Source organism: Pseudomonas sp. TSO6 (genome assembly GCF_056098905.1).
Genome location: NZ_JBLZWV010000024.1, coordinates 1 through 56,590, shown reverse-complemented (window position 1 = coordinate 56,590; position 56,590 = coordinate 1). Strand labels below are relative to the sequence as shown.

The window sequence follows — 56,590 nt, the reverse complement described above, 5'->3', positions numbered from 1 at the left end:
CCTCTACGGAACAGCATCTGTTTTCGACGATGCTTGTCGCCATTCTCACAGCACCGCTTTACGCCTATCTGGCGGCAAAGGTCCGCTTTAAAATCACCCGGTATCGCCACGGCCTGAAAAACGACTACCTCACACGCTCCTTCATCCTTGAAACCATGCTGCCAACCAGCACCCACCAGGCATTACTGCTTGATTCGTTGTTCAACAAGCGCCTGTACATGTTCAGCATGGAGGATCGCAAGGTGTACATCGGCTGGGTGAAAAATTTCGGCAACCTGCAGGATCACGACTCGAACAGCGATGAAGGTTTCTCGATCATCCCCATCTACAGCGGCTTTCGTGACAAGGATCAGCTGACGGTGGAGTTCACCACTTTCTACGACAGGGTGTACGACGCAGTCAAGAAAGGCCCGGCCTCGGGCATTGATGACGGCACCGAGGACCGCTGCACCGACGCTAGCCGGGCCGAAGAAATAGGAAGCCTGTTCACCATCAGCCTTCTGCAGAAGAACATTGTCTCAATGACCTTCTTCGAAGGTGCGTATTGGCAGGAATTCAAAAAGAATGAGCTTAAGCCGGAGAAGGATGCCCTCAGAGCGTGAATGTCCACCTGCCCTGATTCCACAACAGCGGTAATCTGCTCGCCAAGGCTCACTCGGCCTCAGCCCGCAAGATCCCGATCAGAATTTCAGCCAGCGCCATGACCATAGGGTCCGCCGTAGGCCGATGAAAAATCGCCGCCTCAAACACCTTGATGGGCTTGAACCCCTGCTCCGCCCCAAGCACTCGATGCCCACCCGTCACCACCCGCGACGGCAACAGGCTAACCCCCAACCCGTTAGCCACCGCCTCCTGAATCCCCGCCAGGCTCGAACTGGTAAAAGCGATCCGCCAACTGCGCCCCATTGCCTCGACCGCACCGATCATGTCATCCCGGTACAACCCCCGCGGCGGAAAGGTCACCAGCGGAATAGGGTCTTGGGCAAAACACGGGTACTGCGCACTGTCGATCCACTCGATGCGCTCCGGCTGGCACGCATTCGCCTCGCGGCTGTGGCGCCGTTGCTTGATCAACACCAGGTCCAGCTCGCCACGGTCGTAGGTGCTCATCAAATCGCGGCTCAACCCACCGGTAATCTCCAGCTTCACCGTCGGGTTACGCCGGTTGAACGCCGCCAGCGCCTGCATCGTCTTGCCCGCGACAAAATCGTCCGGCAGGCCGATGCGCACGGTCACCGTTACCCCACCCGACATGGCCTCGGTCAGCTGGCTGCTCACTGCCAGCAAGTGCCGCGCATACCCCAGCAGGGTTTCCCCCGCATCGGTCGGATGCACCTCGCGGTTACTGCGGTCGAGCAGCTGCTGGCCGACCATTTCCTCCAGCCGGCGCACCTTCTGGCTGACCGTGGACTGGGTGGAGTGCAGGCGCGCGGCAGCGGTGGTGAAACTGCCGCAGTCGGCCACCATGACCACGGTGCGGAGCATGTCCAGGTCATAGATGGCACGGTTGGGTTTGATGGAGTCAGGCATCTGCGGGTTCAGCTTTTGTGGATGGGGCTGGGTACATGATGCCTGAAGCTGGAGTGGATGATGCAATGCCAGAGAGCAAGGCATACCTTGTATGCATGCACGAACCCTTTCGCGGATGCGGTGCTTTGCTCAAGCTGCAGCGGCCCCCTTCTCCTCGCCACTGACCTCGAACTGCCCCACCAGCTTCTGCAACTTGCCAGCATCCACCCGCACCTTCTGCGCGCTGCTCTGCAGCACCACCGCCGTCTGGCGCATCTCGCTGGAGGACTGGTTGACCTGGTCGATGGTCTTGCCGTATTCCACGCTACGCCGGTTGAGCTGCTGGATGATCGCGAACATGCCCTCCACGGCCTGGTGCAGTTGAACGTTCTCGGACGAGGCATCTTCGGCAAGGCGCAGGCTGTTGTCGACGTCCTGTACGCCCTGCTCCATGAAGCTGACGGCCTGGCGGGTTTCGCCCTGAAGGCTCTCGACCATGTGGCGAATGTCTTCGGCAGCGCGCGCGGTTCGCGCGGCCAGGCTGCGCACCTCGTCGGCCACCACCGCAAAGCCGCGGCCATGCTCGCCAGCACGCGCCGCCTCGATGGCAGCATTGAGCGCCAGCAGGTTGGTCTGGTTGGTGATGTCGCTGATCAGCCCGGTGATGTTGTCGATCTCGACCATGCGGCTGTCGAGCCGCTGCACGCTGGAGGACGAACGCGCCACCACATCGCGAATCGACTGGGTGCCTGCCTGCACCGCCAGAAACTGCTCGCGGGCACGGCTGACCACCTCGTCCATCGCCTGCTTCATCTGCTCGGCACTGACCGAGGCCTGCTGCAGTTCACCAAGCTGCTCCTCCATGATGCTCATCATCTGGTGCACGGCGTCCGCCACATCGGCAGAGCTCACACTCGCCTCCTGGCTGCGCCCGAGCATCATCTGGTTGGTGCTGCCGACCGTGCGGCTGGCCTTAACCACTTGCCCCACTACCGCGTCCAGGCGGTCGATGAAGCTGTTGATCCAGCGCGCCATGTCGCCGCTCTCATCGTTGCCCAGGGTGCTGGTGTCCAGGCGCTGACGCAGGTTGCCTTCACCCTCGGCGATGGTGCGCAGTACGCCGCTCATGCCATTCAACCTGGCTGCCAGGCGCTTGGGCCCGAACACGCCGAACAACAGCGTGGCGCCGAGCATGCTCACGGCCAGAATCGCGTCGTTCAGCCCTTGCGGCAGGCCGGCATAGTGCTGCACCAGGTAGTTGCAACCGAACAACCCGGCCATGGTCGCCACATAGGGTTTCATCAACCCATAGCTCAGCGAGCGGCGTCGGTAGACCTCTTCCAGGTCCGCCTCGCACATCATGCCCCAGCGGTCGGGCGAACCCGGTAACTGGAACGTTACGCCCTTGCCGACCACCGGCACGTGGCGGTAGTCCGAGTAACCCGGGTAGGTCACGAACAGGTTGGCACCACGCCTGATGGTTTCCCTTACCCCCGCGTGCAGTTCGCGCGTGGAGGGGTCGGTGAAGCGCAGTTCCAGTTCGGTATGGCGCTGGACCTGCACGGTGGTCCAAGGCGTGTGCACACCACTTTTGAGGTTTTCGCCGTGGGTAAAGGTGCCGTCCTCGAAGCGCGAGCGCGACAGCGCCGTGCCGGGCTGGATCGCCGGGTCGAAACGCGACTGCGCCATGAACAGGTAGTTGTCGCCCGACTCGGCGAAAATATGCCCGGCCTCGCGCTGTATCAGGTCGCCCAGCACATCGTTGGGCACCCGGCCGCACAGGCAGCCGAGCACTTTGCCGCCGGCCTTCACCGGCTGGTAGAACATCAGCGTTACTTCATCATGGAAGCGTGAGGATGACGGGCCAATGCGCAGGGTTAGCGGGTCGCTGTAGGGGCCATGGAGGAACGGCGCCTTCAGGCCTTGGGCCAGCGCTGTAGTGTGCTCGATACGCGGCGTACCACGTTGTGGCCAGGTGGAGGCGATGATGCTGCCGGCAGCATCGACGACAAACAACTCGGAAAAGTCTTCGGCCTGCGCCAGCTTGTCCCGCAGCAGCGTGCTGTCGGGTTGAGCGAACCCTTGCGCGAGTTGTTCCGCTAGTTCCGCCAAGTGCTCCCACTGCTCGCACGCCCAATCATGCAACAACCGCACGCGGGTCTGGGCAATGGCTTCGAAAGTTTGCTCAATCTGCGGGTAATTTGCCCGGTTAAGGTGACATGCCCAGCCCATTCTGAGCTTTCCGGTTTTACCCAGCCAGGGCAGCCAGCCCTTTTCACTCGATGACAACTCCATGGAACCACTGGAAAGCGACATTATCTTCACCATACGCGACATCGGATGGCAATCTGATAGCAAGTCGCACGCCAACGGCGGGAGCGGTGATTAATGGGGAATTCAAGTCATTGAATGCACAGCACTTGTGCAAGAAAGGTTCTGGGCAGGCCCTTAATGCACCAACGAGGCGCAAACCAGATGAAATCAGGCCCTTATCCGGAATGTGACAAATAGCCGCCAGAACTGCTCGCACATCGCACAACAGTTCGATAATCGCACAAATTCCGCTAAACCCCCTCTACTGTTGCCCTATCTTGCGGCACGCTATAGCGAAAGTCAGCAAACAATTTCAAGCGCTGACAGGCCTCATCGCTTAAAAGCGCCGGCCAGCCCGACAACCATACTCCAGGAACAACCAGGAGCTCGCCTTGATCAATAAAACGTACGAGTCCATCGCCAGCGCGGTGGAAGGGATCACCGACGGTTCGACCATCATGGTCGGTGGCTTTGGCACGGCCGGCATGCCGTCCGAGCTGATCGATGGCCTGATCGCAACCGGTGCCCGCGACCTGACCATTATCAGCAACAACGCCGGCAACGGCGAGATCGGCCTGGCCGCCCTGCTCATGGCGGGCAGCGTGCGCAAGGTGGTCTGCTCGTTCCCGCGCCAGTCCGACTCCTACGTGTTCGACGAACTGTACCGGGCCGGCAAGATCGAGCTGGAAGTGGTGCCGCAAGGCAACCTGGCCGAGCGCATCCGCGCAGCGGGTTCGGGCATTGGTGCGTTCTTCTCGCCGACCGGCTACGGCACCCTGCTGGCCGAAGGCAAGGAGACCCGTGAAATCGACGGCCGCATGTACGTGCTGGAAATGCCGCTGCACGCCGACTTCGCGCTGATCAAGGCGCACAAGGGTGACCGTTGGGGCAACCTGACCTACCGCAAGGCCGCGCGCAACTTCGGCCCGATCATGGCCATGGCCGCCAAGACCGCCATCGCCCAGGTCGACCAGGTTGTCGAACTCGGTGAACTGGACCCGGAGCACATCATCACCCCGGGTATCTTCGTCCAGCGCGTGGTTGCCGTCACCGGCGCTGCCGCTTCTTCGATCGCCAAAGCTGTCTGAGGCCTGCCATGACCATCACCAAAAAGCTCTCCCGCACCGAGATGGCCCAGCGCGTGGCCGCAGACATCCAGGAAGGCGCGTACGTAAACCTGGGCATTGGCGCACCGACCCTGGTGGCCAACTACCTGGGCGACAAGGAAGTGTTCCTGCACAGCGAGAACGGCCTGCTGGGCATGGGCCCAAGCCCTGCGCCGGGCGAGGAAGACGATGACCTGATCAACGCCGGCAAACAGCACGTCACCCTGCTTACCGGTGGCGCCTTCTTCCACCACGCCGACTCGTTCTCGATGATGCGTGGCGGCCACCTGGACATCGCCGTACTGGGCGCCTTCCAGGTGTCGGTCAAGGGCGACCTGGCCAACTGGCACACCGGCGCCGAAGGTTCGATCCCGGCCGTAGGCGGCGCGATGGACCTGGCCACCGGCGCCCGCCAGGTGTTCGTGATGATGGACCACCTGACCAAGACCGGCGAAAGCAAGCTGGTGCCCGAGTGCACCTACCCGCTGACCGGCATTGCGTGCGTGAGCCGCATCTACACCGACCTGGCCGTACTGGAAGTGACGACTGAAGGGCTGAAAGTGGTCGAGATTTGTGCGGACATCGACTTTGATGAGCTGCAGAAGCTGAGCGGTGTGCCGCTGATCAAGTGATCGGCGGAACCGGCGGGCAAGCGCCCGCTTGCCGGTGTTGCATGGCTACTGTGGGAACTGCCATTGCGCCGGCCTGCACTGCCCCATTTGTAGGAGCGGCCTTGTGTCGCGAAAGGGCTGCAAAGCAGCCCCCAGCAACAGTTGATGTAACCCCAAAATCCGGGGGCCGCTTGCGGCAGGACTAGCCACGCTGGCATCACCAGATGCTCAGACTCGCCAGCGACGGTCCAACATCAGCCCTAGAAATCCACCTTGCCCCGACCGGCCTTGACAGTGCTCCGCCTGGCTTTGCCCTCAAGCCGGCGGGTCTTCGAGCCAAGGGTCGGCTTGGTGGGGCGGCGTTTCTTCTCGGTCTTGCCGGCAGCGATGATCAACTCGGCAAGACGCGCCAGTGCGTCAGCACGGTTCTGCTCCTGGGTGCGGTATTGCTGGGCCTTGAGGATCAACACACCGTCGCCGGTGATGCGACTGTCACGCAGCGCCAGCAGCCGCTCCTTGTAGAACTCGGGCAATGAAGAGGCCGGGATGTCGAAGCGCAGGTGCACGGCGCTGGACACCTTGTTGACATTCTGCCCACCCGCGCCTTGCGCGCGGATATAGGTCAGTTCGATTTCGGCATCCGGCAGATGCACGTTATTGGAGATGATCAGCATGGTATGGCCCTTGTCATTGCCGCCATTATCACAGCCTTGGCCGCGCTCCCATAGAACAACGCACGATTCCTTGCTATCCCCACCCAAGATGATGTCTATCTGTATCGAAAAATCAGAATTTTTCGCTTTCTTGTAGGGCATTTCCCAAAGATACTGTTGCCGCCTATTTTCCGTTGCGGGTGCCCTATTGGGGCTCTAGTCTGGGCCGGTCGCTGCTCATCAGCGGCACGGCTTTGACGGGCCGCGATGGTTTTGAGTTATGGCACCTATTTATGGTGGCTGTACGTGCGGGCACGCTTGCGTGCGCCGGAGCTTCTCAATTCCGCCGGTCCGTCAACCCTCGTACAGCTGCCACCCTTTTGCTTGACGGCTGAGAGGTGGCAGCACCCATAGGGAATTGAACAATGCTCAAGATGGTCCCCGACCCACCCCACACCCTCCACTCCCTCGAAGATACCCTCATCCAAGCTGCGGTATATGCCGTCTGCGCGCTAGCCATTTCGCAACAAGCGATGCTGATGCAGCCCAAGTCACCTGCAGCGGTGTTGATGATGGCGACGACCCATGAACTTGAGTCCCTGCGCTCGTTGCTTGAGTCCGCATTGATTCAGGCACAGACGCCGAACGAGCTGCGAATACAGCACTGAGCCGATCCGGGAGATGGACCCATGACTACTGACGAATCGAACGAACAAACCACAGTAGGCAAGACCACGTTCTACCAGGGTGAAAACCAGACCCACCCACTGTTTCGCATCGAAGCCGGTATTTCCTGCAAAAGCGCCCGGGAGCAATCTTCGGAGTTGATGGGGTACGTGCGGGAGCTGACGATTATTGGGTTGATGGAAGAGAAACCGATGATGATCTGGGCGGCGCATTACTTGAGTGCGTTGGCCAAGGCACTGATGGATGATGCCGAGCTGGGCATGATGCGCTGATTTGCCTGGCCAGCTAGTCGGGGTACAAAAGCCTCCGACGTAGGCTCGAGAAGCGCCTACTGCTCCAACCCAATGCCAAAAGCCCCAGCATCACTGCCGGGGCTTTGCCTGGGTTCAGAAGCTGTCAGGTGGGCTCTTTTCGAACTTCCACTTGGTCATCTTTTTGGCAGCATGGAAGCTTTTGCAGTTGGCGATGAACTCATTGCGGTCCCACTCCTTGGAGAGGCTCGCCAGGATTTGCTCATAGGTTTCACCCGAGCAATTCGCTTCATTGGGTTCAGGCACCCTGTCTTCAGCAATGGCTGTAAGGCTCACGGCAACGCCAAGCGCTGCAACCAGACGTGCAAAAGGCACAATGGACATTCACTCACTCCTTTGAATTGACCCGCTCCAAAAGCCCGATTTACAGGCCCCAAAAACGCAAAAAGCCCTGAATAATCAGGGCTTTGAATATGGCGGAAGCGTAGAGATTCGAACTCTAGGATAGTTGCCCATCGACGGTTTTCAAGACCGTTGCCTTAAACCACTCGGCCACGCTTCCAGCTCGTTTTGCGGCCGCCATAATACCGTAATGAAACACGCTGTCAAACTCTCTGTGTCGCGGGTTGCAGGAGCTCTGATAGACTCCTAGCATCTGAACGTCTGAAACCACAGGTTTTACCAAGGAGTGTCGCCATGCGCGAACAGGATTACGCCGTCCACCACGGCCAGCAGGTCGAGCAGCAGGAGATCAGCAAAGTCCTGCGCAACACGTACAGCTTGCTGGCGCTTACCCTCGCCTTCAGCGGTGTCATGGCCTTCGTGGCCCAGCAGATGCGCGTCGGCTACCCGAACATATTTGTGGTATTGATCGGCTTCTACGGGCTGTTCTTCCTCACCAACAAGCTGCGTGATTCGGCTTGGGGCCTGGTGTCCACCTTCGCCCTCACCGGCTTCATGGGCTTCATCCTCGGCCCTATCCTGAACCGCTACCTGGGCATGGCCGGTGGCGCTGAAGTAGTCAGCTCGGCGTTTGCCATGACTGCGCTGGTGTTTGGTGGCCTGTCGGCCTATGTGCTGATCACCCGCAAGGACATGAGCTTCCTCAGTGGCTTCATCACTGCGGGCTTCTTCGTGCTGCTGGGTGCTGTCGTTGCCAGCTTCTTCTTCCAGATCAGCGGCCTGCAACTGGCGATCAGCGCTGGCTTCGTGCTGTTCTCGTCGGTCTGCATCCTGTTCCAGACCAGCGCGATCATTCATGGTGGCGAGCGTAACTACATCATGGCGACCATCAGCCTGTATGTGTCGATCTACAACTTGTTTGTCAGCCTGCTGCAGCTGTTTGGCATCATGGGTCGCGATGACTGATTGACTGCTGTGTGAGAAAGCCCGCTTCGGCGGGCTTTTTTGTGGGCGTTGGAAAAGGGATTGGGTGCAGGCTTCAGGCATATGCAGTACGTGTGGTGACAACTGTCTTGCACAACACCTGAAAGCTAGCGCGATCACTGTGGGAGCGGCTTTAGCCGCGAACACCGGCGAGGCCGGTGCCATCCACCGCGTTGGTTTCTTCGCGGGCACGCCCGCTCCCACAGGTGATCGCGCAGGCTGCAGACATATGCAGTCCCTATGGGGACAACTGTACTGCACAACACCTGAAAGCTAGCGCGATTACTCTGGGAGCGGTTTTACCCGCGAGTGTAGTTAGTTGTTTTCTTGCTTGGCCTGCCTGGCACGGCGGCGATTTATGCGTTCGCTGGTTTTGTGCGAATACCAATAAGCGAAAATCAGAAAACCTGTCGCAAATAGGCCACTAATCACATACCACAGGTAGTAGGCAAGGATGGTTGCACCATACACCGCAAGCGCCCAAGGGAACACGGCAACGATGAGTAACACTGCAAGAATGATGGCTAGACGCATGGATTCCTTCCCAAAAAACACAAATTGTAACAGCTGCCCCAAAACAGTCTGCAACCACGTGGGTTTCTAACTCACTCACTGACTCTAAAGTCAGGTAATTGGGCAAATGGTCGCCGATCATGTCGCCATCGTGCTTTTCTCTACCGCAATCCTTCTTCACCCCGTAGAATGCGCTCCTTTTTTCTTCCGGGGCAGCTTTCAGCAATGAGCTCACACGAACACAGCCCAGGCGCAGCGGCGCCTGCCAATGAACTGGTGCTTGGCCTGGAGGACAAGCCACGGCTGCTGATCGGCCTGCTGGCTGCCCTGCAGCACCTGCTGGCGATCATCGTACCGATCGTTACCCCTGGCCTGCTGATCTGCCAGGCGCTGGGCGTTTCTGCGCGGGATACCAACCTGATCGTTTCCATGTCGCTGGTGATCTCGGGTATCGCCACCTTCGTGCAGTGCAAGCGCTTTGGCCCATTCGGCGCCGGGCTGCTGATCGTGCAGGGCACCAGCTTCAACTTTGTCGGCCCGCTGATTGCGGGCGGCGCGCTGATGGTAAAGCAAGGCACGCCGGTAGAAGGTGTAATGGCGGCCATCTTCGGCGTGGTGATTGCGGGCTCGTTCGTGGAGATGGGCGTGTCGCGCATCCTGCCGTTCGTCAAACGCCTGATCACCCCGCTGGTGACCGGTATCGTGGTGCTGATGATCGGCCTGACCTTGATCAAGGTCGGCCTGATCAGTATGGGCGGTGGCTTTGGCGCCATGGCCAATGGCACCTTTGCCAACGGCGATAACCTGCTGCTGTCGGGCGTGGTGCTGGCGATCATCGTGATCCTCAACCGCGTGCCAGTGGTGTGGATGCGCAGCTGCGCCATCGTCATTGCCCTGGCGGTTGGCTATGCACTGGCCGGCTACATGGGCCGCCTGGACTTTACCGGCATGCACGAGGCCGCGCTGTTCCAGGTGCCGACGCCGCTGCACTTCGGCCTGGGCTTCTCGTGGGCGCTGTTCATTCCGATGCTGGTGATCTACCTGGTGACTTCGCTGGAAGCCATCGGTGACGTTACCGCCACCAGCAAGGTGTCGCGCCAGCCGGTCGAAGGGCCGGTGTGGATGCAGCGGATCAAGGGTGGCGTGCTGGTCAACGGTGCAAACTCGCTGCTGGCCGGTGTGTTTAACACCTTCCCCAGCTCGATCTTTGCCCAGAACAACGGGGTGATCCAGCTGACCGGCATTGCCAGCCGTCACATTGGTATGTGGATTGCCGTGATGCTGGTGCTGCTGGGGCTGTTCCCGAGCGTTGCCGGGGTGATCCAGGCGGTGCCGGAGCCGGTGCTGGGTGGCGCGGCCATGGTGATGTTCGGGGCGGTTGCGGCTTCGGGGATCAATATTCTGGCCAGCACCCGGCTGGACCGCCGGGCGCTGCTGATCATTGCCGTGTCGTTGGCGCTGGGCCTGGGCGTTGCGCAGGTGCCGGAGTTCCTGGCGCATATGCCGGCGGCGATTCGCAATGTACTGGAGTCGGGTGTGGCTACCGGGGGGATCTGTGCGCTGGTGCTGAACTGGTTCTTGCCGGAGAGCAAGGAGCAGGCTTGAGTCTTGTGTCCTTCTGACAGGGCCATGGGGCTGCTTTGCAGCCCATCGCGACACAAGGCCGCTCCCACAGGGGTCGCGTAGGGCACACGGATACATAGAAAGCCCGCGCCGCTTACACAAGCGGGCGCGGGCTTTTTTGCTTTATCATGGCCGCATTCCTTTGCATGAGTTATCCATGAAATTCGCTATCGCGGTGTTCTCCCCGGCCCATGCGCCCTCCTCGCGGCGCGCCTTGCGCTACGCCGAGGCGGTGCTGGCCGGCGGGCATGAGATTGCCCGGCTGTTCTTTTATCAGGACGGGGTGCACAGTGCCTCGGCCAACGTGGTCGCGCCCCAGGACGAACTGGACGTGGCAGGCCAATGGCGTACCTTTATCCAGACCCACCAGCTGGACGCTGTGGTGTGTATCGCCGCCGCCCTGCGCCGTGGCGTGCTCGACGAGGCCGAAGCCAACCGTTACCAGCGCCCGGCGGTGAACCTGCCCAAACCTTGGGAACTGTCGGGGCTTGGCCAGCTGCATGAAGCGGCGCAGGTTGCAGACCGCCTTGTCTGCTTCGGAGGCGACTGAAATGGCCAAATCCTTGTTGATCATCAGCCGTCAGGCTCCGTGGAAAGGCCCATCAGCCCGCGAAGCGCTGGACATTGCCCTGGCCGGCGGGGCCTTCGACCTGCCGCTGGGCATGCTGTTTCTCGACGACGGGGTATTCCAGCTCGCTCCCGGCCAGCAACCCACCGCCGTGCAACAGAAGAACCTGGCCGCCAACCTGCAGGCGCTGCCGATGTTCGGTGTCGAGGAGCTGTTCGCCTGCAGCCACAGCCTCACCCGCCGCGGCCTGGCAGCCGATACCCTGGCGCTGCCGGTGCAAGTGCTGGATGACGCGGCCCTTGCCGCGCTGATCGCCCGTTTCGACCAGGTGGTAACGCTCTGATGACAACCCTGCATGTAATTGCCCACTCCCCGTTTGGCGACGAGCGCCTGGCCAGCTGCCTGCGCCTGCTCGGCACCGACGACGCGTTGCTGCTGTGCGGCGATGCGGTGTATGCCCTGCGCAGCGGCAGCGAGCCGCACCGCCAGCTGCAAGCTGCCGGCCTGGCCCGGCGCCTGTTTGCCCTGGATGAGGATGTGCACGCCCGCGCGGTCGGTAACGATCTGGCCAAGGCCGTGGACTACGCCGGGTTCGTCGAACTGTCGCTGCATTACGACAAGGTCAACAGCTGGCTATGAGTACGCTCAACGTTGGCGATCAGGCGATCGCCCTGGACAAGGACGGCTTTCTGGTCGACTTGCAAGACTGGTCCCGCGCCGCCGCCGAGGCTTTGGCCGAGCGCGAGGGTATCCCGTTGACGGCGGACCATTGGGAAATCCTCGAACTGCTGCGCCAGTTCTACCAGGAATACCAGCTGTCCCCGGCCACGCGCCCGCTGATCAAGTACACGGCCCTGAAGCTGGGCCCGGAAAAGGGCAACAGCCCGCACCTGAACCGCCTGTTCAATGGCACCCCCGCCAAACTTGCCGCCAAGCTGGCGGGCCTGCCCAAGCCGACCAACTGCATATGACCCAGCCCCTCTTGAAAGAAGCTCGCCCGCTTACGCTTGAAACCCCGGCCGAACACCCGTTCGCTGAATTCGTGCGCATTCTTGGCAAAGGCAAGCGCGGCGCGCGCGGCCTGACCCGTGAAGAGGCCCGCGCGGCCATGACCCTGCTGCTGGAAGGCAAGGTCGAAGACACCCAGCTGGGTGCCTTCCTCATGCTGCTGCGCCACAAGGAAGAAAGCGCCGAAGAGCTGGCCGGCTTCACCGAGGCCCTGCGCGCTCATTTGCAGGCGCCGAGCATTGCGGTGGACCTGGACTGGCCCACTTACGCCGGCAAAAAGCGCCACCTGCCCTGGTACTTGCTGGCGGCCAAGTGCATGGCCGGCAATGGCGTGCGCATCCTGATGCACGGGGGCGGCGCACACACCGCCGGGCGCATGTACAGCGAGCAGTTGCTCGACCTGTTGCAGATTCCGCTATGCCGCGACTGGGCCGCCGTCGGTAACGCACTGGACCAGCACCAGTTGGCGTTCTTCCCGCTGCACGACTGGGCGCCACAGTTGCAGCGCATGATCGACCTGCGCAACACCTTGGGCCTGCGCTCGCCCATCCATTCGCTGGCCCGGGTGCTCAACCCGCTGGGCGCCCGCTGTGGCCTGCAAAGCATCTTCCACCCCGGTTACCAGGCTGTGCACCGTGAGGCCAGCCGCCTGCTGGGCGACCATGCCGTGGTGATCAAAGGTGATGGCGGCGAGATCGAGGTCAACCCCGATGTCATCAGCCACCTCTACGGCACCACGTCGGGCGAAGCGTGGGACGAAGAGTGGCCAGCACTGAGCGAACGCCGCCATGTCAAACCGGCCAGCCTGCAGGCCGAGCACTTGCTGGCGTTCTGGCGCGGTGAAGTGGAAGACAGTTATGGCGAAAAAGCCCTGATCGCGACCATGGCCCTGGCCCTGCGTGGCCTGGGGCAAGACCGCGAGCAGGCGTTCGCGACAGCGCAAGGCTATTGGGATACGCGCAATGGATCGATTTAACCGATAATAGCACCCCGATCTTTGCGCTATTTGTTCGAACGATTTGGCCTAGACTGGGCTCCAACGACAAACAACTTTGTTTCAGGAGCTCACCATGGGCCTTTTGATCGACGGCCGCTGGCACGACCAGTGGTATGAAAACGGCAAGGACGGCACGTTCAAACGCGAAAACGCCCAGCGCCGCAATCAGCTGCCCGCCCCGGAGGCTGGCCGCTACCACCTGTACGTCTCGCTGGCCTGCCCATGGGCTCACCGCACCCTGATCTTGCGTGCCCTGAAAGGCCTTGAGCCATTGATCGATGTGTCGGTGGTCAGCTGGCTGATGCAGGACAATGGCTGGACCTTCGACCAGCAGCAAGGGTCCAGCGGTGACCACCTTGACGGCCTGCAGTACCTGCACCAGCGCTATACCCAGGATGACCCGCATTATACCGGCCGCGTCACCGTGCCCGTGTTGTGGGACAAGCAAGAGAAACGCATCGTCAACAACGAGTCGTCGGAGATCATCCGTATCTTCAACAGCGCGTTCAACGAGCTGACCGGCAATATGCTGGACCTCTACCCCGAGCCACTGCGGCCGACCATCGAGGCATTGAACGAGCGCATTTACCCGGCGGTGAACAATGGCGTGTACCGCGCAGGCTTTGCCACCACGCAAGACGCCTACGAGGCAGCGTTCGACGACGTGTTCAACGAGCTGGATCATCTGGAAGACGTGCTGAGCCGTAACCGCTACCTGGCCGGTGAGTACCTGACCGAGGCCGATGTACGCTTGTTTACCACGCTGGTGCGCTTCGATGCGGTGTACCACGGGCACTTCAAGTGCAACCTGCGCCGCCTCAGTGACTATCACAACCTGTCGAACTGGCTGCGTGAGCTGTACCAGTGGCCGGGGGTGGCGGGGACGGTGGATATGGAGCATATCCAGAAGCACTATTACATGAGCCACAAGACCATCAACCCGACCGGGATCGTGCCTAAGGGGCCTTTGCAGGACTTTGGCTTGCCGCATGATCGTGAGCGGTTGGTGGGCAAGGGGATTTGGCAGGCTTGAGAAAGTCGGGGCTGCTTTGCAGCCCATTCGCAGCACAAGGCTGCTCCTACAGGATTCACGCAGGGCTTCACGCGATCCCTGTAGGAGCAGCCTTGTGCTGCGAATGGGCCGCAAAGCGGCCCCGACAATTTCAGCTGTTCTGCGAACCTTCGAACCAGGCCAGCTTGTCACGCAACTGCACCACTTCCCCCACAATCACCAGGGTCGGCGCATGCACTTCATGCCGGGCCACCAGCTCTGGCAAGTCCGCCAAAGTACCGGTAAACACCCGCTGGTTACGCGTAGTCCCCTGCTGCACCAACGCCGCCGGGGTACTCGCCGCCCGCCCATGGCGAATCAGCTCGGCACAGATGGTCGGCAAACCGACCAAGCCCATGTAGAACACCAAAGTCTGCGCCGGCGCCACCAGGTCATTCCACGGCAGGTTGCTGGTGCCATCCTTCAGGTGGCCGGTGACGAAACGCACCGACTGGGCGTAGTCGCGGTGGGTGAGCGGAATGCCGCCATACGCGGAGCAGCCACTGGCCGCCGTAATGCCCGGCACTACCTGGAAAGGAATGCCATGCTCGGCCAGCTCTTCGATCTCTTCGCCACCCCGGCCGAAGATGAACGGGTCGCCACCCTTCAGTCGCAGTACACGCTTGCCCTGCTGGGCCAGATCGACCAGCAGGCGGTTGATCTGGTCCTGCGGCACGGAATGATCGGCGCGGCGCTTGCCCACGTAGATGCGCTCGGCATCACGGCGGCACATCTCGATGATTGCAGGTGCCACCAGGCGGTCGTACAGCACCACGTCGGCCTGCTGCATCAGGCGCAAGGCACGGAAGGTGAGCAAGTCCGGATCGCCCGGGCCCGCACCTACCAGGTACACCTCACCACCCTGCTGCACCGGCGCGCCATCCACCATCGCCTGCAACAGGCGTTCGGCCTCAGCGCCCTGCCCGGCCAGCTGGCGCTCGGCAATCGGCCCCTGGAACACGGTTTCCCAGAAGCCGCGACGCTGGTTGACGTCCGGGTACAAGGTTTTGACCTTGTGCCGGAAACGCGCAGCCAGCCCAGCCAGCTCACCATAGGCCGACGGAATCCAGGCCTCCAGCTTGGCGCGGATCAAACGCGCCAACACCGGGGCGTCACCGCCACTGGATACCGCAATCACCAGCGGTGAACGGTCGACAATCGCCGGGAAGATCACCGTGCACAGGGCCGGGGCATCCACCACGTTGACCGGCAGGCTGAGTGCCTGCGCATCCGCCGACACCTGGGCATTCAGCCCAGGGTCGTCGGTAGCCGCGATCACCAGCCGGCAACCGACCAGGTCGGCTGCCTGATAGCCACGCACCAGCACCTCACCGCCACCTTCCCGGGCCAACGCAGCCAACTGGCCGTCGACATCCGGCGCCACCACGCGCAGCTCGCTACCGGCATCCGCCAGCAGGCGCGCCTTGCGCAAGGCGATCTCACCGCCACCGACGACCAGCACGCGGCCGCCCTGCAGCTTGTGGAACAGCGGCAGGTAATCCATTTAGCGGATGACCTCGACGCCGCCCATGTACGGCTTCAGCACGTCTGGCACACGGATCGAACCGTCAGCCTGCTGGTAGTTTTCCAGCACGGCAACCAGGGTACGGCCTACGGCCAGGCCGGAGCCGTTGAGGGTGTGCACCAGCTCTGGCTTGCCGGTTTCCGGGTTGCGCCAGCGGGCCTGCATGCGGCGTGCCTGGAAGTCGCCACAGTTGGAGCACGAGCTGATTTCGCGGTACTTGTCCTGGCTCGGTACCCACACTTCCAGGTCGTAGGTTTTCACGGCGCCAAAGCCCATGTCGCCGGTGCACAGGGCCAGCACGCGGTACGGCAGCTCCAGCAGCTGCAGGACGCGCTCGGCGTTGGCGGTCAAGCCTTCCAGGGCTTCCATCGACTTGGCCGGCTCCACCACCTGCACCATCTCGACCTTGTCAAACTGGTGCTGGCGGATCATGCCGCGGGTGTCACGGCCAGAAGCACCGGCTTCACTGCGGAAGCAAGGGGTGTGGGCAACCAGTTTCAGCGGCAGCTGCTTGGCGTCGAGGATTTCACCCGCTACCAGGTTGGTCAGCGACACTTCGGCAGTCGGGATCAGGTAGAAGTCAGCTTCACCTTCGCGGGTGATCTTGAACAGGTCTTCCTCGAACTTCGGCAGCTGGCCAGTGCCCTGCAAGGCAGGCGCTTGCACCAGGTACGGGGTGTAGTGCTCCTCGTAGCCGTGCTCGCCGGTGTGCAGGTTGATCATGAATTGCGCCAGGGCGCGGTGCAGGCGGGCAATCGGGCCACGCAGCACGGCAAAGCGGGCGCCAGACAGCTTGGCTGCGGCCTCGAAGTCCAGGCCACCGCTGACTTCACCGAGGGCGACGTGGTCCTTGATTGCGAAGTCAAAGGCGGTCGGCGTACCCCAACGGCGCACTTCGACGTTGTCGTCTTCGCTGGCACCGACCGGTACGCTGGCGTCCGGCAGGTTGGGGATGGTCAGCAGGATACCGTCCAGTTCGGCCTGAATGCCGTCCAGCTCAGTCTTGCCGGCAGCCAGTTCGTTGGCCATGCGCTCGACGTCGGCCATCAGTGGCGCGATGTCTTCGCCCTTGGCCTTGGCCTGGCCGATAGACTTGGAACGAGCGTTACGCTCAGCCTGCAGCTGCTCGGTGCGGGTTTGCACCGCCTTGCGGCGCTCTTCCAGTGATTCGATGCGCGCGACATCCAGGCTAAAGCCACGGGAGGCCAGGCGTTCCGCCACTTCCTGAAGTTGGCCGCGTAACAGTTTGGAATCGAGCATATCGTTCTCTCGTTATAGGTAGGTGTTGGTTCAGAATCGGGTCAGGGACAGGCCGGCCCAGGTCGCGAGCAGCCCGCCCACCACGCTGATACTGGTATAGCCCAAGGCAAGGGGCACTTGCCCGCTTTCCATCAGGCGCACGGTATCGAGCGAGAAAGAGGAAAAGGTTGTAAGGCCTCCGAGGAAGCCGACAATCAAGCCAGCGCGCAGCTCGACCGGCGCCAGCGGCTTGTGCAAGAACAAGCCATAGAGCAGGCCGATCAGCAGGCAGCCAACCAGGTTGACCGCCAGCGTACCGGCATAGAAGTGCCGTGGCCAGTGGGCCGCTACCCAGTTGGCGGTAGCAAAGCGCAACAAGGTGCCGACAATACCGCCCGCGCTGACGGCGGCAATGAGTGCGATCACGGCTTTCTCCGCTGGCGGGGGCTGTTGCGATCGAGGTCGGCCAGGTGGCGCAGCTTCTCGCCAATCTTCAGTTCCAGGCCACGGGGCACCGGCTGGTAGTACTGGCGTGGCTCCAACTCATCGGGGAAGTAATCTTCACCGGCGGCGTAGGCATCGGGTTCATCGTGGGCATAACGGTACTCGTCGCCATAGCCCAGTTGTTTCATCAGCTTGGTCGGGGCGTTGCGCAGGTGCAACGGCACTTCCAGCGAGCCATGCTCGGCCGCTTCGCGCAGGGCGGTCTTGAAGCCCATGTACACCGCGTTGCTCTTCGGCGCACAGGCCAGGTAGGTAATGGCCTGGGCCACCGCCAGTTCGCCCTCGGGGCTGCCAAGGCGCTCCTGCACGTCCCAGGCCGCCAGGCACAGGCTAAGCGCGCGCGGGTCGGCGTTGCCGATGTCCTCGCTGGCCATGCGCACCACGCGGCGGGCGATGTACAGCGGGTCGCAACCGCCGTCGAGCATGCGGGCAAACCAGTACAGGGCGCCATCGGGGTTGGAGCCGCGCACCGACTTGTGCAGCGCGGAAATCTGGTCGTAGAACGCCTCGCCGCCCTTGTCGAAGCGGCGACGGCTGTCACCCAGCAGGCTCTGCAGCATCTCGACGTCGATTTCACTGCCGTCTTCCGCCAGGTCCGAGGCGTTCTCAAGGAAGTTGAGCATGCGCCGGCCATCACCGTCGGCGGCGGCCATCAGCATCTTGAAGGCGTCGTCGCCCACCCGCAGGTTGCGCTTGCCCAGGCCACGCTCTTCGGTCAGCGCACGGTTGACCAGCTTGCGCAGGGCCGCCTCGTCCAGGCTCTTGAGCACATACACCCGCGCCCGCGACAGCAGCGCGTTGTTCAGCTCGAACGACGGGTTCTCGGTGGTGGCGCCGATGAACAGCAGGGTGCCGTCTTCCACATAGGGCAAAAAGGCGTCCTGCTGCGACTTGTTGAAGCGGTGCACTTCGTCGACGAACAGGATGGTGCGCCGGCCATACTGGCCCGCCTGCTGCTTGGCCACCTCGACCGCCTGGCGAATCTCTTTGACACCGGCCAGTACCGCCGACACCGTCTCGAAGTGCGCATCGCAGAACTGCGCCAGCAGCCGCGCCAGGGTGGTTTTGCCCACCCCAGGCGGCCCCCAGAAGATCATCGAGTGCAGCGCACCCTGCTCCAGCGCCTCACGCAGCGGTTTGCCGCGCGCCAGCAGGTGCTCCTGGCCGACGTATTCGTCCAGGTTGGACGGGCGCAGGCGGGCGGCCAGGGGCTGGGCGACAGGTTCGCTTCGAAACAGGTCCATGACGAGCTCCGGTTACTCCTTGATCACGTCAGCACCTTTGGGGATGTCGAACTTGAACTTGCTGTCCGGCACCGCCTGGTTGGCCTTGACGCCATTGAACAGGATGTTGGTACGCTGGCCGACGCTGTCGACCAGTTGCATGTCATTGATCAGGCCCTTGCGGAATGACACGCGCAGCGAGTCGAACAGGGTGTCCTTGGTCTTCGGCTTGAGGGTGAAGTCCATGACTTCGCCCTGCTCCTTCGAGGCGATGTCGAAACTTTGGCTGATCTTCGACACGTCACCGGACAGTAGCAGTGCCGGGGTCTGGTTCAGGCGCACGTCGAGCTTTTTGACGGTGGCCTGTTCTAGGTCCGGGTCCCACAGGGTAACCATCTTGCCATCAGACACCACCACCTGCTCCTGTGGCGCATTGGTGTGCCAGTAGAACAGGCCCGGGCGCTTGACGATCATCTGGCCAGCAGTCTCCTGCAGGCTGGTGCCGTCGGCACCCAAGGTCAATTGAGAGAAATTGGCCTCGATGGTCTGCGACTTTTCCAGCAGCTGGGTCAGGCGTTGTACATCTTCCTCACCGGCAAAAACCGAAGCGCTGCCCAGAGCAAGGGCAGAAACCAACAGCATGCGAATCGCGCGCATGGTAATCCTCATTGAGCATTGAAAAGGCCGGGCGCCAACGTTGGCGCCCGGCAAGGTGTTCATCAGTCGCGCGGGCCGCCCGGGGCAATCACTTCCCGCGAGCCGTTGCTGTTCATCGGGGTGACCACGCCAGCCATTTCCATGGCTTCGATCATGCGGGCGGCGCGGTTGTAGCCAATCTTCAGCTTGCGTTGCACGGCCGAGATCGACGCACGGCGGCTTTCCAGCACGAATTGCACGGCCTCATCATACAGGGCGTCGCTTTCCGAATCATCGCCATCGCCACCACCGCCGCCGCCTTCAAAGCCGCTGCCGGCCTCTTCCACGCCGTTGAGGATGTCGTCGTTGTAGTCCGGCGCGCCGCGCAGCTTCCACGCTTCCACCACGCGGTGCACTTCGTCGTCGGAGACGAACGCACCGTGCACGCGGATCGGCAGGCTGGTACCCGGCGGCATGTACAGCATGTCACCGTGGCCCAGCAGCTGCTCGGCGCCACCTTGGTCGATGATGGTGCGCGAGTCGATCTTGCTCGACACCTGGAACGCCATGCGGGTCGGGATGTTGGCCTTGATCAGGCCGGTGATCACGTCCACCGACGGGCGCTGGGTGGCAAGAATCAGGTGGATACCGGCCGCCCGCGCTTTCTGGGCGATACGGGCGATCAACTCTTCGACCTTCTTGCCGACGATCATCATCATGTCGGCGAATTCGTCTACCACCACCACGATGGTCGGCAGGGTTTTCAGCGCAGGCGGCACGTCGTCCATGCTCTCGCGGCGGAACAGCGGGTCATGGATGACCTCGCCGGCTTCCTCGGCATCCTTGATCTTGCGGTTGAAGCCGCCCAGGTTACGCACGCCCATGGCCGCCATCAGCTTGTAGCGCCGCTCCATCTCGGCCACGCTCCAGCGCAGGGCGTTGGCGGCGTCCTTCATGTCGGTGACCACCGGGCACAGCAAATGCGGGATGCCTTCGTAGATCGACAGTTCGAGCATTTTCGGGTCGATCATGATCAACCGGGCGTCTTCCGGGCCGGATTTGAACAGGATCGACAGGATCATCGCGTTCACACCCACCGACTTACCGGAGCCGGTGGTACCAGCCACCAGCAGGTGCGGCATCTTGGCCAGGTCGGTGATGACCGGCTTGCCGCCGATGTCGTGGCCCAGGGCCAGTGTGACCGGCGATTTCTGCTCGTCGAACTGCGGCGTGGCCAGCACCTCGGAGAAGCGCACCATCTGCCGGTTTTCGTTGGGGATCTCGATACCCACGGTGGTCTTGCCAGGGATGACCTCTACCACCCGCACGCTGGTCACGGCCAGCGAACGGGCCAGGTCCTTGGCCAGGTTGGCGATGCGGCTGACTTTGACGCCAGCGGCTGGCTGAATTTCATAGCGGGTAATCACCGGGCCGGGGTGGATCGAGTCCACCGCCACTTCCACGCCGAATTCCTTGAGCTTGATTTCCAGCAACTGGCCGACACTGGCCAAAGATTCTGGCGAGTACTCGATCTTTTTCTGCTCGGCCGGGTCGAGAATCGAGATCGACGGCAGGGTGCCTTCAATGGCGCTGTCGACGAACAGCGGCGCCTGCTTCTCTTTCATCACGCGCTTGCTCGGCTCAGGCGCCTTGGCCGCTGCCGGTGGCACGATGGTCGGGCCCGCAGGCTGCTCGCGGGGCACCACGGCTTCACGCGCCACTACCGGCTCGCGCGGCACCACGGGCTCACGGGCAAGGGTCGGTTCGCGTTGCACAACAGGCTGGGCGGGCGCTTCTTCACGCTTGAAGATACGCTCGCGCAACGCCGGCTTGGCAGGCTCGCGCTTGTCGGCGGCCGTCGGCGGTGCCTTGAAGACTGGCTCGTCCTCACGCAGCTGCGCCTCCAGGCGTTTGCGCTCATTGCGCGCCTCCCACCAGCGGTTGGCGGCGCCCTGCACCAACTCGAACAGGTCGAGGGTGATCTTGCCGGTCAGGTCCATCACCTTGAACCACGACAAATCGGTGAACACGGTCAGGCCGAACAGGAACAGGGCAATGAACATCAGCGTACTGCCCTGCACGTTCAGCAGGTTGCGCGCCAGCTCGCCAAGGCTCTCGCCCAGCGCGCCACCCGCGGAAAACGGCATGCTCGCCGGCGGATGGAAGTGGATGTGCGCCAGCGCTGCACCGGACAGCACCAGGAATACCAGGCCGATCAATCGCCACGAGAACAGCCAGCCGCTCCAGTCCCACGGCTGATGGCGCTCACGGAAGATCTGCCAGGTCTTGACCGCCAGCAACAGCGGGAAGATGTAGGCGAAGTAACCCAGCACCATGAACAGGATGTCGGCGAAGTAGGCACCGGCCCGCCCGGCGGCGTTCTGCACCTGGTCGACGTTGCTGGTGTGGCTGAAGCCCGGGTCGGAGGTGTCGTAGGTCAGCAGCGCCATCCACAGGTACAGGCACAGGGCGCCGATCGCGATCAACGCACCTTCCTTGAGGCGGTAATGCAGCTGCTGCCGCCACAGGGGCACAGGCAGAGGAGCTGGGGTTGCGGTGGATTTCTTCAAAACGCGTCTATTCCTGCGCGTGGTGCGCGTCCAATAGTGATCGGCCGGCTGTGCGGCCAATGAACCACTACTTTTAACATTACTGCCCGCCAGCCGCCATGGCGGCACGCCGCATGGGGGTTTGCCGGGGGCGACTTTCACATGGCTGCAATTTGAGCATGCATTTTCTTTTGTGACAAAGGCTTATGCTGTGTTTTTGCACAGGTGTGACAGCAAATGTAGCGGATGGTGCCTGCGGTTTCATGAATGTGCAGGAAATTGCCCAGAATTGCCGAAACTGCACTGCCTCTCTGTAGGAGCAGCCTTGTGCTGCGAAGAGGCCGGTAAGGCCATGAATCTGCTGTGGCAGCACCGGCCTCTGCGCAGCGCAAGGCTGCTCCTACAAACTGCAACGCTGGCGTTGAGGCAGCCAAAGAGATTGACCCTGCTTTTCACCCGCGCCATGCTGCCCTCTCCCCTCCCCCACCGCACGATAGACCATGCTCACCTGGCTGACCCGCGACTCGCTGACCTTCCCACCCCTGGAAAAGGCCCTGCACGACCCCAACGGCCTGTTGGCCGCTGGCGGCGACCTGAGCCCCGAGCGCCTGGTGCAGGCCTACCGCCATGGCTGCTTCCCGTGGTACCAGGACGGCCAGCCGATCCTGTGGTGGTCACCCGACCCGCGCACGGTGCTGCTGCCCGGCCAACTTCACGTTTCACGGTCGCTGGCCAAGCTGATGCGCCAGGGTCGCTACCAGGTCAGCTTCGACACCGACTTTGCCGCCGTCATCGCTGCCTGCGCCGCACCACGCGACTACGCCGACGGCACCTGGATCACCGACACCATGCGCAACGCCTACTGCGAACTGCACCGCCGTGGCATCGCGCATTCGGTGGAGGTACGCCAGGACGGCGAGCTGGTCGGCGGCCTGTACGGTCTGGCCATGGGCCAGCTGTTCTTCGGCGAATCAATGTTCAGCCGCGCCGACAACGCCTCCAAGGTTGGCTTCGTGACCCTGGTCAACCACCTGCGCGAAGCCGGTTTCGTACTGATCGACTGCCAGATGCCCACCAACCACCTGCACAGCCTGGGCGCCCATGCCATCAGCCGCGCCGAGTTCGCCGGCTACCTGGCACGCCACCTCGACCAACCCAACAGCGCAACGTGGGTTGCCTAGGCGAGTTGCCATAGCTGGCTTACACTTAAAACAAAGTCTCACCGAAGGGGTTGATCATGACAGAGTTGGCGCGGTTGAAGTTTTATGCCACTCAGCCCCACTCCTGCAGCTACCTGCCTGACGAGCAGGCGACCACACTGTTCCTCGACCCCAGCCAGCCGATGGACGTGAACGTGTACGCCGACCTGTCGGAAATGGGCTTTCGGCGCAGTGGCGACCACCTGTACCGCCCCCACTGCCAGAACTGCAACGCGTGTGTGCCGGCGCGCATCCCGGCGGCGCGCTTCATTCCCAACCGCCAGCAACGACGCATTCTCAAGCGCAACGCCGACCTGACCGTGAGCGCCGCGCGCCCGACGTTCAAGGAAGAATACTTCGAGTTGTACCGGCGCTATATCGAAACGCGCCACGCCGACGGTGACATGTACCCGCCCAGCCGCGACCAGTTTTCTACCTTTCTGGTGCGCGACCTGCCGTTCTGCTGGTTCTACGAGTTCCGCCTGGAAGGCCGGTTGCTGGCGGTGGCAGTGTGCGACCTGCTGCCCAATGGCCTGTCGGCGGTGTACACCTTCTACGAGCCGGACGAGGAGCGACGCAGCCTTGGCCGCTTCGCCATCCTCTGGCAGATCACCGAGGCAGTGCGCCAGGACCTGGAAGCGGTTTACCTGGGCTACTGGATCAAGAACTGCAAGAAAATGAACTACAAGACGCAGTATCGGCCCATCGAGTTGCTGATAAACCAGCGCTGGGTCACCCTCAACTGAAAGCATTGGCTTGACACGCAGATTTCCGGCATAATCGGCGCCACTTTTTTGCCCGGTGCGGATATGCGTCGGGCTAACACTGGATCCGAGGGCTCAACTGCATGTCGAAAGAAGACAGCTTCGAAATGGAAGGTACTGTCGTCGACACCCTGCCCAACACCATGTTCCGCGTGGAGTTGGAAAACGGGCACGTCGTAACCGCGCACATCTCCGGAAAGATGCGCAAAAACTACATCCGTATTCTCACTGGCGACAAGGTCCGCGTCGAGCTGACGCCGTACGACCTGAGCAAGGGCCGCATCACTTACCGTGCGCGCTAAGCTCCAGCCATGAAAAAGCCCGGCCATGTGCCGGGCTTTTTTGTGCCTGTGAAATTGCAGGGGGCTGCTTTGCAGCCCATCGCGACGCAAGGCCGCTCCAACAGGGAATCGCATAACCCTTGTAGGAGCGGCCTTGCGTCGCGATGGGCCGCAAAGCGGCCCCACTATCACGCAACCTCAGCCGTGGTCTCGAAGTCGAACACCAGTTCGCCATCGCGCAGGTCGATGTGCACTACACCGCCATGCTCGGCCAGCTCGCCAAACAGGATCTCCTCGGCCAGCGGCCGTTTGATCTTGTCCTGGATCAGCCGCGCCATCGGCCGCGCACCCATCTGCACGTCGTAGCCCGACGCCGCCAGCCAGCCGCGTGCCTCATCGCTGACTTCCAGCAGCACACGCTTGTCCTCCAGCTGCGCCTGCAGTTCGATAAGGAACTTGTCGACGATGCTTTTGATCGTTTCGTGGCTCAGGCGGCCGAACTGGATGATGGTGTCCAGGCGGTTGCGGAACTCTGGCGTGAAGCTCTTGCGGATGACTTCCATGGCATCGGACGCATGGTCCTGATGGGTGAAGCCGATCGAGGCCCGTGCCGCGGTTTCCGCGCCAGCGTTGGTGGTCATGATCAGGATCACGTTACGGAAGTCGGCCTTGCGCCCGTTGTTGTCGGTCAGGGTCCCGTGGTCCATCACCTGCAGCAGCAAGTTGAAGACTTCCGGGTGGGCCTTCTCGATTTCATCGAGCAGCAATACGCAATGCGGTTGCTTGGTGATCGCCTCGGTCAGCAAACCACCCTGGTCAAAGCCAACGTAACCAGGAGGCGCACCGATCAGGCGCGACACGGTGTGGCGCTCCATGTACTCGGACATGTCGAAACGCACCAGCTCCACGCCCAGCGCCTTGGCCAGCTGCCGCGCCGCTTCGGTCTTGCCGACGCCGGTAGGGCCGGCGAACAGGAACGAACCGACAGGCTTGTCTGGCGACTTGAGGCCAGCGCGGGACAGCTTGATGGCGGTAGACAGCGAATCGATGGCCTGGTCCTGACCGAACACGGTCAGCTTCAGGTCACGCTCAAGGTTACGCAGCAACTCCTTGTCGGAACTGCTGACATGTTTCGGCGGAATTCGCGCAATCTTGGCGACGATGTCCTCGACCTGAGGCACGTCGATGCGCTTGACGCGGTTGGCCTCCGGTTGCAGGCGCTGGTAGGCACCGGCTTCGTCGATTACGTCGATGGCCTTGTCCGGCATGTGCCGGTCATTGATGTAGCGCGAGGCCAGTTCGGCGGCGGCGCGCAGGGCTTCGTCGCTGTATTCGATATTGTGGTGGCTTTCGAAGCGCCCCTTCAGGCCGCGCAGAATGCCCACGGTGTCTTCGACCGACGGCTCGCTGACATCCACCTTCTGGAAACGCCGTGCCAGGGCACGATCCTTCTCGAAGATGCCGCGGAACTCCTGGAAGGTGGTCGAGCCAATGCAACGGATCTCACCCGACGACAGCAACGGCTTGAGCAGGTTGGAGGCATCCATCACCCCGCCTGACGCCGCACCGGCACCGATGATGGTGTGGATTTCGTCGATGAACAGGATCGCCTGCGGGCGTTTGCGCAGCTCACCGAGCAGCGCCTTGAAGCGCTTCTCGAAGTCGCCGCGGTACTTGGTACCGGCCAGCAGTGCGCCAAGGTCGAGGGAGTACACGACACTCTGCGCCAGCAGGTCGGGCACCTGGCCATCGACAATGCGCTTGGCCAGGCCTTCGGCGATGGCCGTCTTGCCCACGCCAGCCTCACCCACCAGCAGCGGGTTGTTCTTGCGCCGACGGGCAAGGATTTGCGCCACGCGCTCAACTTCCTGCTCGCGACCTACCAACGGGTCGATACGGCCGGCACGGGCCAGTTCGTTCAAGTTGCTGGCATAGGCGTCCAGCGGGTTGCTCGAAGAGGAGGTTTCACCGCCCTCATCGTCCTGCATTTCCTGGTCGCTGTCAGACTGCGAGCCATGCCCCGGCACCTTGGAGATGCCATGGGCGATGTAGTTGACCACGTCGATGCGGGCCACGCTCTGCTGCTTGAGCAGGAACACGGCCTGGCTTTCCTGTTCGCTGAAGATCGCCACCAGCACGTTGGCGCCGGTCACTTCGCGCTTGCCAGAGCTTTGCACGTGGAACACGGCACGCTGCAGTACGCGCTGGAAGCCCAGGGTCGGCTGGGTTTCACGGTCTTCATCGTTGACAGGAATCAACGGCGTGGTGGAATCGATGAACTCTTGCAGGTCGTGCTTGAGCTTGTCGAGATTGGCGCCACAGGCGCGCAGAACGGTCGCGGCAGCCTCATTGTCAAGGAGTGCCAGCAGCAGATGTTCGACGGTCATGAACTCATGACGTTTCGAACGGGCCTCCTTGAAGGCCAGATTGAGGGTGACTTCGAGCTCGCGGTTTAACATAGCTTCACCTCATACCCAAGTGGTCGGCGATTAACCGTCCTTCTCGATTTCACAGAGTAGCGGATGCTGGCTTTCCCTGGCGTATTGGTTGACCTGCATAGCCTTTGTTTCGGCGATGTCACGGGTAAACAATCCGCACACTGCCCGCCCTTCTGTATGGACGGTCAGCATGATCTTGGTCGCCAGCTCGCGGTTCAGACTGAAGAACGTCTCGAGCACTTCGACGACGAAATCCATTGGCGTGTAGTCATCGTTGAACAAAACCACCTTGTACATCGGTGGCGCCTGCAGGATCGGCTTGGCTTCCTGGACTGCAAGACCCGAGCCGTCGTCCTCATTCGTTTGCGGGCGATCCTGATTGAATGTTAGTCGAATCTCACTAGGTGCATGCATGGAAAGAATTTCATCATGAGCGTCAGGTTAAGGTTGTGGGTTGACGGCATAGGCCACGGCCGGCGCAGGCGCCGGGCGACCTTGACTATCGGCAAAACGGTGTTACAACCAATAAGAACCCACCGTGGTCGATAAAGATCCGCGCAGTCAACCAGATTTTTCGCAAGGTTCGTATGCGGATGAAGTGGATGATACTCCAGTGATGGAGTCCTTTGCAGAGGGACATAGGGATGGCAAGCGGTAAAGTCAAGTGGTTCAACAATGCCAAGGGCTATGGATTCATCAATGAGGACGGCGGAACCGAAGATCTGTTCGCCCATTATTCGGCGATCCAGATGGACGGTTACAAGACGCTGAAAGCCGGACAAGCCGTGACTTTCAACATCATCCAGGGCCCGAAAGGCCTGCATGCTGTCGAAATCAAGGGCGCCAACGTCAGCGCTTCGACGGGAGTACCGAACTCGCCCACGACCGCTAATGCGTGATCCCTGCTTTCTGCCGGTATACGAAAAAACCGGCCGCTTCTTTACAGGAGCGGCCGGTTTTATATTGCTTTACATATGCTTGATCATTTCGTCGCCAAAGCCTGAACTGCTCACCAGCGTGGCGCCGTCCATCAGGCGCTCGAAGTCGTAGGTCACGGTCTTGGCCGCAATGGCGCCGTTGGTGCCCTTGATGATCAGGTCGGCCGCCTCGGTCCAGCCCATGTGCCGCAGCATCATCTCTGCCGAGAGGATCACCGAGCCCGGGTTTACCTTGTCCTGCCCGGCATACTTGGGCGCGGTGCCATGGGTAGCCTCGAACATGGCCACGGTGTCGGACAGGTTGGCGCCCGGCGCAATGCCGATACCCCCCACTTCCGCCGCCAGCGCATCGGACAGGTAGTCACCGTTGAGGTTGAGGGTGGCGATCACGTCGTACTCGGCCGGGCGCAGCAAGATCTGTTGCAGCATGGCGTCGGCAATGGCGTCCTTGACGATGACTTCCCGACCACTTTTCGGGTTCTTGAACTTCATCCAAGGGCCGCCATCGAGCAGTTCGGCACCAAACTCGTCCCGGGCCACTTCGTAACCCCAGTCCTTGAAGGCACCCTCGGTGAACTTCATGATGTTGCCCTTGTGCACCAGGGTCAGCGACTCGCGGTCGTTGTCCACCACGTATTGCAGGGCCTTGCGCACCAGGCGCTTGGTGCCCTCGCGCGATACCGGCTTGACGCCGATGCCGCAGTCCTGGTCGAAGCGGATCTTGGTGACGCCCATTTCCTCCTTCAGGAACTTGATCACCTTGTTCGCCTCAGGCGAACCGGCCTTCCACTCGATACCCGCATAAATGTCCTCGGAGTTCTCGCGGAAGATCACCATGTCGACATCACCGGGCTTTTTCACCGGGCTCGGCACACCCTGGAACCACAGCACCGGGCGCAGGCACACATACAGGTCCAGTTGCTGGCGCAGGGCAACGTTGAGCGAACGGATGCCACCCCCCACCGGGGTGGTCAGCGGGCCCTTGATCGACACCACGTAGTCCCGCACGGCATCGAGGGTTTCCTGCGGCAACCAGGTGTCCTGGTCGTATACCTGGGTGGCTTTTTCGCCAGCGTACACCTCCATCCAGGCGATCTTGCGCTTGCCGCCGTAGGCCTTCTGCACCGCCGCATCCACCACTTTGATCATTACCGGCGAGACATCGACGCCAATCCCGTCGCCTTCGATATAAGGAATGATGGGGTTGTCAGGAACGTTGAGCGAATGGTCTGCATTGACGGTGATCTTGGTGCCGTCGGTCGGAACCTTGATTTTCTGGTATCCCATGCTTGCACTACTCCGCTGTCGGGTGTGATTGGACATCGTGCGATCCACTGAGCCTAAACCACATCTGCCGACCTGCAAGGCGTGCGACAACCCGCCACATTGCAGCTACGTCTTTGGTCTTATAAATGGGCCGATATCACTTGGCCTTGCTGATTAGCCCGAATGGTTTGGTATACTCCGCCGCGACCGTAGGGTCATCGGGGCGAATCCCAGGAAAATGCGGACCGCCCTTGGCCATGAATGGCCGAAAAGCCTGGGTTGTTACCGCAGCTCAGCATTGACGCTCGACTGATGCATCCACCATCACCGCTCGCAGCCTCTCGACTTTCCGCTCATGGCGCTGCCAGGGCGATGCGCCTACCCTGCGCACCACGAGACTCGAGCACGCTCAGCACACAGAGAGTTAACCCGCATGCCCACCCGTTCCAAGATCATCTATACCTTCACCGACGAAGCCCCCGCCCTCGCCACCTACTCGCTGCTGCCGATCGTCGAAGCCTTCACCGCTTCGGCTGACATCGCCGTCGAAACTCGCGACATCTCCCTGGCCGGCCGTATCCTTGCCGCCTTCCCGGAGCAACTGGGCGCAGAGAAGCAAGTAGGCGATCACCTGGCGGAACTGGGCCAGCTGGCTACCACCCCTGAAGCCAACATCATCAAGCTGCCGAACATCAGCGCCTCGGTACCGCAGCTCAAGGCCGCGATCAAGGAACTGCAAGGCAAGGGCTTCAACATCCCTGATTACGCCGACGAGCCGGCCACCGCGGACGAGAAAGAGTCCCGTGCCCGCTACGACCGCATCAAGGGCTCCGCCGTGAACCCGGTGCTGCGCGAAGGCAACTCCGACCGCCGCGCGCCGCTGTCGGTCAAGAACTACGCCCGCAAGCACCCGCACAAGATGGGCGCCTGGGCCGCCGACTCCAAGTCGCACGTTGCCCACATGACCCAGGGCGACTTCTACGGCAGCGAGAAGGCCGCACTGATCGAAGCTGACGACAGCCTGCGTATCGAGCTGGTCGGCAAAGACGGCACCACCACCGTCCTGAAAGAAAAGACCGCCGTCAAGGCCGCCGAAATCATCGACTGCGCCACCATGAGCCGCAAGGCCCTGAAAGCCTTCATCGCCGAGCAGATCGCCGATGCCAAGGCCGCCGGCGTGCTGCTGTCGGTGCACCTGAAAGCCACCATGATGAAGGTTTCCGACCCGATCATGTTCGGCGTCATCGTCGAAGAGTTCTACAACGACGTGCTGGCCAAGCACGCCGCAGCCCTGACCGAAGTAGGCTTCAACGCCAACAACGGTATCGGCGACCTGTACGCCCGCATCAAGGACCTGCCAGCCGAGAAGCAGGCCGAGATCGAAGCCGACATCCAGGCCCTGTACGCCCAGCGCCCGGCCCTGGCGATGGTCAACTCCGACAAAGGCATCACCAACCTGCACGTGCCCAGCGACGTCATCGTCGACGCCTCGATGCCGGCCATGATCCGTGACTCGGGCAAGATGTGGAACACCGCCGGTGAACTGCAAGACGCCAAGGCCGTGATCCCGGACCGTTGCTACGCCGGTATCTACCAGGCCACCATCGAAGACTGCAAGCAGCACGGCGCCTTCGACCCGACCACCATGGGCAGCGTGCCGAACGTTGGCCTGATGGCGCAGAAAGCCGAAGAGTACGGCTCTCACGACAAGACCTTCCAGATCAAGGCCGACGGTGTCGTGCGCGTGGTCGATGGCAAGGGCAACGTTGTGCTGGAGCAGAACGTCGAAGCCGGTGACATCTTCCGCATGTGCCAGACCAAAGACGCGCCGATCCAGGACTGGGTCAAGCTGGCCGTCAACCGTGCCCGCCTGAGCAACACCCCTGCGGTGTTCTGGCTGGACCCGGCCCGCGCCCACGACGGCGTGATGATCGAGAAGGTGCAGCAGTACCTGAAGGATCACGACACCACTGGCCTGGACATCCGTGTTCTGCCCCCGGTCGATGCCATCAAGTTCTCCCTGGCGCGCATCCGCGAAGGCAAGGACACCATCTCGGTGACCGGCAACGTGCTGCGCGACTACCTGACCGACCTGTTCCCGATCATGGAGCTGGGCACCAGCGCCAAGATGCTGTCGATCGTGCCGCTGATGAACGGCGGTGGCCTGTTCGAGACCGGCGCCGGCGGTTCGGCGCCCAAGCACGTGCAGCAGCTGGTGGAAGAGAACTTCCTGCGTTGGGACTCGCTGGGTGAATTCCTGGCCCTGGCCGCTTCCCTGGAGCACCTGGGCAACACCTACGACAACCCGCGCGCCAAAGTGCTGGCCAACACCCTGGACCAGGCCACTGGCAAGTTCCTCGACACCAACAAGTCGCCTTCGCGCAAAGTTGGCGGTATCGACAACCGCGGCAGCCACTTCTACCTGACCCTGTACTGGGCCCAGGCCCTGGCTGCCCAGGCTGACGATGCTGCCCTGCAGGCACGCTTCGCCCCGCTGGCAAAAACCCTGGCCGAGAACGAGGAGACCATCGTCGCCGAGCTCAACGCCGTTCAGGGCAAGCCGGCCGACATCGGTGGCTACTACGCCCCGGATGCCGAGCTGACCGCCAAGGTGATGCGCCCAAGCCAGACCCTGAACAGCGCCATTGCTGCCCTGTAAGGTTCGCTTGAAGTAACAGCACAAACCCCGGCCACGCACCGGGGTTTTTGCTTTTTGGACATTGGGGCTGCTTTGCAGCCCATCGCCGGCAAGCCAGCTCCCACAGATACTGCACAAGGCTCAAGATCTGCACACTACCTGTGGGAGCCAGCTCCCACAGATACTGCACAAGGCTCATGATCTGCACACTACCTGTGGGAGCCAGCTCCCACAGATACTGCACAAGGCTCATGATCTGCACAGTACCTGTGGGAGCTGGCTTGCCGGCGATGGACCGCAAAGCGGTCCTGACCATCTGAAAGGACACCGCAAATGACCTGGCAACCCCACATCACCGTCGCCACCATCGTCGAGCACGAAGGCAAGTTCCTCTTCGTCGAAGAATTCAAAGCCAACCAGCACGTCTTCAACCAACCCGCCGGCCACCTCGAACCCTTTGAGACCCTGCCCCAGGCCGCCCTGCGCGAAACCCTGGAAGAAACCGCCTGGGAAGTCGAGCTCACCGGCGTGGTCGGCATCTACCTGTACACCGCCCCCAGCAACGGCGTGACCTACCAGCGCATCTGCTTCGCCGCCCGCCCGGTGCGCCACCACGCCGACCTGGCACTGGACAGCGACATCGTCCGCGCCGTGTGGCTGACCCGTGACGAGCTGCTGGCCGACCCGGCCCGCTGGCGCAGCGAGCTGGTGCCACGTTGCCTCGACGACTACCTCAACGGCCCCTTGCACAGCCTTACCCTGCTCCGCGACTGACGCGTCGCCACGGGTTTGATAGAATCGACGTTTTTCCCTTGATACACACCGGTACCCATGACCAGCCCAGCACTCAAAGACCCCGCCAAGACCCGCGTCATCGTCGGCATGTCCGGCGGCGTGGACTCTTCCGTCTCCGCCCTTCTGCTCATCGAGCAGGGCTACCAGGTGGAAGGGCTGTTCATGAAGAACTGGGAAGAAGACGACGGCACCGAATACTGCACCGCCCGTGAAGACCTGGCCGACGCGCAGGCCGTGTGCGACCGCATCGGCATCAAGCTGCACACCGCCAACTTCGCCGCCGAGTACTGGGACAACGTGTTCGAGCACTTCCTTGAAGAATACAAGGCCGGCCGCACGCCCAACCCGGACATCCTCTGCAACCGCGAAATCAAGTTCAAGGCGTTCCTCGACTACGCCCTGTCGCTGGGTGCCGACCTGATTGCCACCGGCCACTACGTGCGCCGCCGTGACACCGACGGGCTTACCGAACTGCTCAAGGGCCTGGACCCGAACAAGGACCAGAGCTACTTCCTGCACGCCGTCGGCGGCAAGGAAATCGCCCGTACCCTGTTCCCGGTCGGCGAGCTGGAAAAACCGCAAGTGCGCGCCATCGCCGAAAAGCACGGCCTGGCCACCGCCAAGAAAAAAGACTCCACCGGCATCTGCTTCATTGGCGAGCGCCGCTTCAGCGACTTCCTCAAACAGTACCTGCCAGCCCAGCCGGGCAACATCGAAACCATCGAAGGTGAAGTGATCGGCCGCCACCATGGCCTGATGTACCACACCATCGGCCAGCGCCAGGGCCTGGGCATCGGCGGCCTGAAGGATGCCGGTGACGAGCCGTGGTACGTGCTGCACAAGGACCTGACCCGCAATGTGCTGGTGGTCGGCCAGGGTAACGAACACCCTTGGCTGTTCTCCCGCGCCCTGCTCGCCTCGGAAATCTTCTGGGTCAACCCCATCGACCTCAGCAGCCCGCGTCAGCTCACCGCCAAGGTCCGCTACCGCCAGAGCGACCAGCAGTGCACCCTGGAACTTACGCCCAGCGGCTACCGCGCGGTGTTCGACGAGCCGCAGCGCGCCGTTACCCCAGGCCAGTCGGTGGTGTTCTACGACGGTGAAGTGTGCCTGGGCGGCGGCGTGATCGAAGCCGCCGAGCCGTGGAGCCCGCGCGCATGAGCAACCTGCAGGAGCAGCTGATTGCGTTGGGCGGTGTGTTTCAGGCCGCTGTGTTGGTGGACCGTATCGCCCGCACCGGCCAGGCCAGTGAGGCCAACATCGGTTGCATGCTTGGCAGCCTGTTGGTACGTGACCCCAAGGACACCCTCGAGGTGTTCGGCGGTGACGACCTGAACCTGCGCGACGGCTACCGCGCGCTGATCGGCGCACTGGAGCGCGACCCCAACAGCCTGCAGCGCGAGCCACTGCGCTACGCCCTGTCAATGCTGGGGCTGGAGCGCCAGCTGAACAAGCGTGGCGACCTGCTTGATACCATCGGCAACCGCCTGCCGCAAATCCAGTCCCAGGCTGACCATTTTGGCCTTGTTCATGAAAACGTCATTGCTTCCAGTGGCGCCTTGTACCAGGACACCCTGAGTACCTTGCGTCAGCGCATTCAAGTGCATGGCGACATGCGCTTCCTGCAGCAGGCCAGCAACGCCTCGAAAATCCGCGCCCTGCTGCTGGCCGGCATCCGCGCCGCACGCTTGTGGCGCCAACTGGGCGGTCACCGCTGGCAACTGGTGTTCAGCCGGCGCAAGCTGCTGAACGAACTGTACGACATGATGCGCAGCCCATCCTGACAGGGGCTGACAGTTCCGGCCTCATCGCCGGCAAGCCAGCTCCCACAAGATTTGCACTGTGCTCAAGGCCAGCGCAGTACCTGTGGGAGCTGGCTTGCCGGCGATAGGGCCAGAACAGGTAATGCACAATGCCGCACCAGATAGATGGGCCGACCTTTGGTCAGCCACCCGACCTCGGCGTATTTTTCATGTATGATATGCGCCCTTCCAAAAGCCTGACTGTCCGAGAACACCCCATGCAGCTTTCTTCGCTCACTGCGGTTTCCCCTGTAGACGGCCGTTATGCCGGCAAAACCCAGGCCTTGCGCCCCATTTTCAGCGAATTCGGCCTGATCCGTTTCCGCGCCCTGGTCGAAGTGCGCTGGCTGCAGCGCCTGGCCGCCCACCCGCAGATCGGCGAAGTGCCGGCGTTCTCCGCCGAAGCCAACGCGCTGCTGGACAACCTGGCCACCGATTTCAAACTTGAGCACGCCGAGCGCGTCAAGGAAATCGAGCGCACCACCAACCACGACGTCAAGGCGATCGAATACCTCCTCAAGGAGCAGGCCGCCAAGCTGCCTGAGCTGGCCAAGGTCAGCGAGTTCATCCACTTCGCCTGCACCAGCGAGGACATCAACAACCTGTCCCACGCCCTGATGCTGCGCGCCGGCCGTGACGACGTGCTGCTGCCGCTGATGCGCCAGATCGCCGACGCCATCCGCGCCCTGGCCCACGCCCACGCCGACGTGCCGATGCTGTCGCGCACCCACGGCCAGCCGGCTTCGCCGACCACCCTGGGTAAAGAGCTGGCCAACGTCGTGTACCGCCTGGAGCGCCAGATCGCCCAGGTCGCTGCCGTACCGCTGCTGGGCAAGATCAACGGCGCCGTGGGCAACTACAACGCCCACCTGTCGGCCTACTCGCAGATTGACTGGGAAGAGAACGCCCGCGCCTTCATCGAAGACGAGCTGGGCCTGCAGTTCAACCCGTACACCACCCAGATCGAGCCACACGACTACATCGCCGAGCTGTTCGACGCAATCGCCCGCTTCAACACCATCCTGATCGACTTCGACCGCGACGTGTGGGGCTACATCTCACTGGGCTACTTCAAGCAGAGAACCGTTGCCGGCGAAATCGGCTCGTCGACCATGCCGCACAAGGTCAACCCGATCGACTTCGAAAACTCCGAAGGCAACCTCGGTATCGCCAACGCGCTGTTCCAGCACCTGGCCAGCAAGCTGCCGATCTCGCGCTGGCAGCGCGACCTGACCGACTCCACCGTGCTGCGCAACCTGGGCGTGGGCTTTGCCCACAGCGTCATTGCCTACGAAGCCAGCCTGAAAGGCATCGGTAAGCTGGAAGTCAACGAAGCCCGTATCGCCGCCGACCTGGACGCCTGCTGGGAAGTACTGGCCGAGCCGATCCAGACCGTGATGCGCCGCTTCAACATCGAAAACCCCTACGAGAAGCTCAAAGAGCTGACCCGTGGCAAGGGCATCACCCCGGACGCGCTGCTCACCTTCATCGACGGCCTCGACATGCCAGCCGAAGCCAAGGCCGAGCTCAAGCAGCTGACCCCCGCTACCTACATCGGTAACGCGGCAGCCCAGGCCAAACGCATCTAAGCTGACCGTCGCGTGCAACGCCCGGCCTGGCCGGGCGTTTTTATTCCCGGACGAAAATTACGTTTTTTCAATAGGTTGAACATGAATCCTGATACTCCACTGCAGCTGCTCGGCGGCATCTCGGCCCGCGAATTCATGCGCGACTACTGGCAGAAGAAGCCCCTGCTGGTGCGCCAGGCCTTCCCGGACTTCATCAGCCCGATCGACCCCGACGAACTGGCTGGCCTGGCCCTGGAAGAGGAAGTCGAATCGCGTATCGTGCTCGAGCACGGCGCCCACCCGTGGGAGCTGCGCCGCGGCCCGTTCAACGAAGACACCTTCGCCGAACTGCCGGAAAAAGACTGGACCCTGCTGGTACAAGCGGTGGACCAGTTCGTCCCGGAAGTGGCCGAACTGCTGGAAAACTTCCGCTTCCTGCCCAGCTGGCGTATCGACGATGTGATGATCAGCTTCGCCGCCCCCGGTGGCAGCGTTGGTCCGCACTTCGACAACTACGACGTGTTCCTGCTGCAAGGCCACGGTGAGCGCAACTGGAAGATCGGCCAGATGTGCAGCAGCGACAGCCCGCTGCTGGAGCACGCCGACCTGCGCATCCTTGCCGAATTCGAGCAGAGCGAAGAGTGGACCCTGGAGCCAGGCGACATGCTCTACCTGCCACCACGCATGGCTCACTACGGCGTGGCCGTGGACGACTGCCTGACCTACTCGGTGGGCTTCCGCGCGCCAAGCGCCGCCGAAGTGCTGACCCACTTCACCGACTTCCTCGGCCAGTTCCTGCCGGACGAAGAGCGCTACAGTGACGCCGACGCCCAGCCGGTCAGCGACCCGCACCAGATCCAGCACGACGCCCTCGACCGCCTCAAGGCCCTGCTCGAGAAGCACATGGGCGACAAGGACCTGCTGCTGACCTGGTTCGGCCAGTTCATGACCGAGCCGCGCTACCCCGAGCAGATCGTTGGCGAAGAGCTGAGCGAGGAAGAGCTGGTGGACGCCCTCGAGCAAGGCGCCATCCTGATCCGCAACCCAAGCGCACGCATGGCCTGGTCGGAGTTCGAAGACGACCTGCTGCTGTTCGCCAGCGGCCGCAGCTGCCCGCTGCCAGGCAAACTGCGCGAGCTGCTGAAGCTGGTGTGCGCGGCAGACGCCCTGCACATCGACAACCTCGCAGACTGGCTGCAGGACGAAGATGGCCTTATGCTTCTACAACAGCTGGTCAAACAAGGGAGCCTGGGATTCGCCAATGAATAAGATCAGCGTTCGCCTCGCCGACTGGCAGAAAGACAACGCCGACATCCGCCGTATCCGTGAAGCGGTGTTCGTCGCCGAGCAGCACATTCCACCAGAGCTGGAGTTTGATTCGGAGGACCAGGACGCCCTGCACTTCCTGGCCATCGAAGGTGACTACCCGATTGGTACCGCGCGCCTGCTGGCGGACGGCACCATCGGGCGCATCTCGGTGCTCAAGGACTGGCGCGGCCTGAAGGTGGGTGACGCGCTGATGAACGCAGTGATCGTCGAAGCGCAAAACCGCGACCTGAAGCAGCAGATGCTCAGCGCCCAGGTGCACGCCACGCCGTTCTACGAGCGCCTCGGCTTTCGCATAGTCAGCGAGGAATTCCTCGAAGCCGGCATCCCGCACGTGGACATGGTGCGCGACTCGCGCGTCTGATCCATCACCTCCCCACAGGCGCCCCACACATTCTGAAAAATGTGCGGCCCCTGTGGGAGCGGGTTTACCCGCGAAAGGGCCGGTACAGGCTCAACACACTTCCCCTGACAAAAACCTGTACATCCATCCAGATAAAACTTGCCTCCGCGCTCCCGCTTGCGCATCCTAGTGCACATCACCTCCGATGAAGCGTCCCCGGCCATGCGCCTGTTCCTCTGCGAAAAACCGTCACAGGCAAAAGACATCGCCAAAGTGCTAGGCGCCACCCGCAAGGGCGACGGCTGCTGGCAAGGCACTGACGTCTGCGTAACCTGGTGCATCGGCCATCTGCTGGAAACCGCCCCACCCGACAGCTACGACGAACGCTACAAGCGCTGGAACCTGGCCGACCTGCCGATCATCCCCGACAAGTGGAAGATGCTGGTAAAGCCCAAGACCGCCAGCCAGTTCAAGGCAGTGAAGCGCCTGCTGGGCGAAGCGCGGGAGCTGGTGATTGCCACCGATGCCGACCGCGAAGGCGAAATGATTGCCCGCGAGCTGGTCGAGCATTGCCGCTACCGCGGCCCGGTGCAGCGCCTTTGGTTGTCGGCGCTCGACGACACCTCCATCCGCAAGGCCCTGGCACGCCTGCTGCCAGGCCACGAAACGTTCAACCTTTATCACTCGGCACTGGGCCGCTCTCGCGCCGACTGGCTCATCGGCATGAACATGAGCCGGCTGTTCACCCTGCTTGGCCGCCAATCCGGCTACCAGGGCGTGCTACCGGTGGGCCGGGTGCAAACCCCCACCTTGCGCCTGGTGGTCGACCGCGACCGCAGCATCGCCGACTTCGTGCCGGTGCCGTTCTGGGCCATCGACGTACAGCTTGAACATGCAGGCCAAGCTTTCAACGCCCAGTGGCGTGCGCCCGAGGACGCCTGCGACGACCAGGGCCGCTGCCTGAACCAGAGCTTGGCGCAACAGGCCGCCGCCGCCATCGGTAACGCTGGCACGGCACGGGCCGTAAAGGTGACCACCGAGCGCGTGCGTGAAGCCGCGCCCTTGCTTTTCGACCTTGGCACCCTGCAAGAGCTGTGCTCGAAAAAGTTCGGCCTCGGCGCCCAGGAAACCCTCGACATTGCCCAGGCCCTGTACGAAACCCACAAGCTCATCACCTACCCGCGCAGCGACTGCGGCTACCTGCCGCTGAGCCAGCACGCCGAAGCACCGGCCATTCTCGCCGCCCTGCAACGGGCCGATGCCGGCATCGCGCCGCTGCAGCCCCACCTGGAGCCGCAGCGCCGGTCGCGGGCGTGGAACGACGCCAAGGTCAGCGCCCACCACGGCATCATCCCTACTGCCGCCGCCAGCGACCCGTCGCGCCTGCCGGCCAAGCACAAGGCGGTGTACACCCTGATCCGCGCCCGCTACCTGGCGCAGTTCCTGCCCAACCACGAATATGATCGCACCCAGGCCGACTTCGACTGCGCCGGCCATGCCCTGCGCGCGGTGGGCAAGCAAATCGTCGAGCCGGGCTGGCGCCGCGCGCTGCCCGAAGCGCTGACCCCGGCCAAGGGCCGCGAAGCACCACCGGCCCAGGTGCTGCCAGCGCTGAGCGAAGGCCAGAACTGCACCGTGCAAGGCCTGCAACTGAAAGACCTGTGGACCCAGCCGCCCAAGCCGTTCACTGAAGGCGACCTGATCAAGGCAATGAAAAACGTGGCCAAGCTGGTGGACGATCCGCGCCTGAAGCAGAAGCTGAAAGAAACCACCGGCATCGGCACCGAGGCCACCCGCGCCAGCATCATCCAGGGCCTGCTCGACCGCGGCTATCTCGTAAAAAACGGCAAAGCGCTGGCGGCCACGCCTGCGGCCTTCAGCCTGATCGATGCCGTCCCCCGCGCCATCGCCGACCCCGGCACCACGGCGATCTGGGAGCAGGCGCTGGACATGGTGCAAAGCGGCGAGATGAGCCTGGAAGAGTTCGTCGCCCGGCAGTCGGCGTGGATGGGCAAGCTGGTCGAGCGTTGCAGCGGCATGCGCATGACCATCAGCGGGCCGGCAGCCGGTGCAGCGCCGCCCTGGAAGAAGAAGCGTCGCGGTGGAGGTGGGAAAAGCAAAGCAGCCGGAAGCAAGTCAGCAGCAAGCAAGCCGCGTCAGCCCCGAAAAAAAGCAACAACCTGAAGCTTCTGCACTGGCATTACAGGCCCTATCGCCGGCAAGCCAGCTCCCACAAGTCTTGTATAAGGACTGAAGCCAGTGCATGTCTTGAGAGCCTAAGTCTTGCACAGGTGCTGATACCAGCTGGGTACTTGTAGGAGCCCAAGTCCTGCAGAGGTGCTGATGCCAGCTGGAGACTTGTAGGAACCCAAGTCTTGCACAGCTGCTGAAGCCGTTGGGGTACTTGTGGGAGCTGGCTTGCCGGCGATAGGGCCAGCCCAGGCAGCTCATGAACATCAGGGAAACCCTACAAAGCAGCCCGACACATTGGCGCCATGAAATTAACCTGCTAAGTTTTCATGAAAATAATCACAATAATTTTCACGAGGCTTCTGCATGTTCAAACAATCCGCCCAGCACGTCGCCAGCTACTACGCCCAGACCTACCCCGCCAACATCCCGCTGCGCCCTACCCTGCAAGGCACCCACGACACCGACGTGCTGATCATCGGCGCCGGTTTCAGCGGCCTGCATACCGCCCTGCGCCTGACCCAGGCAGGCAAACGCGTAACACTGCTGGAGGCCAGCCGTGTGGCCTGGGCTGCTTCCGGGCGCAACGGTGGCCAGGCACTGTTGGGCTGGTCATGCGACATGCCGCCACTGGAAAAGGCCTTGGGCGTGGAACGCACCCGGCACCTGTGGGCCAGCATGTGCTGGGCCGCCGACGAGATGCGCGAACTGCCACAACGCCACGGCTTCGATATCGACTACCGGCAGGGCAGCCTGTGGACTGCGGTATTGCCGCGCCGGGTGAAAATGCTCGAAGAAGCCCTGCACGACGCCGAACACAAATGGGGCTACGACGCCCTGCGCCTGATCGGCCGCGACGAGCTGCCACAATGGATCGACAGCCCGCGCTATCAGGCTGCGCTGTATGACGCCAAAGGCGCCCACCTCAACCCGCTGAAGCTGGCCCAAGGCCTGGCCAGCACCATCGAAGCCAGTGGCGGGCATATCTATGAACAGAGCCAGGTACTCAGCTATCAGCAAGCCGGCAACGGCTATACCGCCCGTACCGAAAATGGCGAAGTGCGCTGCCAGGTGTTGGTGCTGGCCTGTAACGCCTACATCGACCGCCTCGACCGTGGTCTGTCGCGCCGCCTGTTGCCGGTCGGCTCCTATCAGGTGGCAACAGCGCCACTGGACGCCGACTTCGCCCAGTCGCTGCTGCCGCGTAACAGTTGCGTGATCGACAACCAGTTCGTGCCGGACTACTTCCGCCTCACCCCGGATCACCGCCTGCTGTTCGGTGGCGGCTGTACCTACCTGGGCGGCATTCCCAAGGACGTCGCAAGCGCCACGCGCCCTTACCTGGAGCGGGTGTTCCCGCAACTGGCCGGCGTGGCGATCGACTATGCCTGGGGCGGCCATATCGATTGCAGCCTGCGGCGTACCCCGGACGTCGGCCGCGATGGCCAGCGCTATTGGCTGCAGGGGTTCTCCGGCCACGGCGTACTGCCAACCCTGACCGCAGCGCGAGCCGTCAGCGATGCCATCCTCGGTGACGACGACCTGTTGGCGCTGTACCAAGGCATCGACAACGGACGCTTCCCCGGCGGGGATCTGCTCGCAGCACCGCTGGAAGCCGCCGCCAAGGCCTGGTACAGACTGCGCGACACTGTCTGAAGACGACCGGCGCTTGCAGCGCCTGAATCTCTCCTATTCTCAATAGCTCCCTTCGGTTCCTGCAGACAGGAGACACGATCATGAGCCATGTAACCACGAAGGACGGCGTGCAGATTTTCTATAAGGACTGGGGCCCACGCGACGCCCCAGTCATTCACTTCCACCATGGCTGGCCGCTGAGCGCAGATGACTGGGATGCCCAGATGCTGTTCTTTCTCGCCCATGGCTACCGCGTGGTAGCCCACGACCGCCGAGGTCATGGCCGCTCCAGTCAGGTATGGGATGGCCACGACATGGACCACTACGCCGATGATGTGGCAGCCGTGGTTGCCCACCTGGGCACCCAGGGCGCCGTGCATGTCGGCCACTCCACCGGTGGTGGCGAGGTGGTGCGCTACATGGCCCGTTACCCTCAAGACAAGGTGGCCAAAGCCGTGCTGATCGCCGCCGTGCCGCCACTGATGGTGCAAACGCCCGACAACCCTGGCGGCCTGCCCAAGTCTGTGTTCGACGATTTCCAGGCCCAGGTCGCCAGCAACCGGGCGCAGTTTTACCGGGATGTACCGGCCGGGCCGTTCTACGGCTACAACCGCCCCGGTGCCGAAGCCCGCGAAGGTATCATCGCCAACTGGTGGCGCCAGGGCATGATCGGCAGCGCCAAGGCCCATTACGACGGCATCGTGGCGTTTTCCCAGACCGATTTCACAGAGGACCTCAAGGGCATAAACCAGCCGGTACTGGTGATGCATGGGGACGATGACCAGATCGTGCCGTATGAAAACTCCGGCGCGCTGTCGGCGAAGCTGCTGCCCAATGGGACGCTGAAAACCTACAAAGGCTACCCGCATGGCATGCCGACTACCCATGCCGATGTGATCAATGCGGATTTGCTGGCATTTATCCGTAGCTGATGTGATCACCTGTAACGGCCCTTTCGCGGGTAAACCCGCTCCCACAGGTACAGCGCTGCCCTCAGGTTCTACGCTGAACCTGTGGGAGCGGGTTTACCCGCGAAGAGGCCGGCACTGGCAACACACCCCTCCCAGGATTACCATGTCTCCCTTCTAGCGCGGCCCTTTGCCGCACCTGCCTCCCTGCCTGCCAAGACCCCCATGCCCTTCGAACTCACCGTAGAACCCTTAACCCTGCTGATCCTGGCGTTAGTCGCCTTCGTCGCCGGTTTCATCGATGCCATCGCCGGTGGCGGGGGCCTGCTCACCACCCCGGCCCTGCTCACCGCCGGCATGCCACCGCACCTGGTCCTGGGCACCAACAAGCTCAGTTCCACCTTCGGTTCGGCCACCGCAGGTTTCACCTACTACAAGCGCAAACTGTTCCACCCGGCGCAGTGGCGCCCAGCGTTGTTCGCTACCCTGACCGGGGCGTTGCTAGGTGCGGTCATCGCCCACTACATGCCAGCCGAATGGCTGAACAAGATGCTGCCGGTGATCGTCTTCGCCTGTGGTATCTACCTGCTGTTCGGCGGCACACCCAAGGCGCCGCTGGATGCCGATGCGCCGATCAAGAAGAAGTGGCAAGTGCCGCAAGGCTTCACCCTGGGCTTCTACGATGGCGTGGCCGGCCCGGGCACCGGGGCGTTCTGGACGGTCAGCACCCTGCTGCTGTACCCCATCGACCTGGTCCGCGCCAGCGGCGTGGCGCGCAGCATGAACTTTGTCAGCAACATCGCGGCGCTGACGGTGTTCATCATTTCCGGGCAGGTGGATTACGTCGTCGGCCTGTGCATGGGCCTGTCGGTCATGGTCGGTGCCTTTTTTGGCGCACGCACGGCGATCAGTGGCGGCAGCAAATTCATCCGCCCGGTGTTCATCACCGTGGTGCTGGCGTTGACCGTGCGCCTAGCGTGGCAGCACTGGTTCGGGCAGGCCTAAACGGCGCGCAACGTACAGGTCGATCAGATACCGGGCAATGGACCGCCCGGCTGGCAACGGTGGCAGGTCGTGGACGCTGAACCACTGGGCATCCTCGATCTCGTCCGGCTGCATGACTATCTCGCCGCCGGCATATTCGGCGTGGAAGCCCAGCATCATCGAATGCGGGAACGGCCAGCACTGGCTACCGACGTATTGTATGTTCTGCACCTCTACCGCCACTTCTTCACGCACTTCGCGCACCAGGCAGTCCTCGGCCGACTCACCCGGTTCGGCAAAACCCGCCAGGGTGCTGTACACCCCGGTGACGAAGCGCGGCGAGCGCGCCAGCAAGATTTCATCGCCACGGGTCACCAGCACGATCATGCTCGGCGAAATACGCGGGTAGCTGCGCAGGTCGCACGGCTGGCAGTACATCGCCCGCTCCCAGCGAATTTGCGTCATCGCCTGGCCACAGCTACCGCAGAACCGGTGCTCGCGGGCCCAGGTGCCGATCTGCGCGGCATAACCCAGTACTGTGTAGATGTCGAAGTCACCTTCGAGCATGAACGCACGCAGCCCACGCCAGCTGCAGCCGGGCACATTGGTTGCGCTGCGCAGTTCCAGCAAGAATACCGGCTGGCCATCAAAGTGGCCGATGCCGTGCTCGCACAGCACATCGAGGTCCTGGCGCTTGAGCCAGTCGCGGGGGAACAGCGCGCCGTTGTCGTCCACCAGAAACCCTTCCGGGCTGCGGGCCACGGCCACGCCCCCGGTGATCTGCGGGTCGAGTACTGCAGTAGTCCAGCGTGCTGACATATCGGGGGTTCCTTGACTGCGCGTCCCCCGGCCCGATCAGTCGGCGAACGTCGGTTTCTGTTTGCTCATGTGCGCCGCCACGGCCACGCGCAGGTCTTCGGACTGCAGCATCGCGGCGTTCCAGGTGGCGATGTAGTCCAGGCCATCGTCGATGCGATGGTCGCGCATGTAGCTGAGCATTTCCTTGGTGCCGGCCACGGCGATCGGTGATTTTGCAGCAATCTCGCGGGCGATGGCAAAGACACCGTCCAACAGTGCGGCCTGATCATCATAGACCCGGTTGACCAGGCCGATGCGCAGGGCCTCGTCGGCCGCAACGTTGCGCCCGGTGAAGGCCAGCTCACGCATGATGCCGTCGCCAATGATACGTGGCAAACGTTGCAGTGTGCCGACGTCGGCGGCCATGCCCATGTCGATTTCCTTGATCGAGAACTGCGCGTCGCTGCTGCAGTAACGCATGTCGCACGCCGAGATGAGGTCGATGGCGCCGCCGATGCAGTAGCCCTGCACGGCCGCCAACACGGGTTTGCGGCATTTGTCCACGGCGGTGAACGAGGCCTGCAGCCGCTGGATGGTGCTACGCAGAAAGCGCGCATTGCGCCCCACGTCCTTGCCCATTTGCCCAGCCAGCGAGGCCAGCATCATCAGGTCGATGCCTGCGGAAAAATGCTTGCCGGCGCCACTGATCACAACCGCCCGCACGGCATCGGTGTCGTCGATCCACTGGAAGATAGCGATGATCTCTTCCCAGAAGGCCGCGTTCATCGCGTTGACCTTTTCCGGGCGGTTGATCTGAACGTGGGCGATGTTGTCGGTCAGTTCAACCTTGAACGCACTGTACTCGGTCACGGGCGGCACTCCTGCGGGTGAAGGATTCATGGCGTGGATGGTAACCCAGCCCGAGGGCCGTACTTGTGCCAAAAACGGGACTGCACGCCTTGCCTAAGAAGCGCCAATCCGGCACCGTGCGCCATCGCCGAATCATAAGGATACATATTCATGTCACGCTCCCTGACCGGCGCCCTCGCCCATGGTTTTCTGGGCCAGTCGCCGCTTTGGTACAAGGCGGTCATCTGCCTGTTCCTGGTGCTCAACCCGCTGCTGCTGGTTACCGTTGGCCCGGTTGCAGCAGGCTGGGCGCTGGTGCTCGAATTCATCTTCACCCTGGGCATGGCGCTGAAGTGCTACCCGCTGATGCCTGGCGGCCTGCTGCTGATCGAAGCCTTGCTGTTGCAGATGACCACGCCGCAGGCGCTGTACGAGGAACTGCAACACAACTTCCCGGTGATCCTGCTGCTGATGTTCATGGTCGCCGGTATCCATTTCATGAAGGAGCTGCTGCTGTTCCTGTTTTCGCGCATTTTGCTCGGGGTGCGCTCGAAGGCCGTTCTGGCGTTGCTGTTCTGTGTGCTGTCGGCGTTTCTGTCGGCGTTTCTCGATGCGCTGACCGTGACGGCGGTGATCATCAGCGCTGCGGTCGGCTTCTACGCCGTGTACCACCGCGTCGCGTCCGGCGCCAACCCGCGCGAGGAAAGCGCGGTGGACAGCGACCAGCAGATCGCCCACCTGCACCGCGAAGACCTCGACCAGTTCCGCGACTTCCTGCGTAGCCTGCTGATGCACGGCGCAGTGGGTACCGCCCTGGGTGGCGTGTGCACCTTGGTGGGCGAGCCACAGAACCTGCTGATCGGCCACGAGATGGGTTGGCACTTCGCCGACTTCTTCTTCAAGGTGGCACCTGTGTCGCTGCCAGTGCTGGGTGCCGGCCTGCTGACCTGTGTGCTGCTGGAAAAACTGCGCCTGTTCGGCTACGGCACCTTGATGCCCGAGCCGGTGCGCCAGGTGCTGGCCGCCTATGCGGCCGAAGACGATGCCGCACGTACCCAGGCCCAGCGCATCGCGCTATGGGTGCAAGGGTTTGCGGCGCTGATATTGATCGTCTGCCTGGGGCTGCATGTGGCCGAGGTTGGCCTGATCGGCCTGATGGTGATCGTGCTGATCACGGCGTTTACCGGTATTACCGACGAACACCGGCTGGGCCGCGCCTTTCAGGACGCCATGCCGTTCACCTCGTTGCTGGTGGTGTTTTTCGCCGTGGTCGCGGTTATCCATCAGCAGCAGCTGTTCAGCCCATTGATCAGCTGGGTGCTGACGCTGCCGGCCGAGCAGCAACCGGGCATGCTGTACCTGGCCAACGGTTTGCTGTCGGCGATCAGTGACAACGTGTTTGTCGCCACCATCTATATCACCGAGGTGAAGCAGGCTTTTCTCAATGGCGGCATGAGCCGCGAGCATTTCGAAACGCTGGCGGTGGCGATCAACACCGGCACCAACCTGCCCAGCGTGGCAACGCCAAACGGGCAGGCAGCGTTCCTGTTCCTGCTGACCTCGGCAATTGCGCCGCTGATCCGGCTGTCGTACGGGCGTATGGTGTGGATGGCCTTGCCCTATACCGTGGTGATGGGTGGGCTGGGTTGGTGGGCGGTGACATACTGGCTGTGAGATCGTCTGGTCGGCGCGAGGTTGCGTCAAGGCCTCCAGGTGCATGCCTTTATGGTGATGTCGCTTGTGAGATCGAGCGCCGCGCGGGCGGCGCTCGATCTCACGGTCGAAATGACTCTTGAGACATGCACCCCGCAGCCTTGATGCAATTTCAAGACATGCCCCACGCCCATACAACTTTTGCCCCGCGCAGGCATCGAAACACAGGAAGCCCCTATCCGCTCCAAGGAGGTCAACCATGGCGCTGCGCACTACGCTGCTGCTTTCCTGCATGACCCTGGCGCTGCTCGGCTGCGCCGGCAACGATCAACCGGCACCACCGCACACCCAGCAGGTGGACCTGCAACGCTACCAGGGCACCTGGTATGAACTGGGCCGGCTGCCGATGTTCTTCCAGCGCAACTGCGTGCAGTCCGAGGCACACTATGGCCTGCGCCCGGATGGCCGGATCGACGTGACCAACCGCTGCAAGGAAAAGGACGGCCAGTGGAACGAAGCCAAGGGCATCGCCGAGGCCCAGCAGCCGGGCAGCACCGACAAGCTGTGGGTGCGCTTCGACAACTGGTTCAGCCGCCTGGCACCGGGCTTGACCAAGGGCGAGTACTGGGTGCTGTACCACGACAAGGACTACCGCGTGGCGTTGGTCGGCCACCCCAACCGCGAGTACCTGTGGCTGCTTTCACGCACGCCTGCGGTCACCGACCAGCAGCGCGAGCAACTGCTGACCATCGCCCGGGAGCAAGGGTATGACACCAGCAAGCTCATATGGCGGCAGGGAGACTAGCAGGCCGTCGACGGCAGGCAGCAATGCGGCTAAGGTGTGCGCCCGTCATACCTCGAAGGAGCGAGCACATTGATCACCTGCCACGTCAAATACATCGTCGACCCTTTCCAGCTGCCTGCGTTCGAGGCCTATTCACGCCAGTGGATAGGCCTCGTCACGCGCATGGGCGGCCAGCATCACGGCTACTTCCTGCCTGCTGAAGGCGCTAACAACATCGCGTACTGCCTGTTCAGCTTCCCCAGCCTGGCGGCCTACGAGCAGTACCGCAGGCAGGCCGAAACCGACCCGGAATGCATCGCTGCAGTAGCCACAGCTACAGAGCAACGCTTCATCCTCAGCTATGAGCGCAGCTTCCTGAAACCGCTGCTGGGCTGAATCAAGGAGGTTGCACATGGACCTGCTGTTCCTGGGCACCTGCGCCGGGGTGCCCACCAAGGCACGCAATGTCAGCGCCACGGCGGTGATCGAGGCCAGTGGCAGCGGCTGGTACCTGGTCGATTGCGGCGAAGGCACGCAGCATCAGCTGCTGCGTACCCCGCTGTCGATCCGCGACCTGCGCGCCATTTTCATCACCCACGTGCACGGCGATCATTGCTTCGGCCTGCCCGGCCTGCTGGCCAGTGCCGGCATGAGCGGGCGTACCCAACCGCTAGAGCTGATCCTGCCGGCTGCGCTGCATGACTGGGTACGCCAGGGCCTGGTAGCCAGCGACACCTTCCTGCCGTTCGAACTGCGCCTGCTGGCCGTGGAAGAGTTGGTCGAATGGCGCAACGATACCCTGCAGGTGACCACCGTTCAGCTGTCACACCGCGTGCCGAGCGTCGGGTTCGTGTTCACCGAACTCAACCCCGAACCGCGCTTGGACATCCCCCGCCTGGAAGCCGAAGGCATACCGCGTGGCCCGCTGTGGGGCGAGCTGGCCAAGGGTTTGACGGTACAGCATGGCGAGCAGTTGCTGAACGGCAACGACTACCTGCGCCCTTCCCGGCCACCGCGGCGGGTGATCGTCTGCGGCGACAACGATACCCCCGAGCTGCTGGCCGACGCTGCCCAAGGCGCGGATGTGCTGGTGCACGAAGCCACGTTCACCCAGGCCGTGGTCGAACGCACCGGGGTCACCTTTGGCCACAGTACCGCGGCGGCGGTGGCGCGCTTTGCCGAAAGCGCAGGCGTGCGCAACCTGGTGCTGACGCACTTCAGCGCCCGTTACCAGAACGACCCGCGGCGCAGCCCGAATATCGACAACGTCCGTGACGAAGCCCTCGCCCACTACCACGGGCAACTGATCCTGGCGCAGGACCTGCAGCGCTATCGCATTGGCCGTGATGGCTGTCTTGAGCCAGCCGGATGAATTAGCATGGCCGGTTTTCCAAAAGGACTTGGCCATGCAACGCATCGTGATTCTGGGCAACGCCGGCAGTGGCAAATCGACCTTGGCCCGGCTGATCGGCGCCCGCCTGGGGGCGTCGGTGGTACACCTCGACACGTTGTTCTGGGAGGCCGGTTGGGTAGAGCCGGATGCCGAGACCTTTCGCAGCCGGGTACGCGATGCGGTTACCGGGCAAGCGTGGGTATGCGAGGGCAACTACAGCCGCCGTACCTTCGACCTGCGCTTGCCACGGGCCGACCTGGTCATCTGGCTGGATACACCACGGCTGACATGCCTGAAGCGGGTCATCCTGCGCAGTGTGATGAACAAGCCACGGCCAGACCTGCCGGCCGGGTGCACAGAGCGGCTGGACCGGGCGTTTCTGACCTTCCTGAAGTTTGTGTGGACGTTCGACCGGGGCTATCGCCCAGGTATCGAAGCGAACCGCCAGGCAATCGGGCCGCAGGTGCCGGTTGTGCATCTGCGTGGTGAGCGGCAGATCGCGGCGTTTCTGGCGAGCCTTTCATTGCCTGTTCCGGCCTGATCGCCGGCAAGCCAGCTCCCACCGGGGTATCACCGGGCCTGAGGGCGGCGCTGTACCTGTGGGAGCTGGCTTGCCGGCGATAGGGCCAGTGCAGGCAACATCAATCTCTGGCTATGCCGCCAACCGCCCGCTGGCAATCGCCTCCGACGCCTCCAGCATCGCCCGCAGCAACACTGCGCAGCCCGCCGCCAGGTCATCGGGCGTGGCGTTCTCGATTTCGTTGTGGCTGATGCCGTTTTCGCAGGGCACGAAAATCATCCCCGCTGGCCCTAGTTCGGCCAGGAAGATCGCGTCATGCCCCGCGCCACTGACAATGTCCATGTGCGGCAACCCCAGCGCCTGCGCCGAGGCGCGCACGGCGTCGACACAGCCTTTGTCGAAGTACAATGCCGGGAAGTCGGCCGTAGGCACCAGTTCGTGGCTCAAGCCATGCTTGGCACAGGTTGCCTCTATCACCCCGCGCACCTCGGCGATCATCGCGTTCAGCTGCTCGCCCTCCAGGTGGCGGAAGTCCAAGGTCATGCGCACCTCACCCGGGATCACGTTACGCGAGCCTGGATACGCCTGCAGGCAACCCACAGTGCCACAGGCATGGGGCTGGTGGCCGAGGGCGGTACGGTTGACCGCCTCCACCACGGCGGCAGCGCCGACCAGGGCGTCCTTGCGCAGGTGCATGGGTGTCGGGCCCGCGTGGGCTTCAACGCCGCGCAGGGTCAGGTCGAACCACTTCTGCCCCAGCGCTCCGAGCACCACGCCGATGGTCTTGGCCTGGTCCTCAAGGATCGGGCCCTGTTCGATATGGGCCTCGAAATAGGCCCCAACCGGGTGGCCCAGCACCGCGCGCGGGCCGGCATAGCCGATAGCGTTCAAGGCTTCGCCCACGCTGACGCCCTGGGCATCACGCTTGGCCAGGGTTTCCTCCAGGGTGAACTTGCCGGCGAACACCCCTGAACCCATCATGCACGGTGCAAAGCGCGAGCCTTCTTCGTTGGTCCACACCACCACTTCCAGCGGCGCTTCGGTTTCCACACCCAAATCGTTCAGCGTACGGATCACCTCCAGCCCTGCCATCACCCCGAAGCAGCCATCGAACTTGCCGCCCGTGGGCTGGGTGTCGATATGGCTGCCCGTCATTACCGGGGGCAGCTTGGGGTTACGCCCAGGGCGGCGGGCGAAAATGTTGCCGACAGCGTCGATGCTGACCGTACAACCGGCGGCCTCGCACCACTGCACGAACAGGTCGCGGGCCTGGCGGTCTAGGTCGGTCAGGGCCAGGCGGCAGACGCCGCCCTTGGCGGTGGCACCGAGGCGGGCCAGGTCCATCAGCGATTGCCACAGGCGGTTGCTGTCGACATGCCGTGCGGTGGTCTTGAGGATCTCTTTGACTGGGGTCACGGGTTTCTCCTTCAGGCTTTTTTTGTTGTCGGTGCGGGCCTCTTCGCGGGTGAACCCGCGCCCACCGCCAAGCTGGCGAATACGTAGTACAGCGCGCCGCCCAGCAGCGAGCCGGTAAACCAGCCGTAGTCGTAGAACCAGCTGAAACTGCTGTTGCCAATCGCCATTACCGTCAGCGCCACCGGCAAGCCGAAGGCGGCAAACCCGGGCCAGTTCCACGCCGGGTACACGTCGTCGCGGTACAACCCGGCCAGGTCCAGCTGCTGCCGACGGATCAGGAAGTAGTCCACCACCATGATCCCGGCAATCGGCCCGAGCAGGCTGGAATAGCCCAGCAGCCAGTTGGAATACACGCTCTCCAGGCTCAGGTCGGAGACGATCAGGCCCAGCTTCTTCAGCAGCTCATGGCCCATCAGCACCAGGCCGATAAAGCCGGTCAGCCATACCGCGCGGCTGCGCCCGATCAGGCGTGGGGCGATGTTCTGGAAGTCGTTGGTCGGCGACACGATGTTCGCCGCCGTATTGGTCGACAGTGTGGCAATCACGATCAATGCCATGGCCAGGGCTACCCAGAACGGGCTGTGGATCCTGCCGATCAGGCTGACCGGGTCGGACACCGTCTCACCCACCAGCGACGCCGAGGCGGCGGTCAGCACCACACCCAGCGAAGCGAACAGGAACATGGTCAGCGGCAGGCCGAAGATCTGCCCGAGAATCTGTTCCTTCTGGCTGCGGGCGTAGCGGCTGAAGTCGGGAATGTTCAGCGACAAGGTGGCCCAGAAGCCGACCATGGCCGTAAGCCCTGCGCAGAAGTAACCGACCACACTCGCCCCTTCCGGGCGCTTGGGTGGTTGCGCCAGCAGTTCGGTCATCGACATGTGTGGCAAGGCCCAGAACAGCAGGCCGACGCCCACCGCCACCAGCAGCGGTGCCGACAGCGTTTCCAGCCACTTGATCGACTCGGCGCCGCGCAGCACCACCCAAAGGTTCAGGCACCAGAAAATCATGAAACCAATCACCTCGCCCGTGCCGGCCAAGGCCTTCCAGCCATCGAACACCGAGCCAAGGAACAGGTGAATGGCCAGCCCGCCGAACATGGTCTGGATGCCAAACCAGCCACAGGCAACCACGGCGCGGATCAGGCACGGTACGTTGGAGCCGAGGATGCCGAACGACGAGCGCAGCAGCACCGGGAACGGGATGCCGTACTTGGTGCCGGGGAAAGCGTTGAGGGTAAGCGGGATCAGCACGATCACGTTGGCCAGCAGGATCGCCAGCAGCGCTTCGCCGACACTGAGGCCGAAGTAGGCGGTGAGCACGCCGCCCAGGGTGTAGGTGGGTACGCAGATGGACATGCCCACCCACAAGGCGGTGATGTGCCATTTGTTCCAGGTGCGCTGGTGCACCTTGGTCGGTGCGATGTCGTGGTTGTAGCGCGGGCTGTCGAGGACATCACTGCCCTCGGACAGCTCGAACAGGCCATCCTGCTCGACCACTTCCGATCTGCTCTGTTGCATGGGCCCTTCTCCAGATTTTCTTGTAGTTGTTTGCTCATCGGGCTAATTCGATGGCCGGAGTACACACGCGTATTTGTGCTTAGAAATCTTGACCAGAATTCCATCTTGTCAAGTCAGTCAACAACCCCTGAAAGGCCCGAAGTCAGCGGGTCTTTGAAAATTAATCCTTAAATATCAGATAGTTAAAAACCATAAAATTTATAGGAAAATTTTCTTGAAGATTCCCAGATCAGCATCTAGCCTCGAATCTTGTCAGGACTGACAGGATTAACCACCCTGCCTGGCCTGCACCCGAAACAATTCCAAGAACCGGCCCAGACCGGTCAGCCTGCGAGGAAAACGGCATGTCCCTGTTGATCCGTGGCGCCACCGTGGTTACCCACGAAGAGAGTTACCCCGCCGATGTCTTGTGTGCCGATGGCCTGATCCGTGCCATCGGGCCAAACCTCGAACCGCCCACCGACTGCGAGATCCTCGACGGCAGCGGCCAGTACCTGATGCCCGGCGGCATCGACCCGCATACCCACATGCAGTTGCCATTCATGGGCACGGTGGCCAGCGAGGATTTCTTCAGTGGCACCGCTGCGGGCCTGGCCGGTGGCACCACGTCGATCATCGACTTCGTCATCCCCAACCCGCAGCAGTCGCTGCTGGAGGCCTTCCACACCTGGCGCGGCTGGGCGCAAAAGAGCGCCAGCGACTACGGCTTCCATGTGGCCATCACCTGGTGGAGCGAGCAGGTAGCTGAGGAGATGGGCGAACTGGTTACCAGGCATGGGGTGAACAGCTTCAAGCACTTCATGGCCTACAAGAATGCGATCATGGCCGCCGACGACACCTTGGTGGCCAGCTTCGAGCGCTGCCTGCAACTGGGCGCGGTGCCCACCGTGCATGCCGAGAACGGCGAACTGGTGTACCACCTGCAGAAAAAACTGCTGGCCCAGGGCCTGACCGGGCCAGAGGCACACCCGCTTTCGCGCCCTTCGCAAGTGGAAGGTGAAGCGGCCAGCCGCGCCATCCGCATTGCCGAAACCATTGGTACGCCGCTGTATGTGGTGCACATTTCCAGCCGTGAAGCGCTGGATGAAATCACCTATGCACGGGCCAAGGGCCAGCCGGTTTACGGCGAAGTGTTGCCCGGCCACCTGCTGCTGGACGACAGCGTCTACCGGGACCCGGACTGGGCCACTGCCGCCGGCTACGTGATGAGCCCGCCCTTCCGCCCGCGTGAGCACCAGGAAGCGCTGTGGCGCGGCCTGCAATCGGGCAACCTGCACACCACGGCCACCGACCACTGCTGCTTCTGCGCCGAGCAGAAAGCCATGGGCCGCGACGACTTCAGCCGCATCCCCAACGGCACTGCCGGCATCGAAGACCGCATGGCGGTGCTGTGGGATGCCGGGGTCAACAGCGGGCGCCTGTCGATGCATGAGTTCGTGGCGCTGACCTCAACCAACACGGCAAAAATCTTCAATTTGTTCCCGCGCAAGGGCGCCATCCGCGTGGGTGCCGACGCCGACCTGGTGCTGTGGGACCCGCAAGGCACCCGCACCATCTCGGCCCAGACCCACCACCAGCGGGTGGACTTCAATATCTTCGAAGGCCGCACGGTGCGCGGCATCCCCAGCCACACCATCAGCCAGGGCAAGGTGCTCTGGGCCGATGGCGACCTGCGCGCCGAGGCCGGTGCGGGGCGGTATGTGGAACGGCCGGCGTATCCGTCGGTGTACGAGGTGCTGGGGCGACGCGCCGAACAGCAGCGCCCGACGCCCGTTCAGCGCTAAGGCCATTGGGGCTGCTGCGCAGCCCATCGCCGGCAAGCCAGCTCCCACCTCGACCGCTCAGCTCTCAAGGCCTGTGGGATTCCTGTGGGAGCTGGCTTGCCGGCGATTGGAGCGCACAGCGCCCCCCGTTTCAAGCCAAATATAATAAAGAGAGAGGCTACAACCGTGATCGACGCCCTGAACCACTTGCCGCGCCCCCGGGCCGGTGCCGACCAGTTGGCCGAGCGCTTCAGCGACCTGGCCCCACCCCTCACCGCCCGCCAGGCCGCCGTCGAAAGCGCGCGCTGCCTGTACTGCTACGACGCCCCCTGCGTCAACGCGTGCCCCAGCGACATCGACATCCCGTCCTTCATCCACCGCATCAGCGACGAAAACCTGCAAGGCGCCGCCGAGCGCATCCTCTCGGCCAACATCCTGGGAGGCAGCTGCGCCCGCGTCTGCCCCACCGAAATCCTCTGCCAGCAAGCCTGCGTGCGCAACAACGCGCAGGAATGTGCACCGGTACTGATCGGCCAGTTGCAGCGCTACGCCCTGGACAACGCCCACTTCACCGAGCACCCGTTCAAGCGCTCACCGGCTACCGGCAAGCGTATCGCCGTGGTGGGTGCCGGCCCTGCCGGGCTGTCCTGCGCGCACCGGCTGGCCATGCACGGGCATGACGTGGTGGTGTTCGAGGCCTGCGGCAAGGCCGGCGGCCTTAACGAGTACGGCATCGCCCGCTACAAGCTGGTCGACGACTACGCCCAGCGTGAAGTGGAGTTCCTGCTGGGCATTGGCGGCATCGAAGTACGCCATGGCCAGCGCCTGGGCGGCAACCTCAGCCTGGGCGAACTGCGCGATCAATACGACGCGGTGTTCCTCGGCCTTGGTCTGAACGCCGTACGCCAACTGGGCCTGCCCGATGAAGAAGCCCCTGGCGTGCTCGCCGCTACCGAATACATCCGCGAGTTGCGCCAGGCCGATGACCTGAGCCAGCTACCCTTGGCCGACCGCTGCCTGGTGATCGGTGCTGGCAATACCGCTATCGACATGGCCGTGCAGATGAGCCGCCTGGGGGCCCGCGACGTCAACCTGGTGTACCGCCGTGGCCACGCCGACATGGGCGCCACCGGCCACGAGCAGGACATCGCCAAGGCCAACCAGGTGCGCCTGCACACCTGGGCCCGCCCCGACGCCGTGCTGCTGAACGACGCCGGCAAGGTGCGCGGCATGCGCTTTGCCCGCACCGAACTGGCGGACGGCCGCCTGCGCGACACCGGCGAAACCTTCGAGCTGGCCGCCGATGCAATCTTCAAGGCCATCGGCCAGCGCTTCGACGATGCCTGCCTCGTCGACCCGGTGGCCGCGCAACTGGCCCGCGAGGGTGAGCGCATTCGCGTTGACGAAACCCTGCAGACCAGCCTGCCGGGCGTGTATGCCGGCGGCGACTGCACCGCCCTGGGCCAGGACCTTACCGTCCAGGCCGTGCAGCACGGCAAGCTGGCCGCCGAAGCCATCCATGCCCAACTCATGCTCAACGTGGAGGCAGCGTAAATGGCCGACTTGTCTATCGTATTTGCCGGCATCAAGGCACCCAACCCGTTCTGGCTGGCGTCCGCACCGCCAACCGACAAGGCCTACAACGTGGTCCGCGCCTTCGAGGCCGGTTGGGGCGGCGTGGTCTGGAAAACCCTGGGCGAGGACCCGGCGGCGGTCAACGTGTCGTCGCGCTATTCGGCGCACTACGGCGCCAACCGCCTGGTGCAGGGCATCAACAACATCGAGCTGATAACCGACCGTTCGCTGGAAATCAACCTGCGCGAAATCACCCAGGTGAAGAAAGACTGGCCCGACCGAGCCTTGATTGTGTCGCTGATGGTGCCGTGCGTGGAGGACTCTTGGAAGTTCATCCTGCCGCTGGTGGAAGCCACCGGTGCCGATGGCATCGAGCTGAACTTCGGCTGCCCGCACGGCATGCCGGAACGTGGCATGGGTGCGGCAGTCGGCCAGGTGCCGGAATACGTGGAGCTGGTCACCCGCTGGTGCAAGACGTACTGCTCGCTGCCGGTGATCGTCAAGCTCACGCCGAACATCACCGACATCCGCCAGTCGGCTCGCGCTGCGCACCGCGGCGGGGCCGATGCGGTGTCGTTGATCAACACCATCAACTCCATCACCAGCGTCGACCTGGACCGCATGGTCGCCCACCCCATCGTCGGTGACCAGAGCACCCATGGCGGTTATTGCGGCTCGGCAGTGAAGCCGATTGCCCTGAACATGGTGGCGGAAATTGCCCGCGACCCGGAAACGCGCGGCTTGCCGATATGCGGCATTGGCGGCATCGGCAACTGGCGTGACGCGGCGGAGTTCATCGCCCTGGGCAGTGGCGCCGTTCAGGTGTGCACGGCGGCGATGCTGCACGGGTTCCGTATTGTCGAGGACATGAAGGACGGCCTGGCGCGCTGGATGGACCAGCATGGGCATCACACTGTCGAAGCGTTCCGCGGGCAGGCGGTGGGGCACACCACTGACTGGAAGTACCTGGACATCAACTATAAATCGGTGGCGCACATCGATCAGGAGGCGTGCATTGGCTGTGGGCGCTGCCACATCGCCTGTGAGGATACCTCGCACCAGGCCATTGCCAGCACCCTGAAGGCAGATGGCACACATGCCTACAGCGTGATCGAAGAGGAATGTGTGGGCTGCAACCTGTGCCAGATCACCTGCCCGGTCGAAAACTGCATCGAGATGCAGGCGCAGGATACCGGCAAGCCGTACCTGAACTGGACGCAGGACCCGCGTAACCCCTACCGCGAGGCCAGTTGAGGTAGAACACTGCCTGACCAGCAACGCGATCGGTGTAGGAG

General features: G+C 62.7%; 54 protein-coding genes and 1 tRNA gene (1 of these 55 cut by a window edge). 36 read left to right on the top strand and 19 right to left on the bottom strand.

Annotation, left to right across the window (positions count from 1 at the left end):
• Positions 1 to 602 carry the 3' portion of a hypothetical protein gene (locus ACN6NG_RS08560; RefSeq protein WP_063422685.1) on the top strand. The gene continues 232 nt to the left of window position 1, outside the view, so only the last 602 of its 834 coding nucleotides appear in the window; the start codon falls outside the window, past its left edge; the stop codon is at positions 600 to 602.
• A 49-nt stretch (positions 603 to 651) separates the two neighbouring features.
• Here the strand turns inward: ACN6NG_RS08560 and ACN6NG_RS08555 are convergent, their stop codons facing one another.
• Together ACN6NG_RS08555 and ACN6NG_RS08550 are read right to left on the bottom strand one after the other, a co-directional pair.
• Positions 652 to 1,530 (bottom strand): LysR substrate-binding domain-containing protein, encoded by an 879-nt coding sequence (locus ACN6NG_RS08555; RefSeq protein WP_016487999.1) that lies wholly within the window; start codon positions 1,528 to 1,530, stop codon positions 652 to 654.
• A gap of 129 nt (positions 1,531 to 1,659) precedes the next feature.
• Positions 1,660 to 2,310, bottom strand: a complete 651-nt coding sequence (locus ACN6NG_RS08550) for a methyl-accepting chemotaxis protein (RefSeq protein WP_371321161.1) — start codon at positions 2,308 to 2,310, stop codon at positions 1,660 to 1,662.
• 1,904 nt (positions 2,311 to 4,214) lie between these two features.
• Between ACN6NG_RS08550 and ACN6NG_RS08545 the strand changes: the two genes are divergently transcribed.
• The gene (locus ACN6NG_RS08545; protein WP_010954768.1) at positions 4,215 to 4,910 is read left to right on the top strand and encodes a 3-oxoacid CoA-transferase subunit A; all 696 of its coding nucleotides are present in this window, start codon (positions 4,215 to 4,217) and stop codon (positions 4,908 to 4,910) included.
• A gap of 8 nt (positions 4,911 to 4,918) precedes the next feature.
• Entirely contained in the window at positions 4,919 to 5,560 is a 642-nt protein-coding gene (locus ACN6NG_RS08540) for a 3-oxoacid CoA-transferase subunit B (protein WP_063422683.1), read from the top strand.
• Between the two features lie 239 nt (positions 5,561 to 5,799).
• Here ACN6NG_RS08540 and arfB read toward each other — a convergent pair whose 3' ends face one another.
• Positions 5,800 to 6,213 carry an alternative ribosome rescue aminoacyl-tRNA hydrolase ArfB gene (arfB, locus tag ACN6NG_RS08535; RefSeq protein WP_063422682.1) on the bottom strand — a complete coding sequence of 138 codons (414 nt, stop codon included), beginning with the start codon at positions 6,211 to 6,213 and terminating at the stop codon, positions 5,800 to 5,802.
• A gap of 404 nt (positions 6,214 to 6,617) precedes the next feature.
• Between arfB and ACN6NG_RS08530 the strand changes: the two genes are divergently transcribed.
• Positions 6,618 to 6,860, top strand: coding sequence for a hypothetical protein (locus ACN6NG_RS08530; RefSeq protein ID WP_474313496.1), 243 nt, complete (start codon positions 6,618 to 6,620; stop codon positions 6,858 to 6,860).
• 21 nt (positions 6,861 to 6,881) lie between these two features.
• Positions 6,882 to 7,151, top strand: coding sequence for a DUF3077 domain-containing protein (locus ACN6NG_RS08525; protein WP_016498871.1), 270 nt, complete (start codon positions 6,882 to 6,884; stop codon positions 7,149 to 7,151).
• Between the two features lie 114 nt (positions 7,152 to 7,265).
• On the opposite strand, the gene trbK is transcribed toward ACN6NG_RS08525, so the two are convergent.
• Both trbK and ACN6NG_RS08515 read right to left on the bottom strand, forming a co-directional pair.
• Positions 7,266 to 7,514, bottom strand: a complete 249-nt coding sequence (gene trbK, locus ACN6NG_RS08520; RefSeq protein ID WP_016498870.1) for an entry exclusion lipoprotein TrbK — start codon at positions 7,512 to 7,514, stop codon at positions 7,266 to 7,268.
• Positions 7,515 to 7,604: 90 nt separating this feature from the next.
• A tRNA-Ser gene (locus ACN6NG_RS08515) sits at positions 7,605 to 7,692 on the bottom strand.
• Between the two features lie 134 nt (positions 7,693 to 7,826).
• Between ACN6NG_RS08515 and ACN6NG_RS08510 the strand changes: the two genes are divergently transcribed.
• The gene (locus ACN6NG_RS08510) at positions 7,827 to 8,498 is read left to right on the top strand and encodes a Bax inhibitor-1/YccA family protein (protein WP_019471940.1); all 672 of its coding nucleotides are present in this window, start codon (positions 7,827 to 7,829) and stop codon (positions 8,496 to 8,498) included.
• Between the two features lie 333 nt (positions 8,499 to 8,831).
• On the opposite strand, the gene ACN6NG_RS08505 is transcribed toward ACN6NG_RS08510, so the two are convergent.
• Positions 8,832 to 9,050, bottom strand: a complete 219-nt coding sequence (locus ACN6NG_RS08505) for a hypothetical protein (RefSeq protein WP_019474007.1) — start codon at positions 9,048 to 9,050, stop codon at positions 8,832 to 8,834.
• Between the two features lie 204 nt (positions 9,051 to 9,254).
• On the opposite strand from ACN6NG_RS08505, the gene ACN6NG_RS08500 reads away from it, so the two are divergent.
• From ACN6NG_RS08500 to ACN6NG_RS08470, 7 genes are all read left to right on the top strand, one after another.
• The gene (locus ACN6NG_RS08500) at positions 9,255 to 10,634 is read left to right on the top strand and encodes a nucleobase:cation symporter-2 family protein (protein ID WP_016498869.1); all 1,380 of its coding nucleotides are present in this window, start codon (positions 9,255 to 9,257) and stop codon (positions 10,632 to 10,634) included.
• A 175-nt stretch (positions 10,635 to 10,809) separates the two neighbouring features.
• Positions 10,810 to 11,202 carry a sulfurtransferase complex subunit TusD gene (tusD, locus tag ACN6NG_RS08495; protein ID WP_016488109.1) on the top strand — a complete coding sequence of 131 codons (393 nt, stop codon included), beginning with the start codon at positions 10,810 to 10,812 and terminating at the stop codon, positions 11,200 to 11,202.
• Position 11,203: 1 nt separating this feature from the next.
• Entirely contained in the window at positions 11,204 to 11,563 is a 360-nt protein-coding gene (gene tusC / locus ACN6NG_RS08490; RefSeq protein ID WP_474313492.1) for a sulfurtransferase complex subunit TusC, read from the top strand.
• Entirely contained in the window at positions 11,563 to 11,859 is a 297-nt protein-coding gene (tusB, locus tag ACN6NG_RS08485; RefSeq protein ID WP_474313489.1) for a sulfurtransferase complex subunit TusB, read from the top strand. The genes tusC and tusB overlap by 1 nt, the downstream gene beginning before the upstream one ends.
• Positions 11,856 to 12,191 carry a TusE/DsrC/DsvC family sulfur relay protein gene (locus ACN6NG_RS08480; protein ID WP_016488112.1) on the top strand — a complete coding sequence of 112 codons (336 nt, stop codon included), beginning with the start codon at positions 11,856 to 11,858 and terminating at the stop codon, positions 12,189 to 12,191. The genes tusB and ACN6NG_RS08480 overlap by 4 nt, the downstream gene beginning before the upstream one ends.
• 11 nt (positions 12,192 to 12,202) lie before the next feature.
• Positions 12,203 to 13,204: a glycosyl transferase family protein gene (locus ACN6NG_RS08475; protein ID WP_063422733.1), complete on the top strand. Its 1,002-nt coding sequence runs from the start codon at positions 12,203 to 12,205 to the stop codon at positions 13,202 to 13,204.
• A gap of 94 nt (positions 13,205 to 13,298) precedes the next feature.
• On the top strand, positions 13,299 to 14,258 hold the full coding sequence (locus tag ACN6NG_RS08470) for a glutathione S-transferase family protein (RefSeq protein WP_063422628.1): 960 nt from the start codon (positions 13,299 to 13,301) through the stop codon (positions 14,256 to 14,258).
• Between the two features lie 130 nt (positions 14,259 to 14,388).
• Here the strand turns inward: ACN6NG_RS08470 and cysG are convergent, their stop codons facing one another.
• From cysG to ACN6NG_RS08440, 6 genes are all read right to left on the bottom strand, one after another.
• Positions 14,389 to 15,780, bottom strand: coding sequence for a siroheme synthase CysG (gene cysG, locus ACN6NG_RS08465; protein WP_049275343.1), 1,392 nt, complete (start codon positions 15,778 to 15,780; stop codon positions 14,389 to 14,391).
• On the bottom strand, positions 15,781 to 17,061 hold the full coding sequence (gene serS, locus ACN6NG_RS08460; protein ID WP_063422627.1) for a serine--tRNA ligase: 1,281 nt from the start codon (positions 17,059 to 17,061) through the stop codon (positions 15,781 to 15,783). It abuts the gene before it with no gap.
• A 30-nt stretch (positions 17,062 to 17,091) separates the two neighbouring features.
• Positions 17,092 to 17,466, bottom strand: coding sequence for a fluoride efflux transporter CrcB (gene crcB, locus ACN6NG_RS08455; RefSeq protein WP_016498860.1), 375 nt, complete (start codon positions 17,464 to 17,466; stop codon positions 17,092 to 17,094).
• A complete protein-coding gene (locus ACN6NG_RS08450; protein ID WP_028613325.1) occupies positions 17,463 to 18,788 on the bottom strand; it encodes a replication-associated recombination protein A in 1,326 nt (441 codons plus the stop codon). Before ACN6NG_RS08450 ends, crcB begins: the two co-directional genes overlap by 4 nt.
• A gap of 12 nt (positions 18,789 to 18,800) precedes the next feature.
• Positions 18,801 to 19,424 carry an outer membrane lipoprotein periplasmic chaperone LolA gene (gene lolA / locus ACN6NG_RS08445; RefSeq protein ID WP_474313485.1) on the bottom strand — a complete coding sequence of 208 codons (624 nt, stop codon included), beginning with the start codon at positions 19,422 to 19,424 and terminating at the stop codon, positions 18,801 to 18,803.
• A 62-nt stretch (positions 19,425 to 19,486) separates the two neighbouring features.
• Positions 19,487 to 22,033: a DNA translocase FtsK gene (locus ACN6NG_RS08440; protein ID WP_415752911.1), complete on the bottom strand. Its 2,547-nt coding sequence runs from the start codon at positions 22,031 to 22,033 to the stop codon at positions 19,487 to 19,489.
• 419 nt (positions 22,034 to 22,452) lie between these two features.
• Between ACN6NG_RS08440 and aat the strand changes: the two genes are divergently transcribed.
• The 3 genes from aat to infA all read left to right on the top strand — a co-directional run bounded on the left by aat (position 22,453) and on the right by infA (position 24,217).
• On the top strand, positions 22,453 to 23,133 hold the full coding sequence (gene aat / locus ACN6NG_RS08435; protein WP_016498856.1) for a leucyl/phenylalanyl-tRNA--protein transferase: 681 nt from the start codon (positions 22,453 to 22,455) through the stop codon (positions 23,131 to 23,133).
• A 56-nt stretch (positions 23,134 to 23,189) separates the two neighbouring features.
• Positions 23,190 to 23,897 carry an arginyltransferase gene (locus ACN6NG_RS08430; RefSeq protein WP_028613329.1) on the top strand — a complete coding sequence of 236 codons (708 nt, stop codon included), beginning with the start codon at positions 23,190 to 23,192 and terminating at the stop codon, positions 23,895 to 23,897.
• Positions 23,898 to 23,998: 101 nt separating this feature from the next.
• Complete coding sequence (gene infA / locus ACN6NG_RS08425; protein ID WP_002553999.1) at positions 23,999 to 24,217, top strand: translation initiation factor IF-1; 219 nt, start codon at positions 23,999 to 24,001, stop codon at positions 24,215 to 24,217.
• A 167-nt stretch (positions 24,218 to 24,384) separates the two neighbouring features.
• Here the strand turns inward: infA and clpA are convergent, their stop codons facing one another.
• Both clpA and clpS read right to left on the bottom strand, forming a co-directional pair.
• Positions 24,385 to 26,655, bottom strand: coding sequence for an ATP-dependent Clp protease ATP-binding subunit ClpA (gene clpA, locus ACN6NG_RS08420; RefSeq protein WP_474313483.1), 2,271 nt, complete (start codon positions 26,653 to 26,655; stop codon positions 24,385 to 24,387).
• 30 nt (positions 26,656 to 26,685) lie between these two features.
• The gene (gene clpS / locus ACN6NG_RS08415; RefSeq protein ID WP_016488124.1) at positions 26,686 to 27,048 is read right to left on the bottom strand and encodes an ATP-dependent Clp protease adapter ClpS; all 363 of its coding nucleotides are present in this window, start codon (positions 27,046 to 27,048) and stop codon (positions 26,686 to 26,688) included.
• 230 nt (positions 27,049 to 27,278) lie between these two features.
• On the opposite strand from clpS, the gene cspD reads away from it, so the two are divergent.
• Complete coding sequence (gene cspD, locus ACN6NG_RS08410; RefSeq protein ID WP_043199470.1) at positions 27,279 to 27,533, top strand: cold shock domain-containing protein CspD; 255 nt, start codon at positions 27,279 to 27,281, stop codon at positions 27,531 to 27,533.
• Between the two features lie 69 nt (positions 27,534 to 27,602).
• On the opposite strand, the gene icd is transcribed toward cspD, so the two are convergent.
• The gene (icd, locus tag ACN6NG_RS08405; protein ID WP_013973292.1) at positions 27,603 to 28,859 is read right to left on the bottom strand and encodes an NADP-dependent isocitrate dehydrogenase; all 1,257 of its coding nucleotides are present in this window, start codon (positions 28,857 to 28,859) and stop codon (positions 27,603 to 27,605) included.
• Between the two features lie 412 nt (positions 28,860 to 29,271).
• Between icd and ACN6NG_RS08400 the strand changes: the two genes are divergently transcribed.
• The 11 genes from ACN6NG_RS08400 to ACN6NG_RS08350 all read left to right on the top strand — a co-directional run bounded on the left by ACN6NG_RS08400 (position 29,272) and on the right by ACN6NG_RS08350 (position 43,048).
• Positions 29,272 to 31,497 (top strand): NADP-dependent isocitrate dehydrogenase, encoded by a 2,226-nt coding sequence (locus tag ACN6NG_RS08400; protein ID WP_063422623.1) that lies wholly within the window; start codon positions 29,272 to 29,274, stop codon positions 31,495 to 31,497.
• Between the two features lie 312 nt (positions 31,498 to 31,809).
• Positions 31,810 to 32,250: an NUDIX hydrolase gene (locus ACN6NG_RS08395; protein ID WP_016498850.1), complete on the top strand. Its 441-nt coding sequence runs from the start codon at positions 31,810 to 31,812 to the stop codon at positions 32,248 to 32,250.
• A gap of 57 nt (positions 32,251 to 32,307) precedes the next feature.
• Entirely contained in the window at positions 32,308 to 33,432 is a 1,125-nt protein-coding gene (mnmA, locus tag ACN6NG_RS08390) for a tRNA 2-thiouridine(34) synthase MnmA (RefSeq protein ID WP_474313479.1), read from the top strand.
• Positions 33,429 to 34,055 (top strand): high frequency lysogenization protein HflD, encoded by a 627-nt coding sequence (gene hflD, locus ACN6NG_RS08385; protein ID WP_063422621.1) that lies wholly within the window; start codon positions 33,429 to 33,431, stop codon positions 34,053 to 34,055. Before mnmA ends, hflD begins: the two co-directional genes overlap by 4 nt.
• Positions 34,056 to 34,291: 236 nt before the next feature.
• Positions 34,292 to 35,662 carry an adenylosuccinate lyase gene (gene purB, locus ACN6NG_RS08380; protein ID WP_041167991.1) on the top strand — a complete coding sequence of 457 codons (1,371 nt, stop codon included), beginning with the start codon at positions 34,292 to 34,294 and terminating at the stop codon, positions 35,660 to 35,662.
• Between the two features lie 81 nt (positions 35,663 to 35,743).
• Entirely contained in the window at positions 35,744 to 36,910 is a 1,167-nt protein-coding gene (locus tag ACN6NG_RS08375; RefSeq protein ID WP_063422620.1) for a ribosomal protein uL16 3-hydroxylase, read from the top strand.
• Positions 36,903 to 37,331, top strand: coding sequence for a GNAT family N-acetyltransferase (locus ACN6NG_RS08370; protein WP_474313477.1), 429 nt, complete (start codon positions 36,903 to 36,905; stop codon positions 37,329 to 37,331). Before ACN6NG_RS08375 ends, ACN6NG_RS08370 begins: the two co-directional genes overlap by 8 nt.
• Positions 37,332 to 37,532: 201 nt before the next feature.
• Positions 37,533 to 39,494, top strand: a complete 1,962-nt coding sequence (locus tag ACN6NG_RS08365; RefSeq protein ID WP_474313674.1) for a DNA topoisomerase III — start codon at positions 37,533 to 37,535, stop codon at positions 39,492 to 39,494.
• A 372-nt stretch (positions 39,495 to 39,866) separates the two neighbouring features.
• Positions 39,867 to 41,156, top strand: a complete 1,290-nt coding sequence (locus tag ACN6NG_RS08360; RefSeq protein WP_474313476.1) for an NAD(P)/FAD-dependent oxidoreductase — start codon at positions 39,867 to 39,869, stop codon at positions 41,154 to 41,156.
• A gap of 80 nt (positions 41,157 to 41,236) precedes the next feature.
• On the top strand, positions 41,237 to 42,067 hold the full coding sequence (locus ACN6NG_RS08355) for an alpha/beta fold hydrolase (RefSeq protein WP_474313475.1): 831 nt from the start codon (positions 41,237 to 41,239) through the stop codon (positions 42,065 to 42,067).
• A 201-nt stretch (positions 42,068 to 42,268) separates the two neighbouring features.
• On the top strand, positions 42,269 to 43,048 hold the full coding sequence (locus tag ACN6NG_RS08350; protein ID WP_016498840.1) for a TSUP family transporter: 780 nt from the start codon (positions 42,269 to 42,271) through the stop codon (positions 43,046 to 43,048).
• Here the strand turns inward: ACN6NG_RS08350 and nudC are convergent.
• Positions 43,016 to 43,846 carry an NAD(+) diphosphatase gene (gene nudC / locus ACN6NG_RS08345; RefSeq protein WP_474313473.1) on the bottom strand — a complete coding sequence of 277 codons (831 nt, stop codon included), beginning with the start codon at positions 43,844 to 43,846 and terminating at the stop codon, positions 43,016 to 43,018. The genes ACN6NG_RS08350 and nudC overlap by 33 nt on opposite strands.
• A 36-nt stretch (positions 43,847 to 43,882) precedes the next feature.
• Positions 43,883 to 44,695, bottom strand: a complete 813-nt coding sequence (locus tag ACN6NG_RS08340) for a crotonase/enoyl-CoA hydratase family protein (RefSeq protein WP_063422614.1) — start codon at positions 44,693 to 44,695, stop codon at positions 43,883 to 43,885.
• Between the two features lie 150 nt (positions 44,696 to 44,845).
• On the opposite strand from ACN6NG_RS08340, the gene nhaB reads away from it, so the two are divergent.
• The 5 genes from nhaB to ACN6NG_RS08315 all read left to right on the top strand — a co-directional run bounded on the left by nhaB (position 44,846) and on the right by ACN6NG_RS08315 (position 49,045).
• Complete coding sequence (gene nhaB, locus ACN6NG_RS08335) at positions 44,846 to 46,348, top strand: sodium/proton antiporter NhaB (protein WP_353456185.1); 1,503 nt, start codon at positions 44,846 to 44,848, stop codon at positions 46,346 to 46,348.
• A gap of 238 nt (positions 46,349 to 46,586) precedes the next feature.
• The gene (locus ACN6NG_RS08330) at positions 46,587 to 47,132 is read left to right on the top strand and encodes a lipocalin family protein (RefSeq protein WP_016498835.1); all 546 of its coding nucleotides are present in this window, start codon (positions 46,587 to 46,589) and stop codon (positions 47,130 to 47,132) included.
• A 69-nt stretch (positions 47,133 to 47,201) separates the two neighbouring features.
• A complete protein-coding gene (locus ACN6NG_RS08325; protein WP_063422611.1) occupies positions 47,202 to 47,507 on the top strand; it encodes an NIPSNAP family protein in 306 nt (101 codons plus the stop codon).
• A 16-nt stretch (positions 47,508 to 47,523) separates the two neighbouring features.
• Positions 47,524 to 48,483: a ribonuclease Z gene (locus ACN6NG_RS08320; protein ID WP_474313472.1), complete on the top strand. Its 960-nt coding sequence runs from the start codon at positions 47,524 to 47,526 to the stop codon at positions 48,481 to 48,483.
• A 34-nt stretch (positions 48,484 to 48,517) separates the two neighbouring features.
• Positions 48,518 to 49,045: a P-loop NTPase family protein gene (locus ACN6NG_RS08315; RefSeq protein ID WP_474313470.1), complete on the top strand. Its 528-nt coding sequence runs from the start codon at positions 48,518 to 48,520 to the stop codon at positions 49,043 to 49,045.
• A 111-nt stretch (positions 49,046 to 49,156) separates the two neighbouring features.
• Here ACN6NG_RS08315 and ACN6NG_RS08310 read toward each other — a convergent pair whose 3' ends face one another.
• Positions 49,157 to 50,440, bottom strand: coding sequence for a Zn-dependent hydrolase (locus ACN6NG_RS08310; RefSeq protein WP_197898881.1), 1,284 nt, complete (start codon positions 50,438 to 50,440; stop codon positions 49,157 to 49,159).
• Positions 50,441 to 50,451: 11 nt separating this feature from the next.
• The gene (locus tag ACN6NG_RS08305) at positions 50,452 to 51,957 is read right to left on the bottom strand and encodes an NCS1 family nucleobase:cation symporter-1 (RefSeq protein WP_474313469.1); all 1,506 of its coding nucleotides are present in this window, start codon (positions 51,955 to 51,957) and stop codon (positions 50,452 to 50,454) included.
• Positions 51,958 to 52,301: 344 nt separating this feature from the next.
• Here ACN6NG_RS08305 and hydA point away from each other — a divergent pair, with 344 nt between their 5' ends.
• From hydA to preA, 3 genes are all read left to right on the top strand, one after another.
• Positions 52,302 to 53,741: a dihydropyrimidinase gene (gene hydA / locus ACN6NG_RS08300; protein ID WP_016498829.1), complete on the top strand. Its 1,440-nt coding sequence runs from the start codon at positions 52,302 to 52,304 to the stop codon at positions 53,739 to 53,741.
• A 165-nt stretch (positions 53,742 to 53,906) separates the two neighbouring features.
• Positions 53,907 to 55,274, top strand: a complete 1,368-nt coding sequence (locus ACN6NG_RS08295) for an NAD(P)-dependent oxidoreductase (RefSeq protein ID WP_474313468.1) — start codon at positions 53,907 to 53,909, stop codon at positions 55,272 to 55,274.
• Positions 55,275 to 56,549 carry an NAD-dependent dihydropyrimidine dehydrogenase subunit PreA gene (gene preA / locus ACN6NG_RS08290; protein ID WP_049274900.1) on the top strand — a complete coding sequence of 425 codons (1,275 nt, stop codon included), beginning with the start codon at positions 55,275 to 55,277 and terminating at the stop codon, positions 56,547 to 56,549.
• Positions 56,550 to 56,590 lie beyond the last annotated feature (41 nt).

Coding starts and splice junctions, on each gene's coding strand:
- cspD (WP_043199470.1), top strand. CDS start 27,279: ATGGCAAGCGGTAAAGTCAAGTGGTTCAACAATGCCAAGGGCTATGGA.
- purB (WP_041167991.1), top strand. CDS start 34,292: ATGCAGCTTTCTTCGCTCACTGCGGTTTCCCCTGTAGACGGCCGTTAT.
- ACN6NG_RS08555 (WP_016487999.1), bottom strand. CDS start 1,530: ATGCCTGACTCCATCAAACCCAACCGTGCCATCTATGACCTGGACATG.
- clpS (WP_016488124.1), bottom strand. CDS start 27,048: ATGCATGCACCTAGTGAGATTCGACTAACATTCAATCAGGATCGCCCG.
- ACN6NG_RS08395 (WP_016498850.1), top strand. CDS start 31,810: ATGACCTGGCAACCCCACATCACCGTCGCCACCATCGTCGAGCACGAA.
- tusC (WP_474313492.1), top strand. CDS start 11,204: ATGGCCAAATCCTTGTTGATCATCAGCCGTCAGGCTCCGTGGAAAGGC.
- trbK (WP_016498870.1), bottom strand. CDS start 7,514: ATGTCCATTGTGCCTTTTGCACGTCTGGTTGCAGCGCTTGGCGTTGCC.
- clpA (WP_474313483.1), bottom strand. CDS start 26,655: ATGTTAAACCGCGAGCTCGAAGTCACCCTCAATCTGGCCTTCAAGGAG.
- ACN6NG_RS08315 (WP_474313470.1), top strand. CDS start 48,518: ATGCAACGCATCGTGATTCTGGGCAACGCCGGCAGTGGCAAATCGACC.
- ACN6NG_RS08370 (WP_474313477.1), top strand. CDS start 36,903: ATGAATAAGATCAGCGTTCGCCTCGCCGACTGGCAGAAAGACAACGCC.
- hflD (WP_063422621.1), top strand. CDS start 33,429: ATGAGCAACCTGCAGGAGCAGCTGATTGCGTTGGGCGGTGTGTTTCAG.
- serS (WP_063422627.1), bottom strand. CDS start 17,061: ATGCTCGATTCCAAACTGTTACGCGGCCAACTTCAGGAAGTGGCGGAA.
- lolA (WP_474313485.1), bottom strand. CDS start 19,424: ATGCGCGCGATTCGCATGCTGTTGGTTTCTGCCCTTGCTCTGGGCAGC.
- ACN6NG_RS08360 (WP_474313476.1), top strand. CDS start 39,867: ATGTTCAAACAATCCGCCCAGCACGTCGCCAGCTACTACGCCCAGACC.
- ACN6NG_RS08350 (WP_016498840.1), top strand. CDS start 42,269: ATGCCCTTCGAACTCACCGTAGAACCCTTAACCCTGCTGATCCTGGCG.
- ACN6NG_RS08450 (WP_028613325.1), bottom strand. CDS start 18,788: ATGGACCTGTTTCGAAGCGAACCTGTCGCCCAGCCCCTGGCCGCCCGC.
- icd (WP_013973292.1), bottom strand. CDS start 28,859: ATGGGATACCAGAAAATCAAGGTTCCGACCGACGGCACCAAGATCACC.
- ACN6NG_RS08500 (WP_016498869.1), top strand. CDS start 9,255: ATGAGCTCACACGAACACAGCCCAGGCGCAGCGGCGCCTGCCAATGAA.
- ACN6NG_RS08330 (WP_016498835.1), top strand. CDS start 46,587: ATGGCGCTGCGCACTACGCTGCTGCTTTCCTGCATGACCCTGGCGCTG.
- ACN6NG_RS08400 (WP_063422623.1), top strand. CDS start 29,272: ATGCCCACCCGTTCCAAGATCATCTATACCTTCACCGACGAAGCCCCC.
- ACN6NG_RS08550 (WP_371321161.1), bottom strand. CDS start 2,310: ATGGACGAGGTGGTCAGCCGTGCCCGCGAGCAGTTTCTGGCGGTGCAG.
- nudC (WP_474313473.1), bottom strand. CDS start 43,846: ATGTCAGCACGCTGGACTACTGCAGTACTCGACCCGCAGATCACCGGG.
- ACN6NG_RS08430 (WP_028613329.1), top strand. CDS start 23,190: ATGACAGAGTTGGCGCGGTTGAAGTTTTATGCCACTCAGCCCCACTCC.
- ACN6NG_RS08480 (WP_016488112.1), top strand. CDS start 11,856: ATGAGTACGCTCAACGTTGGCGATCAGGCGATCGCCCTGGACAAGGAC.
- ACN6NG_RS08375 (WP_063422620.1), top strand. CDS start 35,744: ATGAATCCTGATACTCCACTGCAGCTGCTCGGCGGCATCTCGGCCCGC.
- aat (WP_016498856.1), top strand. CDS start 22,453: ATGCTCACCTGGCTGACCCGCGACTCGCTGACCTTCCCACCCCTGGAA.
- ACN6NG_RS08365 (WP_474313674.1), top strand. CDS start 37,533: ATGCGCCTGTTCCTCTGCGAAAAACCGTCACAGGCAAAAGACATCGCC.
- tusB (WP_474313489.1), top strand. CDS start 11,563: ATGACAACCCTGCATGTAATTGCCCACTCCCCGTTTGGCGACGAGCGC.
- preA (WP_049274900.1), top strand. CDS start 55,275: ATGGCCGACTTGTCTATCGTATTTGCCGGCATCAAGGCACCCAACCCG.
- ACN6NG_RS08505 (WP_019474007.1), bottom strand. CDS start 9,050: ATGCGTCTAGCCATCATTCTTGCAGTGTTACTCATCGTTGCCGTGTTC.
- cysG (WP_049275343.1), bottom strand. CDS start 15,780: ATGGATTACCTGCCGCTGTTCCACAAGCTGCAGGGCGGCCGCGTGCTG.
- nhaB (WP_353456185.1), top strand. CDS start 44,846: ATGTCACGCTCCCTGACCGGCGCCCTCGCCCATGGTTTTCTGGGCCAG.
- ACN6NG_RS08305 (WP_474313469.1), bottom strand. CDS start 51,957: ATGCAACAGAGCAGATCGGAAGTGGTCGAGCAGGATGGCCTGTTCGAG.
- ACN6NG_RS08510 (WP_019471940.1), top strand. CDS start 7,827: ATGCGCGAACAGGATTACGCCGTCCACCACGGCCAGCAGGTCGAGCAG.
- ACN6NG_RS08525 (WP_016498871.1), top strand. CDS start 6,882: ATGACTACTGACGAATCGAACGAACAAACCACAGTAGGCAAGACCACG.
- ACN6NG_RS08355 (WP_474313475.1), top strand. CDS start 41,237: ATGAGCCATGTAACCACGAAGGACGGCGTGCAGATTTTCTATAAGGAC.
- ACN6NG_RS08540 (WP_063422683.1), top strand. CDS start 4,919: ATGACCATCACCAAAAAGCTCTCCCGCACCGAGATGGCCCAGCGCGTG.
- infA (WP_002553999.1), top strand. CDS start 23,999: ATGTCGAAAGAAGACAGCTTCGAAATGGAAGGTACTGTCGTCGACACC.
- hydA (WP_016498829.1), top strand. CDS start 52,302: ATGTCCCTGTTGATCCGTGGCGCCACCGTGGTTACCCACGAAGAGAGT.
- ACN6NG_RS08470 (WP_063422628.1), top strand. CDS start 13,299: ATGGGCCTTTTGATCGACGGCCGCTGGCACGACCAGTGGTATGAAAAC.
- ACN6NG_RS08320 (WP_474313472.1), top strand. CDS start 47,524: ATGGACCTGCTGTTCCTGGGCACCTGCGCCGGGGTGCCCACCAAGGCA.
- arfB (WP_063422682.1), bottom strand. CDS start 6,213: ATGCTGATCATCTCCAATAACGTGCATCTGCCGGATGCCGAAATCGAA.
- tusD (WP_016488109.1), top strand. CDS start 10,810: ATGAAATTCGCTATCGCGGTGTTCTCCCCGGCCCATGCGCCCTCCTCG.
- ACN6NG_RS08530 (WP_474313496.1), top strand. CDS start 6,618: ATGCTCAAGATGGTCCCCGACCCACCCCACACCCTCCACTCCCTCGAA.
- mnmA (WP_474313479.1), top strand. CDS start 32,308: ATGACCAGCCCAGCACTCAAAGACCCCGCCAAGACCCGCGTCATCGTC.